This is a genomic window from Flavobacterium circumlabens (assembly GCF_004345565.1).
GTDB classification, from domain to species: domain Bacteria; phylum Bacteroidota; class Bacteroidia; order Flavobacteriales; family Flavobacteriaceae; genus Flavobacterium; species Flavobacterium circumlabens.
The window spans coordinates 115,344-160,687 of the sequence record NZ_SLWA01000012.1; the positions used below are offsets into that span (position 1 = coordinate 115,344).

Here is a 45,344-nt window from a genome sequence, read left to right on the forward strand (position 1 = left end):
ATTTTCACCATTCACGCTAAAAATTTAGGGGAAGAATTTGCATTGGTAGCCACCAACTATAAACTGCCCAAAATAAAAGGGGTCCGTTCCAGTTTTACCGATGCGATTTTAGTCGAAGACAAAATCTATTTCCTTTCAACAGCCGAAGATACCCAATCTACTTACGACGACGGAGAAATCCTCGGAAGCTTTATCGGACGCATCGATCTCAAAACCATGAAAATCGATTTCACGCAAAAAATAACGTCCACCAATAAATTCGAAGGTTTGACTTTCTACAAAAAAGAAAACAATAAAATTGAATTTCTGCTTTGCGAGGACAATGACACGGAACTTTTGGAGACAAAGATTTTTAAATTGAGCTTACCGGTTAAGTAAATTCAATATTTTTAACAAGGAAGAGAGATAAGACGCACTGCTGTGCGCCTCTAAAGCGGTAGAACCGCTGCTGCTCCCCTCTACGATAAACCTTTGTCGCTTTGCAACTCTGAACCTTTGAACCTTTAAAAAAAAATCATCACCGTCCCAACCTTTTTATCTTTTTAACCCTCTTTAGTATAAAGACAACAATTGTGATAAACGAAACCCAGATTTCCAACTGCAAAAAAATGCAACGTGATGCGCAGCGTCAGGTGTATGAGTATATGGCTCCAAAGCTGTATCGTCTCTGCAAGCGATACCTAAAAAAGGAAGAAGAAATAGAAGAAGCTCTGGCCGATGCTTTCTATACCATATTCACCAAAATAGAACAGCTCAAAGAAGTTCAGGCTTTTGAGGCCTGGGCCAGAAAAATAACCGTGAACCATTGTTTGGCGACCATTAAGAAAAATACAAACTTCAACATGTATCTTGATGATGTCAAATTGCTGTCACAACCTTTTACGGAAGAAATCAATCATTTAGAAGAAGAGGATTTACTCAATTTATTAAACCATATTCCCGACGGCTGTAAAACGGTCTTTAACCTTTTTGTCATAGAAGGTTACGGACACAAAGAAATAGCCGCTATGCTGAACATTTCTGAAGGCACCTCAAAATCACAATTGAATGCTTCAAAAACCAAGCTCAAGGAATTAGTAAACAAATTGTATTATCAAAAAGCAAAATAGTCATGGACAATCACGATAAATTATTCGAAAAAATAAAAGAAGCTTCGCATAACGCCGAGAGTAAAGATTTTGCTGCAATGGACAAGGTCTGGTCCCGCGTGGAAGAAAAACTGGACAAAAAAGAAGATAAAAAAACAATTGCCTTATGGAAAAAAATTGCAATCGCCGCTTCTCTGTTATTGGTTATTTCTATAGGTTCTCAATTTATAAAAACAAACCACACTTCAACTATTGAAGAAACTAAGGTAGTCACTAACGAAATTCAAAAAGAGCCGATTCAGGAAACTGATTTAGGAAAAAATAAAATCGCAACTTCTGAAGACTCCGAAATAATCCCAAAAGCAGAAGCCACGGAAATCCTGAATAACCAAATTAAAAAACAGGAAAAAGTAGCCCTTCAGGAAATACAAAGTTATAACAGTGATAAAATCGCTTACGAAACAGCACCCGCAATAGCTGCTGACGAAGCCGCTGCTCCTGCTCCATCTATAACTTCGGGTTATTCAAGCGAAGAAGATTCAGTTGAAAAAGACAAAGCCTTTGCTCCTGCTGCGGTTTCAAAACCCCTAAGAGGTGAATCCTATCGAATGGCTGTTGCTGAAAAAGAAACTCAGATGGCTAAAAAAAGTGCCCCTCTGGTGATCCTGAACGGAAAAGCAATTTCCCATACAGATGATGCGAAAAGAGACAAAATGATGCAGGGAGAACTTACAAACTTAAATCCTGAAAATGTAGAATCACTGGTTGTATTAGAAGAACCGTTATACATTATTGACGGAAATTACTATTCGGAAAATGATTTATTCGGAAAGAACCCAAAAAGCCCTTATGCTCCCTTAAACAAACAGGAAATAAAAACAATTACCATTCTGCAGGATCTTGAAGCCACCGAAAAGTACGGTGAAAAAGGAAAAAAAGGAGTGGTAATAATCACTACCAAAACAGGAAAACCAGCTCCGCAGCATTAGCTAAAACTTAACTTAAATTTACTATTATGAAAAGTTTAAAACTTTTTTCATTAGTCCTGTCTATGCTCGTATGTTTCCTATCCGTTGCGCAGCAAAAAACGATAAGCGGCACTGTCTCAGATTACAATTCCGTTCTGCTTCCGGGAACGCACGTTACAATTAAACAATCAGGAAAAGAAGCATCTACCAATTTCGATGGGAAATATACAATTGCTGCCCAAAAAGGAGACACACTTGTTTTTAGTTATGTGGGGTATGAAATACAAAAAAAAGTCGTCGGAACTAAAAAGATTATTAATGTAAAATTAACCGCCGCCCCTCCGCTCCTGGAAACCTACGGTTATAATCCGGAAATCGCTGATAAAAAAAACAAGAAACAGTATCTCCCACTAAAAGATTCTGCAACCAGAAATCCTGATACTATTCCATCCAACAAAGAACCGCTGTATGTTGTTGACGGGGTTCCTGTACAATCCCGCCAAATAGCAAAAATCAATCCGAATGATATTCAGAATCTTAGTGTCTTAAAAGAAATCGAGGCTACTTCTCTCTATGGGCCGAGAGCTTATTACGGGGCCATTATTATTGTTACAAAAAACGAAATTTATAAGAATCTTACAAAGGAAGAAATAGACACTGACTTAAATAAAACTTCCGTTCCTTTTCTCAAAAAAGAAGATCGGAAAGATTAAAAATTATTATTGAAAAGTGTTTGAAATCGCTTTAGGGTTCATGTCGTTATTTTACTACATTTGGTTTTTTAATAAAAGCCTTTATAAATTAACTTTAAATAAAATTTAATGAATCCTATTTTAAATCAGAATTTATTCCTTGTAAAAGAGCATGTTGGTATGTTTAAAGCTGCTAACAACTATGATGTTTATGATCCGGAAACCAATCAGATCATTATGAATTGCCGCGAAAACAACCTGGGCTTTTTCACAAAAGTATTTCGTTTTACTGATTATAAAAGAATGACTCCGTTTGATGTTGAAATTACAACTGCTTCAGGTGAAAAGTTAATTACGGTGAGACGTGGCGTGGCGGTTTTCCGTTCAACTGTTGAAGTTCTGGATGAAAAAGATCGTTTAATTGGAACTTTCAAGCAAAAATTCTTCTCCTTTGGAGGGAAATTCGAAATTCTGGATAAAAATGAAAGACCGTGTGCGACCCTTCAGGGAAAATGGACGGGCTGGGATTTTAAATTTTCGCATGAGAACAGGCAATTGGCTCAGGTAAGCAAAAAATGGGCAGGAATGGGGAAAGAGCTTTTTACCAGTGCTGACAATTATGTACTGCAAATTGAAGAAAATGTACCTGCTGACAGTCCGCTTAGACAATTAATCCTTGGAGCTGTCATGTGTATTGATATGGTTCTGAAAGAATAAGAAAGTTGTTAAACTTAGATTAAGAAACAACGGAAAGCATCATTTTAGCAATCAAAAGAATTATTTTTGTGTCACTAAGAATGATGCTTTCTGCATTTCAAAAAATATGACCATGACAGATTTAAAAAATAAAAATGCCCTGATTACCGGCGCCGGAAAAGGAATCGGAAAAGCCATCGCTATAGCTTTAGCCAAAGAAGGCGTAAACGTAATCCTTATTTCAAGAACCCAGGCCGATGTAGATCAACTAAGTGCTGAAATTTCGGGTTTAGGGGTTAAGGCGCTGGCTTTAAGTGCCGATGTTTCAGATATTACTTCCATCAATACAGCAGTAGAAAAAGCTTTGGCCGAGTTTACCAATATTGATATTTTAATTAATAATGCCGGTATTGCCGCTTTTGGAAAATTCCTTGAATTAGAACCAACTGCCTGGGAGAAAATAATTCAGGTCAATTTGATGGGAACGTATTACACGACCCGCGCTGTTTTGCCAAATATGATTGAAAGACAAACCGGTGACATCATCAACATTTCGTCTACCGCAGGTTTAAACGGAAATGCCTTGACAAGTGCCTACAGTGCTTCTAAATTTGCCGTTTTAGGTTTAACCGATTCCCTAATGCAGGAAATGAGAAAGCATAATATTCGCGTAACCGCATTAACACCAAGCACTGTGGCTACCGATCTGGCATTGGATTTAAATTTAACGGATGGAAATCCTGAAAAAGTAATGCAGCCGGAAGATATCGCCGAATTGATTGTTGCCCAACTTAAATTAAGCCGCAGGGTCTTTATTAAAAACAGTAGTATCTGGTCTACAAATCCTTAGATTAAAAAATAAATTCCAAAATTTTTAAATTCCAAAGTCTAACTACTCGTTGAATTAGAATTTGGAATTTGAGATTTGGAGTTTGGAGTTTGGAATTTTTACCAGAATACAGAGATTGGAATTTTAAAAAAAACAGGATGGAACAATACCTAAGACAATTAATTGCGATAGAATTCACAGACAAAAAAGAAATTTTTACCGGATTCCTTATTGACTATTCCGATGACTGGATTTTATTGCGGAATAATCCCGTTGACTATATCCTTGATGGTTTCGTGATTTTAAAAAACAAAAATATCGAAGCCGTTCACAGAGATCAGGATCTTGCTTTTACTGAAAAAGTAATCCGAATGAAAGGTTTAAAAACAAATGCGGAAGATATTATTCCGATTAGGGATCTGGCTTCTATCGTAAATTTCCTCACTAATAAGTACGGTATTTTCCAGATTTCAAAAAAATCTGCTAAATCTGCTTATTTAGGTAAATTACTGGAATTAACCGACGAAGAACTCACCATTGACTTCGTGGACACCAGAGGAAAATTTGGAGGCGAATTAAGCTTTAATCCGCAAAAAATAAGAGTAATTGAATTTGACACGGATTATATCAATTCCCTGAAATTAGTAATTCAGGAAGAGGAGAAATAATATGCCCTTTTATAAAACAGAAAAGCCCTTTATTAAAGGGCTTTTCTGTTTTATTTTGTCATTTCGACCGTAGGGAGAAATCACACTAGCAATTCGTTTTTTACGCTTCCGCCAATTTATTTAGAAATTCCAGGCGAACGCTTCCGTCTTCGTCTATTTTCGTCAGATTAATTTCGTGTAAGGTATTCACTAATTCCGGATTCCAGGGTGTTTTTACTTTTACGTAATTTTCGGTAAAACCGTGAATGTAACCTTCTTTATTTTCACTTTCAAACAAAACAGTCCTGTTGGTTCCTATTTGGCTTTCATAAAAAGCACGACGTTTTTTGACTGATAAACCACGTAACATTTTACTGCGTTTTGCTCTTACGTTTGCAGGAACAATTCCGGGCATATTTGCGGCTTCGGTATTATCTCTTTCCGAATAGGTAAATACGTGTAAATAGGAAATATCCATTTCATTCAGGAAATGGTACGTTTCTAAAAAGTGCTCATCCGTTTCACCGGGGAAACCAACGATAACATCTACACCAATACAGGCATGTGGCATTACTTCGCGAATTTTATTGACACGTTCTGTATAAACTTCACGTAAGTAACGGCGTTTCATCAACTTTAAGATATCATTGCTTCCGGATTGTAACGGAATATGAAAATGCGGAACAAAAGTTCTGCTTTTGGATACGAAATCAATTGTTTCGTTTTTCAACAGGTTAGGTTCAATGGATGAAATTCGCAAACGTTCAATTCCTTCTACTTTGTCTAAAGCCTGAACTAAATCAAGAAACGTATGTTCGTGTTTTTTATTTCCGAATTCCCCTTTTCCGTAATCACCGATATTTACTCCGGTTAAAACAATTTCTTTAATGTTCTGAGTCGATATTTCTTTTGCATTTTGCAAAACATTCTCAAGGGCATCACTTCGCGAAATTCCTCTTGCAAGTGGAATTGTACAATACGTACATTTATAATCGCAGCCGTCCTGTACTTTCAAAAATGCACGGGTACGGTCACCGATAGAATAACTTCCTACATAAAAATCGGCTTCGGCAATTTCGCATGAGTGAACTTCACCCATATCGTTTTTGCTTAAGTCATGAATATAATCGGTAATTTTAAATTTTTCGGTCGCTCCCAAAACCAAATCAACGCCATCGACAGCTGCTAATTCTTCGGGTTTTAATTGTGCGTAACACCCAACTGCGGCTACAAAAGCTTTTTCGTTAAGTTTCATTGCTTTTTTTACCACCTGCTTAAATTGCTTATCGGCATTCTCTGTAACCGAACAGGTATTGATAACATAAATATCTGCTATTTCTTCAAAATCGACACGATCAAAACCTTCATCGTTAAAATTTCGGGCGATTGTGGAAGTTTCTGAAAAGTTCAGTTTGCAACCAAGCGTATAAAAGGCAACTTTTTTTCTATTTTCCATAGGAATACACTACGTTTTAAGTAGTAACATATTATATTTACATTCTCAATTGAGGAGTTTGCAAATTTACATACAATATTCTTTAAAATAAAATCAATAATATACTATATATCAACATTTTGCATTAATCGAATATTTAAATCTGACATAAAAACTATAAATTGAACCCGGTAATATCTAAAATAAGTTTTATCTTTAAAAGATCATAAATCTTATTTCAATAGGAATAAAATGACAAAAACATCGATTAAATGCAAATAATATCGATTAAATGCATTTTTTTGAAAATTAAATTAAAATTTTCTTACATTTAACTTTCGAAAAAAGTGCTTTTGACGCAAAAGGTTAAGCAATTAAAAATTTAACATAAATAAATTAATTTAACAACAGATTTTCCCATAACAATTTTGATATTTTGTCGTTATGTTGTTGTTTTGTTTAATAAAAATAAAATGGGAAAGCCGAAAACCATAAAGAGTAGGCAAAAATTAAAAACTCCAAACTTATATGAAAGCATTTTTACCCACAATCTGCTTGATGTTCTTAACCATTTTCAGTTCGCAAGCGCAAACTGCTGCTGCTCCGGCTACTAATCCGTTCCCATCAATTAGTACATTAACAAGCTGGGCCAGTTTAAATTCTCAATCACAGTTTGATATTGCAATTCGTGCTGTGGGGTTTAAATTTGAAGTAAAAGAACCAGGAGAAGGATCTACTGCATACACTTACATCCGCAAAGTAATGGTAAATGAAGTGAACTATACGGATAGAATTGTTTACAGAATTACCAATAATAATTCTGCAAGTATTATCTCATTAGTAACTGCTTCTACTGATTTAGTTAGTTTGTACACACCGCAATTGGCAACTTTTAAAAACAACAATTGTAAAACAGAAATGTCTAAAGACAAAAACACAACTTGTACTTGTTACGAAAGTGTAAATTTTGCAATTGATCTTTGTGACGAACGCGTAAAATTAACAATGGGTGACGGAAATAAATATTTTGTTTCTGTAGCCAAAAAATAGTTCTGAATATTTCAGAAAGATAAACTTCGAGCTGTTTTCCAAATCTTTTTAAATCTTCAGGAGTAAGTTTAAAAAGATTTGGGATGCATTTCTTAGGATTACAAGTTGGGATTTTTTAATTCGTACCAAACATCCGATTCTCCTTCATATTCGAAAGAATTTACATATTGCAATCCCAGCTTTTCTAAAATTCTTCTGGAATTCTCATTTCCGGCATTTGCATACGCATAAAGAGACTCTGCTTTCATTACCTTAAAAGCATAATCTATAAAAGCTTTCCCGGCTTCGGTAGCATATCCTTTTCTCCAGTGTTTTTCGATGAAACGATAGCCTATTTCATAAAAGTCTTTATGATTATTGATTTCAGTGGTTATAAATTTGATTCCCGACCAGCCCAAAAATTCATTGGTTTCTTTTAGGATAACTGCCCAACGACCTGTATCAAAATCTTTATATTGCTGCTGAACAAACTCAATGTAAGCAAGACTTTCATCAATATGGGTAATAGGTTTATTTCCTAAATAAGTATGCACATTTGGATTAGATTCCAATTCAAACATTCCTTCCACATCCGAAAGAAGAAATTCCCTCAAGATTAAGCGTTCCGTTTCGATCGGATCTTTCATCAGAAATTAATTTAAAATGTAACGCTGCACTACCTCAGCAACTCCGTCATTATTATTGGAAGCAACAATCAGATTGGCTCTGTCGCGTAATTCCGGGGTTACATTATCAACCCAAACGCCAAGTCCGGCATATTCAATCATCGTAAGATCGTTTCCGGCGTTTCCTACTGCAATAATTTCACTTTGGTGAATATTGAGCTTAGCCGCCAGAAGTTTCAGACTCGCCGCTTTATCGATTCCGTTTTGCGCTGCTTCCAGGAAAAAAGGCTTAGACATGGCAATACTTAAATGAGGCATTGCTATTTTTAAATCCTGCTCTACTTTTTTTAAATAAGAAGGTTCTTCCAATAAAATACATTTAACTGCCGGTCTGTTTACGGCATCCTTGAAACTTGATACTTTGCGATGTGGCAATCCTGTTATTTCTTTTTCTATTTCGATATATTCCGAATCGGTTTCACTGATAATTTCATTATCAAGATAAGTAATAATGTGGGTTTTCATCTTCACACTATAATCGTACAATTCATGAATCTGTTCGATCGTTAGCTTTTGCTCAAATAAAATAAGATCGTCTTTTACCGTACTAATAATAGCTCCGTTAAATGAAATGAGAAACGAATCGTTTAAATCTAATTCTAATTCTTTGGCATAAGCAGTCATTGCAGAAGTGGGGCGACCGGAAGCCAAAACCACGTAAACACCTTTTGCCTGAGCTTCAATAAGTACTTTTTTATTTAATTCCGAAATTTTATGATCGTCATTCAACAAGGTATCATCCATGTCGAGTACCAGCATTTTATATTGCATGTTTTTTTTAGTTTTAAGTCGCAGTCTCAGTGGACAGTGTTGTAACTGTGAACTGAGACTGATTACTTTTACTTACTTTATATCAATCTGTTTTCTACACTGAGACTGAAAACTGAGACTGAAGACTTATTTAAATACTCATTCTGAAATCCTCGATAACAGGATTTGCTTTTGCGAAATCGGTTTCTTGTATAAAGACCTCTACTGCCAAATCGGTTTGTCCAAAACCACCTAATCTTGCCGATTGGATATTATCTTTTTTTGCAGTTTCTACTCCTGCTTCTTCTAATCTTTGCTGTAAGGCAATCGCTAAAACTTCACTTCCTGAAAACACCTTCATTAATCCCATAACATTTTATTTTTTTATTAATTAGTATATTTTTTAATAACAGCGCTTGATTCCAACACTGTTAACTGAGACTGAGACTTGAGACTTATTCCTCTTCTTCAATCTGATCTTCTTCTTCGTCCAGTTCTTCTTCACCTTCTTCATCCATATCAAAAAGGTAAGGCTCCAGTAACATTTTGTCAGCCAAAATTTCGATACGTTCCGTTAATTCTTCTGCAAAAATAATACGTTGTGTTTTTGCGATACTGTTAGAAATACGCATGATTTTAGTTTCATGACGCAATTTGAGAATTGGATCTGCATCATCCAGAATAAACATTTTAAGACGGTTTACGTTATAACCTGCAGTCGTAAACATATCGCTCAATTTATTTGGCGTTCCGATTAAAACATCAACTCCGGTAGAAATATAGTTTTTATCGTAGTCCATATCGCCTTTGTCATGAACACCATATACTTCAAGGTTGGTATATTTTCCGTATTTCGCAAAAAGCTCCACCATTTCCAATACCTTGGTTTTGTCTTCAACAATAATTAAAGCTCTTGGTGATTCTTCTACCTGACCCGCCAATTGCTGAATGACGTTCAAAACAATTGTCGTTGATTTTCCACTTTCTTTCGGGGAAAGAACAATACAGTCAGAACCGCTTTTTATAGTCGAAAAAGTTTCTTTCTGTAATATGTTAGGTTCCGTCAGACCGTTTTCTATTAAGGCGTCCTGTAACTTCTCGTTTATTTTTTTTAGTTTCATTTTTTTAATGCTGTAAGCTGTAGGCTGTAGGCTATAAGCTACTTGCCATAAGCAAATTGATTTATTATTTAATGCTATAGGCTTTAAGCTATAAGCTGTAGGCCCCATGCAATTACTTTATTTTTTTTCACTTTCTGGCTTATGGCTTATAGCCTAAAGCATATTGCCCTTTTTCTATTTTGTGGCAAACATTTTTACGTCCGTTTCTGAGATTTCGTTTCCGCCCAGGATAATCAGTCTTTCGATTACATTTCGAAGCTCACGAATATTTCCTGTCCAGTCATATTCCTGTAATAATTGTATGGCCTGCACAGAAAACACTTTGACAGCATTCCCCTGCTCCGATGCGATTTTCTCTGTAAAATGCGTAATCAAGGCCGGAATATCTTCACGTCTTTCATTTAATGGGGGAACTTTAATTAAAATCACAGCCAGTCTGTGGTATAAATCTTCACGGAAACGACCTTCGGCAATTTCTGTTTTTAAATCTTTATTGGTTGCTGCAACCACGCGGACATCTACTTTTATATCTTTTTCGGCTCCGACTCTGGTAATCATACTTTCCTGAAGAGCCCTTAAAACCTTGGCTTGTGCCGAAAGACTCATATCGCCAATTTCATCTAAGAAAATAGTTCCTTTATCTGCTGCTTCAAACTTTCCGGCACGATCTTTCACTGCCGATGTAAAAGCACCTTTTACATGTCCGAACAATTCACTTTCGATGAGCTCACTTGGAATCGCCGCACAGTTTACTTCAATCAAAGGAAAATTAGCACGTTCACTTTTTTCATGTAACTGATGTGCTACTAATTCTTTTCCTGTTCCGTTTGGACCTGTAATTAAAACTCTGGCTTCGGTTGGCGCTACCTTATCAATCATTACTTTAATATGACTGATTGCCTCGCTTTCCCCCACCATTTCATAATTCTTACTGACTTTTTTCTTCAGGATTTTATTCTCAACTACAAGTTGTTTTTTATCTAAGGCATTACGAACCGTATTTAATAAACGGTTTAAATCCGGTGGTTTTGAAATATAATCAAAAGCCCCCAGACGCATGGTATGAATCGCCGTTTCCATATCGCCGTGACCTGAAATCATAACCATCGGAATTTCCGGTTTTATTTTTTTGGTTTCTTCCAAAACATCAACTCCATCCATCTTTGGCATTTTGATATCACACAAAACCAAATCGTAGTCGTTGTTTTTTATTTTTTCAAGACCCGCAACACCATCTTCGGCTTCCTCTACCTGATATGTATCGTTTTCTTCTGATAAAATCTTCACCAAAACTCTTCTGATCGCTGCTTCGTCTTCTATAATTAGTATTTTACTCATTTCTTTTTGAGGTTCTAAGGTTCTGAGTTGCTAAGGTTCTGAGTTTTTTTTAAAAAGAAGCTAACTTAGCGACTTAGTACCTCAGAACCTTAGCAGCTTTAAAAAAATTAATATTTAAGCCATCTGTATAATTCCTTCCAGGTTGGTTTCTTGCCGTAAATTAAGATACCGACACGGTAAATTTTTGCGGCAAACCAGACTACAAGGAAAAAGGTAGCAAACAATAATGATACCGAAATCGCAATTTGCCACCACGGCACTCCAAACGGAAGTCGCATCAGCATTACAATTGGTGAGGTTAGCGGAATCATTGAAAATACTACTGCTATAGTTCCGTGCGGATCGTTCACGACAGTGAAAAAACCGATGTAAACACTCAAAATAAGCGGCATGATAATAGGCAAAAGAAATTGTTGAGAATCGGTCTGATTGTCAACAGCAGCTCCAATGGCGGCATAAAATGAACTGTATAAAAAATAACCTCCGATAAAATAAACCACAAAACCAATTAATATACTGGCAATTGGTAAATTCCATAATTCGGCAATATACATTTGCGCCGGTCCTGATAATTCCTGTTGTGCAGAATGCATTAGTTCGGGTGAAATTCTGGCGGTTGGTACGACATTTACGCCAAAAAACGCAGAAGCGGCAAACATTAATCCCAGTCCAATAATCGCCCAGATCATAAATTGTAATAATCCTGCCAGTGAAGTTCCAACGATTTTACCAATCATTAACTGAAAGGGCTTTACGGACGAAATTATGATTTCGATGATCCTGTTTGTTTTTTCTTCGATGACACTTCGCATCACCATATTTCCATAAATGATAATAAACATCATAATCAAATATCCGAATGCGCCTCCGATTCCGATTTTTATTTCGTTCAGACCTTTCAGACTTTCTTCTCCGGAAGATTTCGCCAGATGAATATTGACTTCTGCCTGTGCTTTCTGAATGGCTAAAGTATCCAGTTTAGCATGCTCCAGATTAATTTTTGTGATTTTTGATGCGATGACATCCTGTGTGTTTTCTATAAAAGAAATACTCGGACTGTTATTGGAAATATAGTCGATCCTGTTTTCCAGCTCTTTAAAATTATCGGTTTTAGGGATAATAATTAAACCATTGAAATTTTCTTTGGTGATACTGTCTTTCAGTGCTTTTACCTCTATTTCAGATAAATTCAGATATTTATATTCGCCATCTTTCTTGTTCTGTTTTACAAAATCGCCTGCAAATAAACCTGTTTCATCATGAATTGCAATTCGTTTGGTTTCGGCTTTCATTGAACTCAGATAACCAATAAAACCGGCTATTGCCACAAACAATATCGGACTTAAAAAAGTCATGACAACAAAAGATTTATTGCGGACTTTGGCAATAAATTCTCTTTTTATAATTAATGAAATGATGCTCATTTTTTAGATTAGTTAGATTTTTAGACTTCTTAGATTGTTAGATTTTTTGCTTCCTGGATTTAGTCTAAAAATCTAAGAAGTCTAACGATCTAAAGATCTATTCCATTACTGTTTGAATAAAAATATCGTTTACGCTTGGAATTTTCTCTACAAAATGCGTCACTTGCCCGCGTTGTGTCAGCAGATGTAATAATTCATTTGGCGTCGCATTTCCTATTTGAATATCGAGTTTTAGATCATCATTTAATGATTTAAAACTTGCCGGCGAAACGGTAAATTTCTGTGTAATATCATACATCAGGCCTTCGACATTGCTCGTCAGTATTCCAACTTCGAAACTGTTTGTTTTAAACTGACGCTTAACATCGACCAATTTCCCTTCGATTAACTTATTTGATTTATGAATTAAAGCAATATGATCACAAAGTTCTTCAACACTTTCCATTCGATGCGTTGAGAAAATAATGGTGGCGCCCTGCTCTTTCAAAGCTAAAATTTCATCCTTAATCACATTGGCATTAACAGGGTCAAAACCTGAAAAGGGTTCATCAAAAATCAGCAATTTAGGTTTATGAAGTACACAAACCACAAATTGAATTTTCTGTGCCATTCCTTTCGAAAGCTCCTGAATCTTTTTGTTCCACCAGCCCTGAATTCCTAAGCGGTCAAACCAGTATTCCAATTGTATTTTGGCTTCGGCTTTAGAAAGTCCTTTCATTTGGGCGAGGTACAAACATTGCTCCCCCACTTTCATGGAAGTATACAAACCTCTTTCTTCGGGAAGATAACCAATAGTCTGTACGTGTTTGGGCTGCAGTCTTTCTCCGTCCAGAATGACTTCACCACTATCGGGCAGTGTAATTTGGTTGATGATTCGGATAAGAGATGTTTTTCCAGCTCCATTAGGACCTAATAGTCCGTAAATACTGCCTTTAGGCACATTTAATGAAACTTCGTTAAGCGCTACATAATCACCGTATTGTTTTACGACTTTATGTACTTCGAGTAAGTTGCTCATGCTGTTTTCAGGATTTTCTGCGTCAATTAGATCTTTTGTGGTCTTCGTGTGTAAAAGTAAATAATTCGAAGCGAATCTGCGTATTAATACGCAAAAAACCCATCCTAATATTTACATTGGGATGGGTTTTATATGTATTTAAACATTTTGAAAAAAAAGTGTCGTTATGAAAACATATCTTTTACTTTTTCAAAAAATGATTTTTCTGATTTTTCAGGATTTGGAACAAAGTGTTCGTCATTTAAAGCATTTTCAAAAAATTGTTTTTGCTCTTTGTTCAACGTTTTTGGTGTCCACACATTTACGTGAACCAGTAAATCACCACTTCCGTAACCGTTTATACTTGGAATACCTTTTCCTTTTAATCTTAAAATTTTTCCGGATTGGATACCTTCTTCCAGTTTAATACGAACTTTTCCGTTGATTGCTTCAATATCTTTGGAAACTCCAAGAACCGCTTCAGGAAAACTGATATATAAGTCAAAGTGAACATTCTCACCTTCACGTTTCAGGAATTCGTGCTCTAATTCTTCAATCGCAACAATTAAATCTCCCGGAATACTGTTCCCCGGAGCATCGTTTCCTTTGTTGGAAACTTTAAGCTGCATTCCGTCTACAACACCTGCAGGAATTTTGATTGAAACGGTTTCGTCTTCCTGCACCATTCCCTGTGCATCTGCTTCGGATGGTCTTTTATCTAAAATCTGACCGGAACCTCCACAAGTAGGACAAGTTGACGCAGACTGCATTCTTCCTAAAATAGTGTTGGTCACACGCATTACCTGCCCCTGACCATTACAGGTCGAACACGTTTTATAGGTAACGCCTTTGGCCTGAACCTTACGTTTTACTTTTACTTTTTTCTCAACACCATTTGCAATCTCTTCTAAAGTCAATTTCACTTTAATTCTAAGATTACTTCCTTTAGCACGACGAGGGCCGCCTCCGCCTCCGCTGAATCCACCAAATCCACCTCCAAAAATATCACCAAACTGGCTGAAAATGTCATCCATATTCATACCACCATGACCACCGCCAAATCCTCCGGAACCATCAAATGCCTGATGTCCGTATTGATCGTATTTCGCTTTTTTGTTCGGATCACTTAAAACTTCATAGGCTTCTGCCGCCAGTTTAAAGTTTTCTTCTGCCTCTTTGTCGCCCGGATTTTTATCAGGGTGATATTTCAATGCACTTTTTCGATATGCTTTTTTAATTTCGGCAGCGTCAGCATTTTTTGAAATGCCAAGTATTTCGTAAAAATCTTTTTTCATAATTTAGGTTAAATTCCACCCCGATAGCGATCGGGATAAATTCCAGATTCCAATTTTACAATTAGTATTTGAAACTTCTGTTTGCATTTCTTAGTTTCCGATAACCACTTTAGGAAAACGAATAATTTTGTCTCCTAATTTGTATCCTTTTTCGATAACATCAACAATTTTACCTTTCAGCTTATCAGAAGGTGCAGGGATTTGCGTAATGGCTTCCGCAAAATCAGCATTAAAAGCATCACCTGCTCTAACTTCAACCTGCTCTAAACCTTTAGCTACTAAAGTACTTTTCAGTTTGTCATGAATTAACTCTACTCCTTTTAATAAGATTTCGTCATCAGACTTATTGATTTCTACAATAGCTCTGTCAAAATCATCCAAAACAGGAAGCATTGCCAGCAAAACTTCTTGGTTGGCTGTTTTAAATAAATCAATTCGTTCTTTTGAAGTTCTTTTTTTGTAATTTTCAAATTCGGCAAATAATCTCAAGAACTTATCTTTTTCTTTTGCCAAGTCCTGAGCCAATTGCTCTTCAACACTTAATTCTTCAACAATTAACTGCTCACCGTTGGCATTGTTCTCTAACGTTACATCATCTAATTCCTGATCGAACTCTGTATTTTCCGTAGTCATATTACTTTTATTTTTAAAAATATTTTTAAACTTCATTTTTTATTCTTTGTGTTGGATTGCAAAAGTACTGCCAAATGTTTTAAAATGTCAAATTGTCACTTTATTAAAATGCAGTCCTTTAAAAAACTAAAAAACAGCGCTGGAAAATTTAGTATAATTTTAAGACTATTACGTTTTAGTTTGAACTATATTTGGATTCCAAATTGGAACTATAGTATTACTATCAAAATTGAATTTAAGGGTTGGCCTCGGCTTCATAAATAATTATTAATTCAAGTTTACCTTATATTAAAAAAAGCTTCGCCTATTTTCAGACGAAGCTTTTTTTTATGCTTTTTGAGAAAAAAAAAATTTTACCGCAAAGAACGCTAAGTTTTTTACTTTTCGCTTTTATAAAAAAGCTCGCAAAGCTTCCTGTTGATTTAGCTTTGCGAACTTTATGTTTTTAAAAGTATTCTTAGATAAAAATCTTTGCGTTCTTTGCGGTAAAAAAATTGCACGGGCGGAGGGATTCGAACCCCCATCAACGGTTTTGGAGACCGCTATTCTACCCTTGAACTACGCCCGTAACTTGGCCGCAAATTAAAAGTATTTTTTCTTCCCCAGCAATTATTTAGGGCAGAATTAAAAAGATTTAAACAGATTGAATGCCAATAATTCATTAAGGCAATCATCTCCAAAGCTTTATAAAATTTGGCTTCTTTAATCAAAACAATCCCGATAGCTATCAGGATTGAGGACTTTGCGAAACCTTAGCGTTCCTTGCGGTTAGTTTCGTCCAACTAGGCCAGCAAAGCATTTTTCAATCCTTCAAAATCAACTGAAATTTGTTCGCCTGAAACCAGATTTTTAAGCGAGTACAAATTAGCCGCAATTTCCTGATCGCCTGCAATAACTGCAAAAGGAATCAAACGTTTATCTGCATATTGAAACTGTTTCCCGACTTTTACATTGTCAGGATACAATTCTACTTTTATATTTTCTTTTCTCAGTTTCTGAATCGCCTGTGAAGCATACAAAGCTTCCGCATCACCATAATTGACAAACAACGCTTTAGAAGTTGCCGCAACGGTTTCCGGGAACAATTGAAGTTCTTCCAAAACCAGGTAAATACGATCTAATCCGAAGGAAATTCCAACACCACTCATGTTTTTCAAACCAAAAATACCGGTTAAGTCATCGTATCTTCCACCACCGCCGATAGAACCAATCGAAACTGTTTTAGGTGCTGCCACTTCAAAAATGGCTCCGGTATAATAATTTAATCCACGGGCCAGCGTCACATCAAGATCCAAAGTTGCGGTTGACAATCCTAAAGTAGCCACATTGTCACATATAAACTTCAATTCTTCCACTCCTTTCATTCCTTCTTCTGATGAAGCCAGTAATGCAGAAAGCTGATTGATTTTATCTGCAAAAGTCCCGCTGAAGCTAAAAAGCGGCTGTACTTTTACTAGTGCTTCCTCAGAAATACCTTTTTCGATCATTTCTTTTTTCACACCGTCTTCACCGATTTTATCCAGCTTATCTAAAGCGACGGTAAAATCGATTAATTTATCCGAAGCTCCAATTACTTCCGCGATTCCGGATAATATTTTTCTGTTATTGATTTTTATGGTAACACCTTCCAGGCCTAAAGCGGTAAAAACGGTATCATACAACTGAACCAGTTCTACTTCCTGCCATAAAGACTTTGAACCGACAACATCGGCATCACACTGAAAAAACTCTCTGTAACGGCCTTTCTGCGGACGGTCGGCTCTCCATACCGGTTGAATCTGATATCTTTTAAAAGGAAACTCAATTTCATTCTGATGCTGCACCACATATCGCGCAAACGGAACTGTCAGGTCGTAACGCAACGCTTTTTCGGATATTTTTCCGGTAAATTTATTCAGTTCAATTCTTTGGCTAAGATCAATTGTTTCAGCAGAATTCAATTGCAATTGCTCCAGGGATTCAGGCAATTCGATTTTTGTTTTATTGAAGAAAAAATTGCCGGAATTCAAAATCTTAAAAATCAGGCGATCCCCTTCTTCACCGTATTTACCCATTAAGGTATCTGAATTTTCGAATGATGGCGTTTCGATAGGCTGAAAACCAAATTTCTCGAAATTATTTTTTATGACCTGAATAATATATTGACGTTTTGACACCTCTGCAGGTGAAAAATCTCTTGTTCCTTGTGGTATAGTTGGTTTTGAAGCCATTTCTGTTTATTATTTTAGATTGTAAATTTTAGATTTTTAGATCCCTCTCTAATTCTAAATCGAGTGCAAATATCTTATTTTTTAAAATAAATAATGCCAGTTCGAAAACAAACTTGTAACAAAAAACGTATTTTCGTGACAAATTGTTCATGATGCTAAAATTATTCAAAGAAAATATCCGGATTGCGTTTGGTTCCATCAAAACACAATTATTACGTACCATTCTTACCGTTTTAATTATCGCTATCGGAATTACGGCTTTGGTTGGAATCCTGACGGTTGTTACGGCTTTGGAAAATACCATTTCAACTAATTTTGCCTCAATGGGGGCCAATACTTTCAATATTAATCAATATGAAAACACGGTTAAAAATCGTGGAGGTAATGAACGTGAAGTCATCAATCCGATTATTTCCTATCCTGAGGCTGTAGCTTTTAAAAACAAATACAAATATCCTTTTTCGGAAACATCCCTTTCTTTTACGGCGACTTCAAAAGCAGAAGTAAAATATTCAGATCAGAAAACAGATCCGGAAATTAGCATTTTAGGGGTCGACGAGCATTTTATAAGCAATTCCGGTTTAGAAATTAGTTCGGGACGCAGTTTCAATCAGTTCGATATTGAGAACAATACGTATTCCTGTATTGTAGGATCTGATTTTGAAAAAGGTTTACTGAAAGATATCAATCCGATTGATAAAATAATCTCCATTCGCGGAGCCCGTTTTAAAGTTATCGGAGTTTTAAAAGAAAAAGGATCCACATTTGGAAACAGTCAGGATTTACGTGTTTTAATTCCGATTCAGGTAGCGCGTTCTTTGTTTACGGCACCTAATATTAATTACACCATGAGTGTCATGGTTTCCAAAAAAGAACTTTTAGACGAAGCCGTTGACAACGCTACGAGTACTATGCGAAGAGTACGCAAATTAAGTCCGGTTCGTGACAATAATTTTGGTATTGGCCGCAGTGATGATTTAATTAACCGAATTCTTGGAATTACGAAATACTTAGGCTGGGCGTCCTGGATCATCAGCATCATTACCATTTTAGGGTCATCAATTGCTTTAATGAATATCATGATTGTTTCGGTTACAGAACGTACACGTGAAATTGGAGTCCGAAAAGCTCTTGGTGCTAAGAGAATAACAGTTGCCACTCAGTTCTTTATCGAAACATTATTAATTGGTCAGCTTGGTGGACTTGTAGGAATTGTGCTGGGGATTTTAGTTGGTTTTGCCTTTTCATCAGCAATGGGCTTTGCTTTTGTAATTCCGTGGATGGCCATTTTTGCCGCTTTTGCAACAAGTTTTATGGTTGCCATTGTTTCCGGGTTATATCCAGCTGTCAAAGCTTCGAAACTGGATCCTATTGAAGCGTTACGCTATGAGTAACTTTTTATAGTTTTCAGTCGCAGTTTTCAGCCGCAGTTAATTGTTATTTCAATACTCACCGAGACTGAAAACTGAGACCGAGACTAAAGACTCCCCTTCATCATTCTGTCGTTGTCATAAATATCTCTGCGCAATTCAATATTCCTGAAATTCATTGATTCCAGTAAACTATTCATCTCTTTACCCAGGTATTGATTAATTTCAAAAAACAACTGTCCGTTTTCTAAAAGGTTCTTTTGAGCCAAAGCAGCAATTTTTTTGTAAAAAATCAATGCATTATTATCTTCCACAAAAAGCGCCAAATGAGGCTCGTAATCCAGCACATTCTTTTTTATTTCTTCTTTTTCCAAATTCCGGACATAAGGCGGATTGGATACAATAATATCAAAATTCAAGTCCAGCTTCTCCAGTTCTAAAATGTTCTTAAACATAAAAGTGACTTCAACATTATTATTTATGGCGTTTCTTCTGGCTGTTTCAAGTGCTTTCTTCGAAATATCTATCGCGTAAACTTCCGCATTTGGGAGATTTTTTGCCAGAGAAATTGCGATACAACCACTTCCAGTTCCGATATCTAAAATTTTTAAACGTTTGGATTTGTCGATTCCTCCATTTTCATTAATAATCCATTCGACCAATTCTTCCGTTTCCGGCCTTGGAATCAAAACATTTTCGTTTACTTCGAAATCCATTCCGTAGAAATTCGTTTTCCCCAGTAAATACTGAATTGGAACTTCTTTTTTTAATTCCTCTAAAATTGAACTCCAATACACTAAATCAGCTATACTAAAATTTAACTCATGATTGAGTGCCAGGTCAATTTGACGCAGTTTGTGTTTGCTTTCTAAAATTAAATAGAAAAAGCTCTCCGCTTCATATGCATCATAAAAAGGCGATAATTCCTGTATAAACTGAGTCCGATATTGTTTGATTCTCATTTTGTTTTTTTGAGCATTAATTTTGAGCGAAATCCGGATGCATTCTACAATAAGTACGATACCAACAAAAAATGTTACACTCTATCGTGTAAATCTTTCAGCATCCAGACAGGACAAGAACTATGCCCGGTACATCCCATCGGGGCATCTAAATATTCAAAACCTGATTTTTTATATAATTTTTGAGCGGCATGCATAAAGGGCATTGTTTCAATATAACACTTCTTAAAACCAAAATCCCTGGCCTGCTGCAAACATTTTTCCATCATAACACTTCCGATTCCCAAACCGCGGGTTTCAGGCAAAAAATACATTTTTTGCAATTCACAAATTTCAGCTGATCCATTTTCTAAAGGTGCGATTCCGGCACAACCCACAATTCGACCTTCATTTTCCACTACAAGGTAAACAGATTGCGGTTTATTATATTCTTCAAACATTAAATCCAGATACGGATCCTCATAAGCTGTTCCTGTTTTCGGAATTTCCATTTCGTCAAAAACAGCTCTTATTAATTTAGCAACGGCCTGATTGTCTTCATTTTCAATTCTTCTGATACTCCAATTTTCCATTTTCTTTATTCGTCTTATAACTACAAAAGTAAAAATACTTTTCCGATAGTTTTCTTAACTGGACGGTAAACTCAAAAATAACTACTTTTGCAGGGTGAAGATAGAGGAGAAATACATAAAACGCTGCATTGAGCTGGCCAAAAATGGCTTTGGAACAACCTATCCCAATCCAATGGTTGGCAGTGTAATTGTTTACGAAGGCCGGATTATTGGAGAAGGCTGGCATAAAAAAGCCGGAGAACCGCATGCGGAGGTCAACGCCATTCGATCTGTAAAAGACAAAGCGTTATTAAAAAAGGCAACTATTTACGTGAGCTTAGAACCTTGCAGCCATTTTGGAAAAACACCGCCGTGTTGTGATTTAATTATTGAACATAAAATTCCCAATGTCGTAGTCGGAACTGTTGATCCAAATGAAAAAGTGGCAGGAAGAGGGATCAAAAAAATTATCGAAGCCGGAGCGAATGTTACCGTTGGCGTTCTGGAAGAGGATTGCAACGAACTCAACAAACGCTTTTTTACTTTTCATCAAAAAAAACGGCCTTACATTATCCTCAAATGGGCCAAAACCGAGGATGGTTTTTTAGCACCTGAAAAAACAGAACAGCAGGACCGAAAACCGATTTGGATTACCAACCCGTATTCCAGGCAATTGGTACACAAATGGAGAAGTGAGGAACAAGCGATTATGGTCGGAACACAAACCGTTATTGACGACAATCCGAAATTGAATGTTCGCGATTGGAGCGGCAATAATCCGGTTAGGGTTGTGCTGGATCAGAATAGCCGAATTTCTAAAGACAGTTTTATTTTTGACAACAGTGTTAAAACGATTGTAATTACAAAATCTGAAATTGTCAGCGAAAAAGAAAATCTTACCTTTGCAGTAATTGATTTTAATCAAAATATAATTCCGCAAGTTTTGGACGTTTTATATCAAAATCAAATACAATCTATACTAATCGAAGGTGGCTTGCAGACTTTGCAAACTTTTATAGATCAGAATATTTGGGATGAAGCAAGAATTTTCAAAGGAAAGAGTTTGTTCGGAAAAGGAACAAAAGCTCCTGTTTTATCCGGAAAAATTTCAGGCAAAATCAATATCGAAAACGACGAACTAATACAAATTAGAAATCATGATTGATACTATAATTTTTGACTTTGGTGATATCTTTATCAATTTAGACAAACAGGCTACTATTTCAGGATTTCGGAAATTAGGATTGAAAGAATGGAGTACTGAATTGGACCGTCTGAATCTTTTATTTGAAACGGGTGATATTTCGCACGATGACTTTATTGAAGGTTTCCAAAAAGAACTTCCGAATGCTTCAAAAGAAGAAATCCTGGAAGCATGGAATGCTGTTCTGGCTGATTTTCCGTTATACCGATTAGAATTTCTGCAAATGCTTTCTAAAAAGTACCGATTGTTTTTATTGAGTAATACGGATTCCATTCATATTGAAACTTTCGAAAACAAAAGCGGCATTTCCTTTTACAGCGATTTTTACCAGTGTTTTGAAAAAGTTTATTTTTCATTTGAAATTGGAAAACGAAAACCAAATGCTGATGCGTTTCAATATTTAATCAACAAACATGAGTTATCTCCAAAACGAACTTTGTTTGTAGACGACAAAAAAGAAAACACGGATTCGGCTGCCGCTTTGGGTTTCCAAGTATGGAACTTACAGGTAGGAAAAGAAGATGTTGTGGACTTGTTTGACAAACACCTGTTATAGCAAGTCTTAATTTTTGCCACAGATTTAAAGATTAAAAGGATTCTTTGTTCATCGTTAATTTGTTTAGCCAATACTCTGTGCAAATCCTTTAATCTCTGGCAAAAAAATATTTAGCTGTTTTTTTTACGCTAACTAATTAGCCAGCTATTAAAAATAATTTATAAAATTTACTTTTGGAATACAACGACACCTATAAAACCATAGCTTTTGAATCAGAAGAAGTACTTTTTAAAGAAAAAGGCAGTAAATTCTTTGGCTATGCCTTTTTTATAGAACATGAAGATGAAGTAAAACCCATAGTTGAAACTTTAAAAAAACAGCATCCGCACGCCGTACATTTTTGTTATGCGTATCAATTGGGCGTAGCTCCAAAAATTTCTTATCGCGCCAATGATGACGGGGAACCCGGCAACACCGCAGGCGCTCCAATCTACGGGCAGATACAATCTTTTGGACTAACTAATATCCTTGTTGTGGTTGTCAGGATCTTTGGCGGAGTCAAATTGGGTGTTGGCGGATTGATTACCGCTTACAAAACCACGGCTCAAATGACACTTGAAGTTTGTGAGATTGTCGAAAAAACAATCGATATTCCGTTTTTAATCTCTTTTGATTATAAAAACATGAATAAGGTAATGCGCGTTATTAAAGAAAAAAAACTGGATATCGTTTCTCAGGAAATGGAAATTGATGAAAATTCAGGCTTACCAATTGGCAAAATAACTATAAAAACACGAAAAAAAAATGCCGAAACAGTATTCGGCATTTTTGATTTAATGTTTGAAATTGACATCAAAATCATATAAATTGATATAAAAACCATTCCATTTTTAACAATTATACTAAGGTTTTAAATAGCTCCAAAATATAATCCGGAGGGGCAGTCGGGCGACCTGATTTTAACGAAATAAATACTAAAATAAACACCGCAGTTGTTAATAACTCGCCTGCTTCATTATAGATCTCGCAGTCGAATTCAATCTTAACAGAAGATTGACTTTTGAAAGTGGTATGAATCGTTAACAGTTCATCATAACGTGCCGATTTTTTGTAATTAATTTGCATGGAAACAATTGGCAATCCAATTCCGCTTTCTTCCATGATTTTATAGGAAATCCCTTTATCTCTAAGCCATTCCACCCGTCCTATCTCAAAATAAGGGACATAATTTCCGTGATATACGACTCCCATTTGGTCTGTTTCAGAGTAGCGAACCCGCACTTGAGTTTGATGATTTTTCATTATTTATATATTAAAAAAAAATAGTTTAAAAAAGCCTCCTTACAACATTTTTTTATAAAATTAGAGGCCAAATTATTTTTTTTTACAGAAATTTGTTCACATATTTGTTATCCCGAAATTCGGAATAAAATCGCTCCTTTTTTATTAGGAGAATCTTTATCAATAATAAAAAATTTATTTGAATCTATGACTAAAACTGCTCAATCGGTATGGGAAAACTGTTTGTCCTTTATAAAAGACAATATTCAAGATCAAGCCTATAAAACTTGGTTCGAACCAATCAAATCAGTTGAGCTAACCGACAACGCGTTATATATTCAAGTACCAAGTAAATTTTTCTACGAATGGCTAGAAGAGCACTACGTTAAATTATTGAAAGTTGCGCTTACCAAAGAACTGGGAAAAAACGCAAAGTTACTCTATAAAATCAAAATGGAAAACACTTATGGTAATAAACAGCCGTTTACCGAACAGCTGCCTAGTGCCAACAGAGTGCCGATGAAACCACAAGAGGTTGATGCGCCGTTTAAAAACTTAAATCCCGAACTTAAAAATCCGTTTGTAATTCCCGGAATCAGAAATTTAAAAATTGAGTCACAATTAAACGCGAACTACAGTTTTGACAATTTCCTTGAAGGAGATTCCAATCGTTTAGCACGTTCCGCAGGTATGGCAGTTGCCAACAAACCCGGAGGAACTTCGTTTAACCCATTATTGATTTTTGGTGGAGTTGGTTTGGGAAAAACACACTTAGCGCATGCAATTGGTGTTGAAGTAAAAGACAAATACCCTGAAAAAACGGTTTTATATATTTCTGCTGAAATTTTCACACAACAATATATTGACTCGGTAAAAAAGAATAATCGTAATGATTTCATTCACTTTTACCAATTGATCGATGTTTTAATTATTGATGATGTTCAGTTTTTATCCGGAAAATCAGGAACTCAGGATGTTTTCTTCCATATTTTCAATTATTTGCATCAAAACGGAAAACAGGTAATCTTAACGTCTGACAAAGCTCCTGTTGACATGCAGGATATCGAGCAGCGTTTATTATCCCGTTTCAAATGGGGATTATCTGCTGAATTGCATCAGCCCGATTATGAAACTCGTATTTCAATCTTAAAAAATATTCTGTATCGCGATGGTGTTGAAATTCCGGAAGATATTATTGAATATGTGGCTCGTAATATCAAAACCAACGTTAGAGAACTTGAAGGTGCTATTATTTCCTTAATCGCACAATCTTCTTTCAATAAAAAAGAAGTCACGATTGAGTTGGCTAAAAGCGTTGTAGAGAAATTTGTTAAAAATGTAAAGAGAGAAATCTCTATCGATTATATTCAAAAAATCGTATCCGACTATTTTCAGTTGGATATTGAAACACTTCAGTCAAAAACCAGAAAAAGACACGTTGTTCAGGCAAGACAACTGGCGATGTTTTTTGCAAAGAAATTCACTAAGGCTTCTTTAGCAAACATTGGTTCACAAATTGGAGACCGTGATCACGCTACCGTATTACATGCTTGTAAGACAGTTGACAATTTAGTTTCTACAGACAAACAATTCAAAAAATTTGTCGAAGACATCAATAAAAAACTAACGCTGTAAACGCGAGTCATGCCAGTAAAAATTTTAATGGTTTGTTTAGGTAATATTTGCAGATCACCTTTAGCCGAAGGAATTTTAGCATCAAAATTACCTCAGGGTAAATTTATTGTTGATTCGGCCGGAACAGGATCGTGGCATATAGGTCATGCTCCCGACAAACGTTCGATTGCAGTTGCTCAGAAAAACGGATTATGCATTGACAATCAAAAAGGAAGACAGTTTAAAACTGCTGACTTTGAAGAATTTGATTATATCTATGTTATGGATAACTCCAATTATCGCGATGTTATTCATCTGGCCAAAACTCCGGAGCACAAAAATAAAGTCCATCTTATTTTAAACGAATTATTTCCGAATGAAAATGTAGACGTACCGGATCCGTATTTTGGAGCAGCAAATGGTTTTGATACTGTATACCAAATGTTAGATGAAGTTGCCGAAATCATTTCCGAAAAACTAATCAAAACACATCCTTAATTAATTCTTTTCATCTTTTTCCTAAAGAAATCGTGAAAAGAAATTTCTATTTTTACAAAATCCGTTTTATCACTTAAAAAAACGCACATGAAACTTCCGGGAAAACTATATTTAATTCCAACCACAATGGGCGAAAGCGACCCAATGGATGTTTTGCCACAAACTGTAAAAAGAAGCATCGAACTTATTGATTATTATATTGCTGAAAACGACAAAACGGCCCGAAAATCAATAAAAGCCGTTTATCCCGAAAAGAAACAATCTGAATTAGTTCTTTTTATTCTTAATAAACGTACTGAACCAAGCGAGCATTTAGACTTTATAAAACCTTTATTAGAAGGGAAAAATATGGGATTAATGAGTGAAGCCGGATGTCCCGGAGTTGCAGATCCCGGAGCAGTAATCGTTAAACTTGCACATGAAAAAGGAATTCAGGTAATTCCTCTGGTTGGGCCTTCGTCTATTTTATTGGCGATGATGGCTTCCGGAATGAACGGGCAAAGTTTTACTTTCAATGGCTATTTACCTATTGACAAAGACGAGAAAAAATCGGCGTTAAAATATTTTGAAAAATTATCCCAGGATAAAAACCAGTCTCAGCTTTTTATTGAAACACCGTATAGAAACAACAAATTGGTCGAAGACATTTTGCAGATTCTAAATCCTGCCACACATCTTTGTATCGCTACCGATATAACATTGCCAACCGAATTCATCAAAACCCTGAAAGTTTCTGACTGGAAAAAATTGAAAGTTGATTTGCACAATCGACCAACTATTTTTATTATTCATAAAATGTAAACTAACTTAAAACCATCTGTAATGAAAAAGTTGCTATTCCTGATTTTGATTTGTTTTGCACAATTTACATTTTCACAAACGACAAAAGAACGTGGAAAACCTGCTGTAGAGACAACAAATACTACAGCAAATGAGAATCTCATTTATGCTACTAACGGAATAGATGTAAAACCTGAATTTCCCGGCGGCAGTATTGAATTCACCAACTTTCTGGAAAAGAATTTTATAAAACCCGCAGACAAACCACAATTAAGAGGGAAAATCCATTTTACTTTTATTATCGAAAAAGATGGTTCCTTAAGTGACATCAAAATAGTAAGGGATCTTGGTTTCAAAACAGGAGACGAAGCGATTCGCGTTTTAAAATTAGCTCCAAAATGGAATCCCGGCAAACAAAATGGCAAAGAAGTCCGAACTTTAAATGGCGGTTCTATCACTATCAAATAAGCCTCTCTCCTATTTCACTCACAAGTTTTCAACCAACAAACTTTTCCATGAGTAAACTTCCAAACGTCGGTACCAGTATTTTTACGGTCATGTCAAAAATGGCAAATGAATACAATGCCATAAATCTTTCGCAGGGATTTCCTAATTTTCCTGTTGATGAAAGGCTAACAGCTATTCTGGCAAAATTAACCACAGAAAATGTACATCAATACACACCAATGGCCGGTTTTCCACCATTGATGCATCAGATTGCAAAATTAGTTCAGAATTCTTATAACAGAACGATTGAACCTGAAACCGAAATTCTGGTTACAGCCGGAGCTACTCAGGGAATTTTTACCACGATTTTGGCTTTAGTAAAAACCGGTGATGAAGTTATTATTTTAGATCCGAGTTACGATTCCTATGAATCTCCCGTTCTTCTTTGTAATGCAAAACCGATTCGGGTAGCTTTAAAGGACGATTATACGCCCAATTGGGAAACAATCGAAAAAGCCTGCTCGTCAAAAACAAAAATGATTATCATCAATAATCCGCATAATCCAACGGGGAAAATTTTGACAGCAGCTGATTTTATGCAACTGGAAAAATTACTTTCAAAATATCCTGAAATTCTGGTATTATCAGATGAAGTTTACGAATATATCACTTTCGAAGAAAAACATATTTCAGCACATACCCAAGATTTCCTTTTGGATCGCTGTATCATGGTTTCTTCTTTTGGAAAATCATTTCACATTACAGGCTGGAAAATTGGTTACACTGTTGCCCCGGAATATCTGATGAAAGAAATCAAAAAAGTACATCAGTTTTTGGTTTTTAGTGTCAACAGTATTTCGCAGGCTGCCATCAGCCAGTATTTAGAGATTGTTGATGTAAACCTGCTGGGAAAATTCTATCAGGAAAAACGGAATTACTTTCAAAAACTGCTTCAAAACAGCCGATTCGAATTGAAACCATGTGAAGGAACTTATTTTCAGGTGGCTTCTTATGCGAATATTTCAAATGAAGACGATGTGACGTTCTGTAAAAAACTAATCACCGATCATGGTGTTGCTGCGATTCCCATTTCTACTTTTTACTCCGACCATAAAGATCAGAAATTGATCCGTTTTTGCTTTGCCAAAGACGATTTCACCCTAGAATCTGCTGCTAAAAAATTAGGTAATATATAAAGTTTATCAAAATTTTATAACATTATTATGCGTGCATCCTATTTATTTATTTAATATTGTAATAAAAAGAAAAAAAATATGAGCTATACAGATAAAATGTTAAGAGATGACGCTTTAAAGGGTAAAGTCATTGTCGTTACAGGCGGCGGAAGTGGTTTAGGGAAAGCAATGACTAAATATTTCTTAGAATTAGGAGCTCAGGTAGCGATTACTTCCAGGGATTTAGAGAAGCTAAAAACTACTGCTGCTGAGCTGGAAAGTGAAACTGGCGGGAAATGTTTACCGGTTCAATGTGACGTCCGTCATTATGAAGAAGTAGAAAACATGCTTCAGGAAGTTTTGAAAACTTTTGGTAAAGTAGATGTTCTTTTGAACAATGCAGCCGGAAATTTCATTTCACCAACAGAGCGATTATCTGCAAATGCATTTGATACTGTTATAGATATCGTACTTAAAGGTTCTAAAAACTGTACACTCGCTTTTGGTAAACACTGGATCGACACCAAACAGACATCAGCTACTATTCTGAATATTGTTACCACTTATGCCTGGACCGGTTCTGCATACGTAGTACCAAGTGCCACTGCAAAAGCTGGAGTTTTGGCCATGACAAGAAGTCTTGCTGTAGAATGGGCAAAATACGGAATCCGTTCTAACGCTATTGCTCCGGGGCCATTCCCGACAAAAGGTGCATGGGACAGATTGTTGCCCGGAGATTTAGCTGAAAAATTCGATATGGCCAAAAAAGTGCCATTGAAACGTGTAGGTGATCATCAGGAGCTGGCCAATCTGGCTGCTTATCTCGTTTCTGATTTTTCTGCTTATGTAAACGGTGACGTGATTACAATTGACGGTGGTGAATGGCTGAAAGGCGCAGGACAATTCAATTTATTGGAAGCAATTCCCGAAGAACTTTGGGATCAGCTTGAAATGATGATAAAAGCAAAAAAGAATAAGTAAATAAATAATGTGCTTACTAAATTCAGAATATTTTCAAAAAACTATACTGATTGCACTAAATCCCGACGGCATTGCTGTCGGGATTTTTTTTTATTTTTTTACCATATAAGTTATGTAAGTTCATTTAAGATTAAGCGGGTGTAAATATGCAGTAACTTATATTATCTTATATTACACTTATATGACAGCAAAACGATCCATATGGTTTAAATAATTCGCAATTTGAACTATTAATTTTCTTTTTCCATTAAACTTCTTACTGCAAATACAATTTTAAAGTTTGGATTCCATTATCAATCCACTTAAATTATTATTTTTGCCAAACAAATATATAACAACAAATTTATGCTCATTATTGGACTTGCAGGAGGAACAGGAAGTGGAAAAACAACAGTAGTACACCAAATCATGAACGAATTACCGGACACAGAAGTGGGTGTGATTTCACAGGATTCGTACTATAAGGAAACCACTAATCTATCATTTGACGAAAGAGCATTAATTAATTTTGATCATCCGCGTGCTATAGATTTTGACTTATTGGTAAAACATTTAAAAGCGCTAAAAGCCGGAGAAACAATTGATCAGCCCGTATATTCCTTTATACAACACAACAGAACCGATGATACCGTTTCTACACATCCCAGAAAAGTAATGATTGTTGAAGGGATTTTAATTTTAACAAATCCGGAACTTCGCGATCTTTTTGATATTAAAATATTCGTTCACGCTGATTCTGATGAAAGATTAATCCGTCGTTTGAAACGTGATATTTCAGAACGAGGACGTGATATAGATGAAGTTCTGACACGTTACCAGAACACCTTAAAACCTATGCATGAGCAATTTATAGAGCCATCAAAAGGTTTTGCAGACATCATTATACCAAATGACAAATACAATACCGTTGCCATTGATGTAGTCCGGGCAGTAATAAATCAGAGAATTTCATAATTTTTATTGTAAATTTATTCCATAATCCCGATAGCTATCGGGATCCGCTTTCGCCTTTATCTTTTTAGGTCCACAGTGGCAAAAGGATATCGGCTCTATCGGGGCTAAAAGACCAGTCAAACCATAAAGAAATCATCGTTTAAAGTGAAAATTAAATTAACAAATCCGTATAAAGGCAAATCCTGGTTCAGATTCCTGGGCAATAAATATGTTTGGGTATTACTGTTTTTTGTCGTTTGGATGTTATTTTTAGACAACTATTCCTATTTTGATCATCGCTTTTTAGACAATCAGATCAACGGACTCGAAGACAATAAAAAATACTATCAGGAGGAAATTAAAAAAGATCAGGAACAAATCAAACAACTGAAAAATCCGGAACAGATAGAAAAATATGCCCGCGAAAAGTACTTTATGAAAAAAGACAGCGAAGACATATACATCATTCAATTTGAAGGAGACACCATTCAAGATACTAAAGAATAATCAGAAAAAGCACCAAATGGCGACTACCCTATTCGACGATTTTAGTCCAATTTCATCCAAACAGTGGAAACAAAAGATTCAGTTTGAACTTGATGGAGCTGATTATAACGAAACTGTAATCTGGCATTCCCCTGAAGATATTCAGGTAAAACCATTTTACCACAGAGACGAATTCTCGAAAACAGCTGCAGTACAGACAAAAGCTGCCGATTTTAAAATCTGTCAGAACATCTTTGTTTATGATATTGAAAAATCAATTCAAAGAGCTCTAAATACTATCGAAAGAGGCGCTGAAAGTCTTCGTTTTACCATTGAAAACGAAAAAACCGATGTTCAGCAATTGTTAGAAAATCTTCCTTTGGAAAACAGGATCGTATACTTTAATTTGAAATTTATTTCAATCGATTTCGTAAAAATATTAGATACTATTTCAATTCAGAAAAAGAGCACTTTTTATTGTAATCTCGATCCGATTGGCCACTTTGCACGAGAAGGAAACTGGTTTACCACATCAGACAAAAATAATTTTGAAACTGTTGGTTTAATTTCAAAATCAACTACAAATCTATCGTTAATTAGTATCGATTCCGGATTATATCAAAATGCCGGTGCTAATATTACGCAACAAATCGCTTACAGTTTAGCACATGCTAATGAATATTTGAACCGTTTACCTACTCTTCCGAAACAAATCGTTTTTGAGGTTTCCGTGGGAACCAATTATTTCTTTGAAATTGCGAAGCTTCGTGCCTTACGAATGCTTTTTAAATTAATTGCTACTGAATACGATCCAGAATTAGACTGTCATTTGTTGGTTACCCCGACAAAACGCAACAAAACGATTTATGATTACAATGTCAATATGCTGCGTACAACAACCGAATGCATGTCGGCAATTCTGGGCGGTGCAGATGCCGTTGCCAATTTACCTTATGACTCCTTATACCACAAAGACAATGAATTTGGAGACCGGATTGCCAGAAATCAACTATTGGTTTTAAAGCATGAGAGTTATTTTGACAAGGTAAATAATCCTGCCGACGGAAGTTATTATATTGAAAGTTTAACGATGCAGCTGGCGGAGAAAAGTTTAAAACTATTCAAAGATATCGAAGCCGATGGAGGTTTTCTGAAGCTTCTAAACGACGGAACCATTAAAAAGAAAATTCAGGAAAGCGCCAATAAAGAGCAGGAATTATTCGATTCAAAAAAAGAAGTTTTGCTGGGAACGAATAAATATCCAAATAAAGACGACAAAATGAAACATGATTTAGAACTGTTTCCTTTCGTAAAAATAAAACCCAGAAAAACATTAATTACACCAATTATAGAAAAAAGATTAGCTGAAAAGCTGGAACAGGAACGTTTAGAATTAGAATAATCATTTTTCAAAGTAATTAGTAAAACTACTCAAAAGAGTATTTCCATGATAAGAAAAGACCTTAAACATATAAAGCTAGAAGTTAAGAGTGAGAAGTCAGACGTTGATTCACAAAATCAATTAGGTACGTACAACTTTATAACGGCTGAAGGAATTGAGATCAAAAAAACCTATTCTGAAAAAGATATCGAGGATTTAGAGTTTTTGGATTTCGGAGCGGGTTACGCACCCAATTTACGTGGTCCCTACGCAACAATGTATGTGAGACGTCCCTGGACCATTCGTCAATATGCTGGATTTTCTACAGCAGAAGAAAGTAATGCCTTTTACAGACGAAACCTCGCTGCCGGACAAAAAGGATTGTCAATTGCTTTTGATCTCCCTACACATCGTGGTTACGATTCCGATCACGAACGTGTGGTTGGTGATGTCGGTAAAGCCGGCGTAGCTATTGATTCTGTTGAAGACATGAAAGTACTTTTTGATCAGATTCCGCTTGATGAGATGTCTGTTTCCATGACTATGAATGGTGCTGTTTTACCTATTATGGCCTTTTACATTGTAGCAGCAGAAGAACAGGGAGTCGCCATTGAAAAACTTTCAGGAACCATCCAGAATGACATCTTAAAAGAGTTCATGGTACGTAATACCTATATTTATCCGCCAACGCCTTCCATGAAAATAATAGCCGATATTTTTGAATTTACGAGCAAAAAAATGCCGAAGTTCAACTCTATTTCTATTTCCGGTTATCATATGCAGGAAGCAGGTGCGACAGCCGATATTGAACTGGCGTATACTTTGGCAGATGGTTTAGAATACATCAGAACCGGTCTTTCTACCGGAATGACAATTGACCAGTTTGCACCACGCTTATCCTTTTTCTGGGCAATCGGAATGAATCATTTTATGGAAATTGCTAAAATGAGAGCCGGAAGAATGATCTGGGCCAAACTGATACAGCAATTTAATCCGAAAAGTGACAAATCTTTAGCCTTAAGAACACATTGTCAGACAAGTGGCTGGAGTTTAACAGAACAAGATCCTTTTAACAATGTGGCCCGTACCTGCATTGAAGCTACCGCAGCAGCTTTTGGCGGAACGCAGTCTTTGCATACCAACGCACTCGACGAAGCCATTGCTTTACCAACTGATTTCTCTGCCAGGATAGCGCGTAATACACAGATTTTTTTACAGGAAGAAACTAAAATCACTAAAACGGTGGATCCCTGGGCAGGAAGTTATTATGTGGAAAGCCTTACCAATGAAATTACAGAAAGTACCTGGAAACTCATTCAGGAGGTGGAAGAACTGGGCGGAATGACAAAAGCGATCGAAGCGGGGATTCCAAAACTGCGAATCGAAGAAGCTGCCGCCAGAAAACAGGCCCGAATTGACAGTGGTCAGGATATAATTGTTGGGGTAAATAAGTTTAGGTTAGAAAAAGAAGATCCGTTACATATTCTGGATGTCGACAACCAGATGGTTCGTAAACAACAAATAGAACGCCTTGAAGAAATAAAATCAAGCAGAGATACTGAAAAAGTAAATCAATCACTGGAAAAATTAATCCTTTGTGCTAAAACCGGACAGGGCAACTTACTGGAAATTGCTGTCGAAGCGGCAAGAAACAGAGCAACCTTAGGCGAAATAAGTGATGCTCTGGAAAGTATTTTTGGTAGGTTCAAAGCACAAATTAAATCCTTTAGCGGTGTGTATAGTGCAGCAATAAAAAACGATGAAACTTTTGAAAAGGCAAAACAACTAGCTGATGCCTTTGCCAAACAAGAAGGAAGACGTCCGAGAATTATGATTGCCAAAATGGGACAAGACGGACATGACAGAGGTGCAAAAGTGGTTGCAACCGGTTATGCCGATGTCGGTTTTGATGTAGATATAGGTCCGTTATTTCAAACTCCTGCCGAGGCTGCCAAACAAGCAGTAGAAAATGACGTACACATATTAGGTGTTTCATCGCTCGCCGCAGGACATAAAACATTAGTTCCTCAAGTAATTGAAGAACTTAAAAAACACGGACGCGAAGATATTATGGTGATCGTCGGAGGAGTAATTCCGGCACAGGATTATCAGTACCTATTTGATGCCGGTGCAGTTGCCGTTTTTGGCCCTGGAACCAAAATCAGTGAGGCGGCTATCAAGATTCTTGATATTTTAATGGACTAAAAAATTTAAACATAAAAAAAACCTGCTTTTTACAGCAGGTTTTTCTATAAAGTTTACACTTTATTAATCGTTAATTGTAGCATTACTATCTGCTTCAATATAAGAAAGATCGTAACCTCCGAAGGCTTTCATGTAACTTCTTAGCGAAGTACCGTAGGCATCTCTGAAACGCCTGTTTCCTCTGTTTTTAAAGAAGTTTTTTACTGAACCTGCGCCTCCAAGATGTGCAGCTGCTAAAATTCCGGATTCCGTAATTTCAACACCATTAATAACTTTTCCCTCATACTTTTCAATTTCATTGCGTAAAATCCATTTGTTTTTGGATAGTAACGCAATAAAAGCTTTTTCTTGTAAAGCAGGATCTTTCAGGAAAGCTTTGTCATTATGAATACCAATAGCTCTCAAAGCTTTAGAACCAAACTGGTATTTGCCCATGTACCCTAAGGAATTTACTAACCGGTATTTTCCCTGGGATTCTTTAAAAGCGACTGCTTCTTTGAACCCGATCAGATGATTTCCGGTGTATGGGATGTTTAAATTTAAATTAGGATAATCATCCTTTTCTTGTGATGGAAGTAAGTATTCGGATCCATCCGTTTTTTCGATTAAAAACCAGGGTTTGGTTTTTAGATTAAAGGGTTTAAAACCCAGGCTTAAAAATGTAATAATAACAATCAAACTCGAGTAAAAGTACCATTTCTTTATCATAAATTGTTTTTCTTCAAAACGCTGTCACCTTTTTGAAATTTCTACGAGTGCAAAGATAAAAAAAAATGTAATTATACTAAAAATCAGTCATTTAGCATTTTTAAAAATATAAGGCATGTGCTTTAAGCCCTTTATTGACGGAGTATTCCAAAGTTGGGGCAGGAATTTTAATCGTGTTCAAAACGGAAAAAATAGTTTTCAAAAAATGCGATTTTATGTTAATTTTAGCTAAATTGACATCAAAACTAAGAAAAAACTGACGGTATCTTTCTGGATTTTCGACTGAAATCGGAATTTCATTTTGCACATTTCCGGATAACATTCCCTCAGCTCCATATCCAAAAGCTACATTTAACCACTTCGGAATTTTTGATTCTTTGGCAAAAGAATGAAGATTTACAGAAAGCCAATAGGTCTGTCCGTTGTAGTCTTTTAATATCTGTTCATTTAGTGAACTTCCTAATACATCCGGTCTTCTATTGGCGTAGGAAGTGGTGTGAAAAGAAAACTTAGGCGTAATACGTTGTTCCTTCCAAAGTAATTGTTGGGAAACATACAGGGCAGTTCCTGCTGTATTGGCTATAATATCTCCCGGAGAAGCTCCCCATTCAGAGGAATAGCCATCGAAAACTTCAACGGCAGCTAAAAAAACAAAACCAATACCAGCACCGTAAACCAATTGCTTTTTAGAATCGGCACCGCTCCAGTTCAGGGCTTCTGCACCAAATCTTCCTAAATGATAAGCAGAATAGAAATGTCCGACTTTATCCATTTGCAGCCATTCATCATTATCATTTATAAAATGAAATTTAGACTGCGGATAATCGGCATACCAAATCTGATTCAAACCAATTAAAGTAGCTGAAGCTAAGGCAGCTTCAGTTACAATAACTGTATTTTGTCTTTTTAAATTTAAAGTATCTGAAGGCGTTAAAAAGGTATCGATTTTACTCTGAGCTTTCACGGATTGAAAGTTCAATAAAAATAAAATCAATAAAATAGGGGCATTTTTTAAATTCAAAACTATCTTGTTACTCCCTGACCGGCAATCCAGTCTGAATATTTTTTGGCGTTTATAGTATGTTGTTCGTAAGTGGAAGCAAATTCGTGATATCCGAAACGATCTACACTTGCACAGAAGTAAATATAATCGTGTTTTTCCGGATTTAAAACGGCTTCAAGAGCTGTAATATCAGGCATAGCGATTGGTCCCGGAGGAAGTCCTACATTTACGTAAGTGTTATAAGGAGATTTCATGATCAGATCATTATAGAAAACCCTTTTAATCACCTGATCAAAATCATTAGACTTTAATTTTAAGGCATAAATCACGGTTGGATCGGCCTGTAATGGCATTGCCAAACGCAAACGGTTCAGATAAACACCTGCTATACGAGGTCTTTCATCTTTCTTAACAGATTCTTTATGTACGATAGAAGCTAAAATTGTAGCCTGAACCGGAGTTAAACCTTGTGCTTTTGCTTTTGCAATTCTGTCGTCTGTCCAGAAATTATGATATTCCTTAATCATTTTATCACGGAATTTCTCCGCAGAAGTATTCCAGTAAATTTCATAGGTATTCGGAATAAACATCGCAAAGACATTCTCTTCATTAAAACCATTTTCTTTTAAGAAAGTAGAATCCTTAATGGCTTTCATGAGTGACAAACTGTCTGCTTCGATTTCAGAACCCACTCGTCCTGCAAAATTTTCTAAACGTTCCTGATTGTTAAAAGCTAATTTTACGGGAACATTAGAACGCATCGCTCTTACCAAATCAATATTATTCATATCTTTTTTAAGTAAAAAACGGCCTGATTTTACGTTTTCGGGATAGCTTCTTTTATTGGCCACCATTTCAAAATTGTCGAAATTTTTAATGTAGGGCGCTACTATTTTTTTTACATCCGTATAATTAGCTCCGGTCGGAACATATACATATACTTCTTTTTCTTCGAATTTAGTATTGGAACTAAAAATTCTACTAATTAGAATGAATCCGTAAATCATTAAAACTGAAATTACGGCTACGGCAGTTAACGTGATTACTTTTTTTATAGTCAAAGCTAAAATTTTAAAGTTGTTTATTGATTAATTGAAAAATTGCTTCGTCCTGATACTGGTTGTTTTGCAAAATCCAATCTTTTTTAATTCCTATTTCCTTAAAGCCAAATTTAGTAAAAAGTGCTATACTAGCTACATTTCCTACATTAATATTTGCATATAATTGATGCAGGTTTAAATGATGAAATGCGTATTTAATTAATAACCCTAGCGCCTCAGAACCAACCTTTTGATTTCTGTTGTCTTTATTCTGAATGACAATTCCAATTCCGGCCCTGTTATTTTTCGGATCAAATTCAAATAAATCGATTAATCCGATAGCCGGAAAATCTTCATCCTGGCAGATCGCCAGTCGCAATTGTTTGGCTTCATAAATATCCTGATGCGCATTTTCAAGATATTGACGCACCAAAAATCTGCTGTAAGGTGTTTGTGTATTACTTACTTCCCAAATACTCTGATCGTTTTCCATGGCATAGACAAACTCCAGGTCATTAGGTTCTAATGCACGTAAATAAACGGAATCTCCTTTAAGAGTTATCATTTAGGTCCTGATTTAGATTTCGATAATTCCTTTAAATACAAATTTTGCGGGTCCGGTCAGGAAAACATTTGTAAAATGTTCGCCGATTTTATCAAAAGAAACCACCAGTTTCCCTCCTTCCACATTCAGGTTGATTGACGTTTTATCTGTCTGACCAGTGGCATTCATGGCAATTGCAACAGCTGTAGCGCCGGTACCACAAGCCAGGGTTTCGTCTTCAACACCTCTTTCGTAAGTACGAAGTGAAAAAGTTTCTTCATCCACTTTTTTTACAAAATTGATATTACTTCCTTTCTCGCCATACAATTCGCCATAACGAAGTGCTGCTCCGTTTTCTTTTACATTATAGTGCTCTAAGTCGTCTACAATTTGTACGTGATGTGGAGAACCTGTATTTAAAAAAGTATAAGAATCATTCTTCTGAATTTGATCAACATCAATCATTTGCAATGAAATAATCGCATCATCCCCTACTGAAGCATGATGTAAACCATCAGTGGCAATAAAAGTGGCGCTATTTTCAATAACACCTACCTGATTGGCAAAAGCGACCAGACAGCGGCCACCATTTCCACACATGGAACTTTGGTTTCCATCTGAATTATAATATACCATCCTAAAATCGGTTTCAGTGTCATTTTCAAGTAAAATAAGTCCGTCTGCACCAATTCCAAATCGTCTGTCACACAAACGCTCAATTAGTTTAATATTGTCTTTAGGAAAAAATTCCGAACGATTGTCAATCATCACAAAATCATTGCCTGTACCCTGATATTTATAGAATTCTATTTGCATTTTTATTCTGTTAAGAAGTACAAAAGTACAAACTATTAATTAATGAAATGTTAATCATTGTTAAAGAGCGTTAAACCATTTTTCAATATAATTTTTTCAATTAATTTTACGTTAAATAACTTAAACATAAATTCTAATTATGAAAAGATTTTCAGCCTTATTTTTAGTGTCATTGTTAAGCGGCGCTATTACTCTTGGCGCTTACAAGTTATTATTTGAAAGCAACAATTCTTTTTTTGGAAAAGGAAATTCTGTTGTAACCATTGCTCCGGATTCATACGGCAGAAATGTGGCGCTGTCTGCTGAAACTGTCGATTTTACAGCTGCAGCGGACAAAACAATTCATACCGTCGTGCACGTAAAAAATGTCTCCCGACGAACCGTCAGTAATCCGATGATGGAATTTTTCTATGGTTATGGAGGACAGCAGCAACAAGAACAAGTAGGAACAGGTTCCGGTGTTATTATTTCTGAAGACGGATACATTGTAACCAACAATCACGTAATTAAAGATGCATCAGAAATTGAAATTACCTTAAACAATAAAAAATCGTACACTGCCAAACTTATAGGTACTGATTCTAAAATGGATATCGCATTATTAAAAATTAATGCTGATGAAAAACTTCCGTATACCGCTTTTGCAAATTCAGATGCTGTAAAAATCGGCGAATGGGTTTTGGCAGTCGGAAATCCATATAATCTGACTTCAACGGTAACAGCCGGTATCGTTTCGGCGAAAGCCAGAAATTTAGACACCAACGGAATTCAGTCCTTTATACAGACTGATGCCGCCGTAAACCCTGGAAACAGCGGTGGTGCATTGGTCAATACCAGAGGGGAATTAATTGGTATTAATACTATGATTTCTTCAATGACCGGCTCCTATGTTGGATACTCTTTTGCTGTTCCCTCTAATATTGCCAGAAAAATTATCGAGGATCTTATGGAATTCGGAAATGTTCAAAGAGGAATTTTAGGTGTTGAAGGAGGAGAATTAAATAGTACAGCCTCAAAAGAATTGGGAATTACTCAGACACAAGGTTTCTATGTTAAAAAAGTCACCAAAAATTCAGGAGCTGAAAAAGCAGGACTTGGAGCAGGAGATATTATTATAAAACTGGATGAACAAAATATTTCAACTTATGCAGATCTTTCAGGATATATCAATACAAAACGTCCAAATGATGTCGTAAGTGTAACCTATATTAAAGACGGAAAAACGAAAACTGTTCCTGTAACTTTAAGTAAAAATGAATTTTACAGTACCGAGTTTAAAGGAATCGAATTAGAAAATATTGATGCTGCTGATAAAAAGAAATTCCGAATTGATTATGGAGTAAAAATCAGAAGTATTACAAATGAAAATCTGATGCAGTATCAAAATGAGTTACAAGGCAATATTATTTTAAGTATTGATAATGTAAAAGCGACAAATGTTGAAACTGTTTCGAAACTTTTGAAACAAAAAGACGAAGGACAAAGTGTACGTATTGAAATGATCAATAAAGGAGGAGAAATCCTTAGAATTATTATTTGATTTATAGTCGCAGTTTTCAGTGACAGTATACAGTTTGTTTTTTAGACTAAAAACGGAGATTGTGACTGAAAACGAATCAAAAATCACCTCCTAAAAAGCCATCTTAAAAAATAAGGTGGCTTTTTTATTTTCAAAAATAAATGCTAAAATAGTTCACGAAATCGATTGAAATGGATACTTTTGCGCAAAATTTTAAAATAGGACTCTATATATTTTTTCAAATTTTCAATTATGAGCAAAAAAACTTTGTACCAAAAAGAAGTATCACTTCAAGTCGACCGAAGGAGAGCTGGTGTCGAATTAATTAAAATCATAAGTGATTTATGGTATGACAAATCCATCGAAATGGTTTTATTCAAAAATCAATTATTGGATAAAAATGTCAGCGACATTATCAACTTGCATCAGTATGCAGGTGAATTTGTCGGCAAACCCATCACCATTTTTGATTCTGTCGAAATAGCTCAGGTCATTTTATCATTAGATCTTCCTCCTGCAAAATTAGATTTGGGGAAATTAACGTACGAGTACCGTTTAGAAGATGAAAAATATCCGGATGCCAGATATTTTGTTCTGGACAAATTAAAAAAAGCAAAATCATCAGAGGAAATACAACCAAAAGACGTAGTTCTGTATGGCTTTGGAAGAATAGGTCGATTATTAGCACGAGAGCTAATGTCAAAAACCGGAAAGGGAAATCAATTACGTCTGAGAGCAATTGTAACCCGCGATACCAACGACGCTAATAGTTTAGAGAAAAGAGCTTCTTTATTACGTTATGATTCCATTCACGGAGACTTTCAGGGTTCTGTAACTACAGATCCCAAAAATAATGCCTTGATCATCAATGGAACTACAGTTCATATGATTACCGCAAATTCACCGGAAGAAATAGATTACACACAATATGGAATCAATGACGCATTGGTTATTGACAACACAGGAGTTTTTACGACAGAAGCCGCTTTAAAAAGACACTTAACGTCAAATGGTGTTAGTAAAGTTTTACTGACTGCTCCCGGAAAAGGAGTCCCTAATATTGTTCATGGTGTAAATCATAACGATTACAATCCTGATGAAATCGATATTTTTTCTGCAGCATCTTGCACTACAAATGCGATCACGCCGGTTTTAAAAGCTATTGAAGATACTCTTGGAGTTGTAAAAGGTCATTTAGAAACCATTCATGCGTATACCAATGATCAGAATTTAGTGGATAATATGCACAAAAAATACCGTCGTGGAAGGGCTGCAGCCTTAAATATGGTCATTACAGAAACTGGTGCAGGAAGTGCGGTAGCAAAAGCATTACCATCGCTGGAAGGAAAATTAACGTCTAATGCGATACGAGTTCCAGTACCAAACGGTTCGTTGGTAGTTCTGAATTTAGAAGTTAAAAAAGGAACAAGTATTGCCGCGATTAATAAAATAATGAAAAAATATGCTCTGGAAGGAGAATTGGTAGAGCAGATTAAATATTCCCTAAACAACGAATTAGTTTCATCTGATATTGTTGGGACTTCAGCACCATCTATCTATGACAGTAATGCTACAATTGTCTCTAAAGACGGAAAAAGCATAGTGTTATATATTTGGTACGACAATGAATATGGCTACAGTCACCAGGTGATTCGTTTAGCCAAATATATTGCCAAAGTAAGACGTTTCACTTACTATTAATATAAACCAAAACCAATTATTGCTTAAAACCATCAGATATTCTGGTGGTTTTTTGTTTTCATCAGATGGGTAAAACGGTCGTGCTTTTAACTTCAGAAATAACAAAAACAGTATTTATCAGAGAAACTTCAGGTAAAACAGATAATTTTTTCTGATGAAAATGATGATAGCTTTCCATATCCGGAATAATAATTTTAAGCATATAATCAAAGTTCCCGGAAACATAATTGCATTCTACCACTTCAGGCAAATTCAAAATCGACTGATTAAAACCTTCAGAAGTATCATAGGTTTGTTTGGTTAAGGTAACCTGACAATAAACAGTGAGATTATTTCCTAATTTTTTCTTGTTTAAAATCGATACATATTTCTCAATAACTCCCTCTTTTTCAAGACGTTTCACGCGATCATGAACCGGTGTTAACGATAAATTGATCTTGTTTGCAATGTCTTTTAAGGTGTAGTGCGCATCTTCCTGTAAAAGACGTAGGATTTTTTTGTCAGTTTCATCTAAAGCCATAACGAAAACGTTTTAAATTTTGATTGAAAAAAAGTCATTTTTTCTCTTTCCGAAGACAATAGCGCTTTCAAAAAGAAAAATTTTCTGTAAAAATACTAAATAAAATAATATTTTCTTATTTATCAGCGAATTATCAATAATATATTCTCTAACTGTAAATTTGTAAAAAACAATTTCACAAAACAAAAAAATATAACAATATGATAATAGGTGTTCCAAAAGAAATTAAGAATAACGAAAATCGTGTAGCAGTAACTCCAGCCGGTGTTTCTGAAATGAAAAAACACGGTCATGTAGTTTACGTTCAGGCAACTGCAGGTTTAGGTAGTGGTTTTGCTGATAAAGAATATGAAGAGGCAGGTGCAACAGTTTTGGCAACTATCGAAGAAGTATATGCTATTGCTGAAATGATCATTAAAGTAAAAGAACCAATTGCTTCTGAATATCCATTAATCAAAAAAGATCAATTACTTTTCACCTATTTTCACTTTGCTTCCTCTGAAGAATTGACTCATGCCATGTTGGAAAAAGGCGCAGTGTGTTTAGCTTATGAAACTGTAGAAAAAGCAGACCGTAGTTTACCTTTATTAGTTCCAATGTCTGAAGTTGCAGGTCGTATGGCTATTCAGCAAGGAGCTAAATACCTTGAAAAACCATTAAAAGGAAGAGGAATTCTTTTAGGTGGTGTTCCGGGTGTTCCACCGGCAAAAGTTTTAGTATTAGGTGGCGGAATCGTTGGAACGCAAGCAGCTAAAATGGCTGCTGGTCTTGGAGCTCAGGTTACTATTATGGATTTGAGTTTGCCACGTTTACGTCAGCTAGATGATATTATGCCAGCGAATGTAAGTACAGAAATGTCTAATCATTATAACATCACCAGAGCAATTGCAGATGCAGATTTGATTGTTGGTGCTGTGTTAATCCCAGGAGCAAAAGCGCCTCACTTAATTACTCGTGATATGCTAAAATTAATGCGTCCGGGAACTGTTGTTGTTGACGTAGCAGTAGATCAGGGTGGTTGTATAGAGACTTGTACCCCGACAACTCACGAGAACCCTACTTTTATTATTGATGATATTGTTCACTACTGTGTAGCTAATATGCCAGGAGCTGTTCCTTATACATCTACTTTAGCTTTGACAAATGCAACTTTACCATACGCATTGCAATTAGCAAACAAAGGATGGGAAAAAGCTTGTGCTGAAAATGAAGAATTGAAAAAAGGATTAAATGTTGCTAATGGAAAAATCCTTTACAAAGGAGTTGCAGAAGCTTGGAATCTTCCTTTTAACGAAGAATTAGTGTTAGCAAACGCATAGTGCTGACATTAAATAAGTGCTTACTAAAACACTGAATTTAAAAGGCTTTTCTTAATTGAAAAGCCTTTTTTATATTACAGTAAAATTATTTAGTAAAACCGCTTTACTATTTTTTAGCAGGAATTATTTCTTTTTCATTTAAAATTTCCTGCAGTACTTTAGCTTCAGTACCATTAGGAAAAGCAACCTTTATTTTTTGAGCAATTGTTGGTGCAATTTCAGTGATCGCTTTTTTATCGTAAGATTCTCCCTTTTTGATATGCCATCCGTAAAAAATTGCGGGAACATGGGTGTCATAGCTATAAGGTGTTCCGTGCGATGTTCCTGTAGTTGAATATTCGATGTCTCCAGGTTTGTCAATAATAACTAAATCTCCATTTTGAGTTACATCATAACCTTTTGCAACAAAGTTTAAATAATAATCATTTCCGGAATTAGCCATTATTTCCTCTTCTGTATAGACTTTTTTAACCTGTGGCTGTGCAATTAAAAATTCTTTAAAAGCCTTTTTAACATTTATCAGATCTAATCCTTTTTCTTTAATAAGCTGTTTATTGAAGAATACATTAAAATTAGAATAATTGGAAATTAAATCTACTCCGAAAGTTAAAGTTGAAAAATCCTGCATGCTTTTCTTGACGTCTTTTGAAGGATAATTATCAACATTGTATTTATGATCTTTTAAATAGATTACGTTTTCAGCACCAGCGTGATCTGCGGTCAGGAAAAGTAAGTAATTATCTTTTCCAACAGTTTTATCAAGATAATTTAAAAAGTCAGCGATAGTCTGATCCAATCTCAAATACGTATCCTGAAGTTCCATAGAACGAGGTCCTAGTAAGTGACCTACATAATCTGTAGAAGAAAAACTTACGGTCAGGAAATCGGTAACGTTATCCTTACCCAGACCTTCGCTTTCAATTGCTTTCATAGCGAACTCTGCCAATAAATCGTTCCCATAAGGAGTAGCTCTTAAAATACCGGCATCGTTTTTTTCATACATTTTTTTCAAATCATATGGAAAAACCGGCGCTGCACTGCCGTATAATTTTCCTTCATACGGATTATTATCCGGTAAACTCTCGTTATATGTCCCTGCTGGTTTAAATAAATCCCACCCTTTATTAATATAAGACAAATAGTGCTTCTCATTATTAAATTGAGTAACCCAATCAGGTAGTTTATCACCATAAAAAGTACTGGAAATAAAAGAACCCGTTTTACTATACCAAAAAGCCCAATTTGCAAAATGCCCTGCAGGTAAAATGGCACCACGATCTTTTAAACTAATACCAATAACCTTTCCGGTAAAATTGGTAGCCATTCTTACTTCGTCAGTAATAGTAGTAGCTTGCAGGTTTTTAGGAGACATAGCTCCCTCTTCAATTGTACCGTCACCAAGAATTTTAACAGATGCATCATCTGTACAATACATTTCTTTACCAAGTGTTCTGCTAAACCATTCGTTCCCAACAATACCGTGTATTGCAGGAGTAGTGCCTGTATAAATAGAAGCGTGTCCCGGAGCAGTATAGGTTGGCATATAATTATAATGCATATTTTGAAAAGTATATCCATTATTCATCAGTCGCTTAAATCCATTTGGAGAAAAATCATCAGAAAATCGATATAAATATTCCATTTTCATTTGATCTACTACAATACCTACTACCAGCTTCGGGCGCTGTTGAGCACTTAAATTTGAGATAACAAATAATGTCAACAATACAATACTTTTTTTCATATGTAAATTATAATATTTACTACAAAAATACAGATTCACATTTAGATAGGCTAACCCACTATAATTTAAAACCTAAAATTGATTATAATTTAACAGAATGCATCTCCATCATATCCTCATTTATTGTTTATGAGCGTTTCCCTGTGGGCCGGGCTCTTCACTAAATCTTTTGCGGGATTGGTTTGGGGGACTTTAAGAGATTTACGTTCCCCGCAAAAGGATATCGCT

Annotated in this window: 46 protein-coding genes and 1 tRNA gene (1 of these 47 only partly in view); 25 read left to right on the forward strand and 22 right to left on the reverse strand. The window is 35.7% G+C overall.

Annotated features, from left to right (window positions below; all coding sequences use genetic code 11):
* The 7 genes from EV142_RS22150 to EV142_RS22180 all read left to right on the forward strand — a co-directional run.
* Positions 1-378 carry the 3' end of a DUF6929 family protein gene (locus tag EV142_RS22150; RefSeq protein WP_132038072.1) on the forward strand. 459 nt of this gene lie to the left of the window's left edge, so only the last 378 of its 837 coding nucleotides appear in the window; the start codon falls outside the window, past its left edge; the stop codon is at positions 376-378.
* Positions 379-608: 230 nt separating this feature from the next.
* Complete coding sequence (locus EV142_RS22155) at positions 609-1,109, forward strand: RNA polymerase sigma factor (protein ID WP_132038127.1); 501 nt, start codon at positions 609-611, stop codon at positions 1,107-1,109.
* A 2-nt stretch (positions 1,110-1,111) separates the two neighbouring features.
* Entirely contained in the window at positions 1,112-2,077 is a 966-nt protein-coding gene (locus tag EV142_RS22160) for a hypothetical protein (RefSeq protein WP_132038074.1), read from the forward strand.
* Between the two features lie 26 nt (positions 2,078-2,103).
* Positions 2,104-2,769, forward strand: coding sequence for a carboxypeptidase-like regulatory domain-containing protein (locus tag EV142_RS22165; protein ID WP_132038076.1), 666 nt, complete (start codon positions 2,104-2,106; stop codon positions 2,767-2,769).
* A gap of 108 nt (positions 2,770-2,877) precedes the next feature.
* Positions 2,878-3,465, forward strand: a complete 588-nt coding sequence (locus tag EV142_RS22170; protein ID WP_132038078.1) for an LURP-one-related/scramblase family protein — start codon at positions 2,878-2,880, stop codon at positions 3,463-3,465.
* A gap of 112 nt (positions 3,466-3,577) precedes the next feature.
* Entirely contained in the window at positions 3,578-4,294 is a 717-nt protein-coding gene (locus EV142_RS22175) for a 3-ketoacyl-ACP reductase (protein WP_132038080.1), read from the forward strand.
* Between the two features lie 137 nt (positions 4,295-4,431).
* The gene (locus EV142_RS22180; protein ID WP_132038082.1) at positions 4,432-4,941 is read left to right on the forward strand and encodes a hypothetical protein; all 510 of its coding nucleotides are present in this window, start codon (positions 4,432-4,434) and stop codon (positions 4,939-4,941) included.
* A gap of 100 nt (positions 4,942-5,041) precedes the next feature.
* Here the strand turns inward: EV142_RS22180 and mtaB are convergent, their stop codons facing one another.
* A complete protein-coding gene (gene mtaB, locus EV142_RS22185) occupies positions 5,042-6,376 on the reverse strand; it encodes a tRNA (N(6)-L-threonylcarbamoyladenosine(37)-C(2))-methylthiotransferase MtaB (protein WP_132038084.1) in 1,335 nt (444 codons plus the stop codon).
* A gap of 507 nt (positions 6,377-6,883) precedes the next feature.
* Here mtaB and EV142_RS22190 point away from each other — a divergent pair.
* On the forward strand, positions 6,884-7,405 hold the full coding sequence (locus EV142_RS22190; RefSeq protein WP_132038086.1) for a hypothetical protein: 522 nt from the start codon (positions 6,884-6,886) through the stop codon (positions 7,403-7,405).
* A 98-nt stretch (positions 7,406-7,503) separates the two neighbouring features.
* Here EV142_RS22190 and EV142_RS22195 read toward each other — a convergent pair whose 3' ends face one another.
* From EV142_RS22195 to hisS, 11 genes are all read right to left on the reverse strand, one after another.
* Positions 7,504-8,031, reverse strand: coding sequence for a GNAT family N-acetyltransferase (locus tag EV142_RS22195; protein WP_132038088.1), 528 nt, complete (start codon positions 8,029-8,031; stop codon positions 7,504-7,506).
* A gap of 6 nt (positions 8,032-8,037) precedes the next feature.
* Positions 8,038-8,841, reverse strand: coding sequence for a Cof-type HAD-IIB family hydrolase (locus tag EV142_RS22200; protein WP_132038090.1), 804 nt, complete (start codon positions 8,839-8,841; stop codon positions 8,038-8,040).
* A 130-nt stretch (positions 8,842-8,971) separates the two neighbouring features.
* Positions 8,972-9,190, reverse strand: coding sequence for a putative signal transducing protein (locus EV142_RS22205; protein WP_132038092.1), 219 nt, complete (start codon positions 9,188-9,190; stop codon positions 8,972-8,974).
* Positions 9,191-9,275: 85 nt separating this feature from the next.
* Positions 9,276-9,941: a DEAD/DEAH box helicase gene (locus EV142_RS22210; protein ID WP_132038094.1), complete on the reverse strand. Its 666-nt coding sequence runs from the start codon at positions 9,939-9,941 to the stop codon at positions 9,276-9,278.
* Between the two features lie 174 nt (positions 9,942-10,115).
* Complete coding sequence (locus EV142_RS22215; protein WP_132038095.1) at positions 10,116-11,279, reverse strand: sigma-54-dependent transcriptional regulator; 1,164 nt, start codon at positions 11,277-11,279, stop codon at positions 10,116-10,118.
* Between the two features lie 107 nt (positions 11,280-11,386).
* Positions 11,387-12,703 (reverse strand): ABC transporter permease, encoded by a 1,317-nt coding sequence (locus EV142_RS22220; RefSeq protein ID WP_132038096.1) that lies wholly within the window; start codon positions 12,701-12,703, stop codon positions 11,387-11,389.
* A gap of 97 nt (positions 12,704-12,800) precedes the next feature.
* Complete coding sequence (locus EV142_RS22225; RefSeq protein ID WP_132038097.1) at positions 12,801-13,721, reverse strand: ABC transporter ATP-binding protein; 921 nt, start codon at positions 13,719-13,721, stop codon at positions 12,801-12,803.
* Between the two features lie 164 nt (positions 13,722-13,885).
* Positions 13,886-14,995, reverse strand: a complete 1,110-nt coding sequence (gene dnaJ, locus EV142_RS22230; protein WP_132038098.1) for a molecular chaperone DnaJ — start codon at positions 14,993-14,995, stop codon at positions 13,886-13,888.
* A 90-nt stretch (positions 14,996-15,085) separates the two neighbouring features.
* Complete coding sequence (locus EV142_RS22235) at positions 15,086-15,664, reverse strand: nucleotide exchange factor GrpE (RefSeq protein ID WP_132038099.1); 579 nt, start codon at positions 15,662-15,664, stop codon at positions 15,086-15,088.
* Positions 15,665-16,125: 461 nt separating this feature from the next.
* Positions 16,126-16,196: transfer RNA gene (locus EV142_RS22240), tRNA-Trp, on the reverse strand.
* Between the two features lie 214 nt (positions 16,197-16,410).
* A complete protein-coding gene (gene hisS, locus EV142_RS22245) occupies positions 16,411-17,838 on the reverse strand; it encodes a histidine--tRNA ligase (protein WP_132038100.1) in 1,428 nt (475 codons plus the stop codon).
* Between the two features lie 149 nt (positions 17,839-17,987).
* Between hisS and EV142_RS22250 the strand changes: the two genes are divergently transcribed.
* The gene (locus tag EV142_RS22250; protein WP_132038101.1) at positions 17,988-19,232 is read left to right on the forward strand and encodes an ABC transporter permease; all 1,245 of its coding nucleotides are present in this window, start codon (positions 17,988-17,990) and stop codon (positions 19,230-19,232) included.
* 83 nt (positions 19,233-19,315) lie between these two features.
* Here the strand turns inward: EV142_RS22250 and prmC are convergent, their stop codons facing one another.
* Positions 19,316-20,170 (reverse strand): peptide chain release factor N(5)-glutamine methyltransferase, encoded by an 855-nt coding sequence (prmC, locus tag EV142_RS22255; RefSeq protein WP_132038102.1) that lies wholly within the window; start codon positions 20,168-20,170, stop codon positions 19,316-19,318.
* Positions 20,171-20,244: 74 nt separating this feature from the next.
* Entirely contained in the window at positions 20,245-20,742 is a 498-nt protein-coding gene (locus EV142_RS22260) for a GNAT family N-acetyltransferase (protein ID WP_132038103.1), read from the reverse strand.
* Between the two features lie 94 nt (positions 20,743-20,836).
* Here EV142_RS22260 and ribD point away from each other — a divergent pair, with 94 nt between their 5' ends.
* The 3 genes from ribD to EV142_RS22275 all read left to right on the forward strand — a co-directional run bounded on the left by ribD (position 20,837) and on the right by EV142_RS22275 (position 23,287).
* Positions 20,837-21,886 carry a bifunctional diaminohydroxyphosphoribosylaminopyrimidine deaminase/5-amino-6-(5-phosphoribosylamino)uracil reductase RibD gene (ribD, locus tag EV142_RS22265; protein WP_132038104.1) on the forward strand — a complete coding sequence of 350 codons (1,050 nt, stop codon included), beginning with the start codon at positions 20,837-20,839 and terminating at the stop codon, positions 21,884-21,886.
* Positions 21,879-22,481: an HAD family hydrolase gene (locus EV142_RS22270; RefSeq protein ID WP_132038105.1), complete on the forward strand. Its 603-nt coding sequence runs from the start codon at positions 21,879-21,881 to the stop codon at positions 22,479-22,481. Before ribD ends, EV142_RS22270 begins: the two co-directional genes overlap by 8 nt.
* A 173-nt stretch (positions 22,482-22,654) precedes the next feature.
* On the forward strand, positions 22,655-23,287 hold the full coding sequence (locus tag EV142_RS22275) for an IMPACT family protein (RefSeq protein ID WP_132038106.1): 633 nt from the start codon (positions 22,655-22,657) through the stop codon (positions 23,285-23,287).
* Between the two features lie 31 nt (positions 23,288-23,318).
* On the opposite strand, the gene EV142_RS22280 is transcribed toward EV142_RS22275, so the two are convergent.
* A complete protein-coding gene (locus EV142_RS22280; protein ID WP_132038107.1) occupies positions 23,319-23,723 on the reverse strand; it encodes an acyl-CoA thioesterase in 405 nt (134 codons plus the stop codon).
* Between the two features lie 186 nt (positions 23,724-23,909).
* Between EV142_RS22280 and dnaA the strand changes: the two genes are divergently transcribed.
* From dnaA to scpA, 10 genes are all read left to right on the forward strand, one after another.
* The gene (gene dnaA, locus EV142_RS22285) at positions 23,910-25,337 is read left to right on the forward strand and encodes a chromosomal replication initiator protein DnaA (RefSeq protein ID WP_042565136.1); all 1,428 of its coding nucleotides are present in this window, start codon (positions 23,910-23,912) and stop codon (positions 25,335-25,337) included.
* A gap of 9 nt (positions 25,338-25,346) precedes the next feature.
* Entirely contained in the window at positions 25,347-25,814 is a 468-nt protein-coding gene (locus EV142_RS22290) for a low molecular weight protein-tyrosine-phosphatase (protein WP_132038108.1), read from the forward strand.
* An 87-nt stretch (positions 25,815-25,901) separates the two neighbouring features.
* Positions 25,902-26,615: an SAM-dependent methyltransferase gene (locus EV142_RS22295; RefSeq protein WP_132038109.1), complete on the forward strand. Its 714-nt coding sequence runs from the start codon at positions 25,902-25,904 to the stop codon at positions 26,613-26,615.
* Positions 26,616-26,636: 21 nt separating this feature from the next.
* Positions 26,637-27,062, forward strand: a complete 426-nt coding sequence (locus tag EV142_RS22300) for an energy transducer TonB (protein ID WP_132038110.1) — start codon at positions 26,637-26,639, stop codon at positions 27,060-27,062.
* Positions 27,063-27,109: 47 nt separating this feature from the next.
* Positions 27,110-28,237, forward strand: coding sequence for a methionine aminotransferase (locus EV142_RS22305; RefSeq protein WP_132038111.1), 1,128 nt, complete (start codon positions 27,110-27,112; stop codon positions 28,235-28,237).
* Positions 28,238-28,315: 78 nt separating this feature from the next.
* Positions 28,316-29,197: an SDR family oxidoreductase gene (locus EV142_RS22310; protein ID WP_162304655.1), complete on the forward strand. Its 882-nt coding sequence runs from the start codon at positions 28,316-28,318 to the stop codon at positions 29,195-29,197.
* Positions 29,198-29,542: 345 nt separating this feature from the next.
* Positions 29,543-30,151, forward strand: a complete 609-nt coding sequence (udk, locus tag EV142_RS22315; protein ID WP_132038112.1) for a uridine kinase — start codon at positions 29,543-29,545, stop codon at positions 30,149-30,151.
* Positions 30,152-30,301: 150 nt separating this feature from the next.
* Positions 30,302-30,637, forward strand: coding sequence for an FtsB family cell division protein (locus EV142_RS22320; protein ID WP_132038129.1), 336 nt, complete (start codon positions 30,302-30,304; stop codon positions 30,635-30,637).
* Between the two features lie 16 nt (positions 30,638-30,653).
* On the forward strand, positions 30,654-32,018 hold the full coding sequence (locus EV142_RS22325) for a methylmalonyl-CoA mutase subunit beta (protein WP_132038113.1): 1,365 nt from the start codon (positions 30,654-30,656) through the stop codon (positions 32,016-32,018).
* 45 nt (positions 32,019-32,063) lie between these two features.
* Positions 32,064-34,202 (forward strand): methylmalonyl-CoA mutase, encoded by a 2,139-nt coding sequence (gene scpA, locus EV142_RS22330; RefSeq protein ID WP_162304656.1) that lies wholly within the window; start codon positions 32,064-32,066, stop codon positions 34,200-34,202.
* Between the two features lie 63 nt (positions 34,203-34,265).
* Here the strand turns inward: scpA and EV142_RS22335 are convergent, their stop codons facing one another.
* The 5 genes from EV142_RS22335 to dapF all read right to left on the reverse strand — a co-directional run bounded on the left by EV142_RS22335 (position 34,266) and on the right by dapF (position 38,313).
* Complete coding sequence (locus tag EV142_RS22335; protein WP_132038114.1) at positions 34,266-34,910, reverse strand: peptidoglycan-binding protein LysM; 645 nt, start codon at positions 34,908-34,910, stop codon at positions 34,266-34,268.
* Positions 34,911-35,010: 100 nt separating this feature from the next.
* Positions 35,011-35,874, reverse strand: a complete 864-nt coding sequence (locus EV142_RS22340; protein ID WP_238698782.1) for a DUF2279 domain-containing protein — start codon at positions 35,872-35,874, stop codon at positions 35,011-35,013.
* 59 nt (positions 35,875-35,933) lie between these two features.
* Positions 35,934-36,974 carry an endolytic transglycosylase MltG gene (gene mltG, locus EV142_RS22345; protein WP_132038116.1) on the reverse strand — a complete coding sequence of 347 codons (1,041 nt, stop codon included), beginning with the start codon at positions 36,972-36,974 and terminating at the stop codon, positions 35,934-35,936.
* 10 nt (positions 36,975-36,984) lie between these two features.
* Positions 36,985-37,518 carry a GNAT family N-acetyltransferase gene (locus EV142_RS22350; RefSeq protein WP_132038117.1) on the reverse strand — a complete coding sequence of 178 codons (534 nt, stop codon included), beginning with the start codon at positions 37,516-37,518 and terminating at the stop codon, positions 36,985-36,987.
* Between the two features lie 12 nt (positions 37,519-37,530).
* Complete coding sequence (dapF, locus tag EV142_RS22355; RefSeq protein WP_132038118.1) at positions 37,531-38,313, reverse strand: diaminopimelate epimerase; 783 nt, start codon at positions 38,311-38,313, stop codon at positions 37,531-37,533.
* A 139-nt stretch (positions 38,314-38,452) separates the two neighbouring features.
* On the opposite strand from dapF, the gene EV142_RS22360 reads away from it, so the two are divergent.
* Positions 38,453-39,853: a trypsin-like peptidase domain-containing protein gene (locus EV142_RS22360; RefSeq protein ID WP_132038119.1), complete on the forward strand. Its 1,401-nt coding sequence runs from the start codon at positions 38,453-38,455 to the stop codon at positions 39,851-39,853.
* A 231-nt stretch (positions 39,854-40,084) separates the two neighbouring features.
* On the forward strand, positions 40,085-41,533 hold the full coding sequence (locus tag EV142_RS22365) for a glyceraldehyde-3-phosphate dehydrogenase (protein WP_132038120.1): 1,449 nt from the start codon (positions 40,085-40,087) through the stop codon (positions 41,531-41,533).
* Positions 41,534-41,594: 61 nt separating this feature from the next.
* On the opposite strand, the gene EV142_RS22370 is transcribed toward EV142_RS22365, so the two are convergent.
* On the reverse strand, positions 41,595-42,053 hold the full coding sequence (locus tag EV142_RS22370; protein WP_127339627.1) for an Lrp/AsnC family transcriptional regulator: 459 nt from the start codon (positions 42,051-42,053) through the stop codon (positions 41,595-41,597).
* A 200-nt stretch (positions 42,054-42,253) separates the two neighbouring features.
* Between EV142_RS22370 and ald the strand changes: the two genes are divergently transcribed.
* Positions 42,254-43,372, forward strand: coding sequence for an alanine dehydrogenase (gene ald / locus EV142_RS22375; protein ID WP_132038121.1), 1,119 nt, complete (start codon positions 42,254-42,256; stop codon positions 43,370-43,372).
* A gap of 106 nt (positions 43,373-43,478) precedes the next feature.
* Here the strand turns inward: ald and pafA are convergent, their stop codons facing one another.
* Positions 43,479-45,116 (reverse strand): alkaline phosphatase PafA, encoded by a 1,638-nt coding sequence (gene pafA / locus EV142_RS22380; RefSeq protein ID WP_132038122.1) that lies wholly within the window; start codon positions 45,114-45,116, stop codon positions 43,479-43,481.
* Positions 45,117-45,344 lie beyond the last annotated feature (228 nt).

Excerpts from the sequence above, each read along its gene's own strand:
- EV142_RS22155 (WP_132038127.1), top strand. The coding sequence starts at position 609 with ATGCAACGTGATGCGCAGCGTCAGGTGTATGAGTATATGGCTCCAAAG.
- EV142_RS22160 (WP_132038074.1), top strand. The coding sequence starts at position 1,112 with ATGGACAATCACGATAAATTATTCGAAAAAATAAAAGAAGCTTCGCAT.
- EV142_RS22165 (WP_132038076.1), top strand. The coding sequence starts at position 2,104 with ATGAAAAGTTTAAAACTTTTTTCATTAGTCCTGTCTATGCTCGTATGT.
- EV142_RS22170 (WP_132038078.1), top strand. The coding sequence starts at position 2,878 with ATGAATCCTATTTTAAATCAGAATTTATTCCTTGTAAAAGAGCATGTT.
- EV142_RS22175 (WP_132038080.1), top strand. The coding sequence starts at position 3,578 with ATGACAGATTTAAAAAATAAAAATGCCCTGATTACCGGCGCCGGAAAA.
- EV142_RS22180 (WP_132038082.1), top strand. The coding sequence starts at position 4,432 with ATGGAACAATACCTAAGACAATTAATTGCGATAGAATTCACAGACAAA.
- mtaB (WP_132038084.1), bottom strand. The coding sequence starts at position 6,376 with ATGGAAAATAGAAAAAAAGTTGCCTTTTATACGCTTGGTTGCAAACTG.
- EV142_RS22190 (WP_132038086.1), top strand. The coding sequence starts at position 6,884 with ATGAAAGCATTTTTACCCACAATCTGCTTGATGTTCTTAACCATTTTC.
- EV142_RS22195 (WP_132038088.1), bottom strand. The coding sequence starts at position 8,031 with ATGAAAGATCCGATCGAAACGGAACGCTTAATCTTGAGGGAATTTCTT.
- EV142_RS22200 (WP_132038090.1), bottom strand. The coding sequence starts at position 8,841 with ATGCAATATAAAATGCTGGTACTCGACATGGATGATACCTTGTTGAAT.
- EV142_RS22205 (WP_132038092.1), bottom strand. The coding sequence starts at position 9,190 with ATGGGATTAATGAAGGTGTTTTCAGGAAGTGAAGTTTTAGCGATTGCC.
- EV142_RS22210 (WP_132038094.1), bottom strand. The coding sequence starts at position 9,941 with ATGAAACTAAAAAAAATAAACGAGAAGTTACAGGACGCCTTAATAGAA.
- EV142_RS22215 (WP_132038095.1), bottom strand. The coding sequence starts at position 11,279 with ATGAGTAAAATACTAATTATAGAAGACGAAGCAGCGATCAGAAGAGTT.
- EV142_RS22220 (WP_132038096.1), bottom strand. The coding sequence starts at position 12,703 with ATGAGCATCATTTCATTAATTATAAAAAGAGAATTTATTGCCAAAGTC.
- EV142_RS22225 (WP_132038097.1), bottom strand. The coding sequence starts at position 13,721 with ATGAGCAACTTACTCGAAGTACATAAAGTCGTAAAACAATACGGTGAT.
- dnaJ (WP_132038098.1), bottom strand. The coding sequence starts at position 14,995 with ATGAAAAAAGATTTTTACGAAATACTTGGCATTTCAAAAAATGCTGAC.
- EV142_RS22235 (WP_132038099.1), bottom strand. The coding sequence starts at position 15,664 with ATGAAGTTTAAAAATATTTTTAAAAATAAAAGTAATATGACTACGGAA.
- hisS (WP_132038100.1), bottom strand. The coding sequence starts at position 17,838 with ATGGCTTCAAAACCAACTATACCACAAGGAACAAGAGATTTTTCACCT.
- EV142_RS22250 (WP_132038101.1), top strand. The coding sequence starts at position 17,988 with ATGATGCTAAAATTATTCAAAGAAAATATCCGGATTGCGTTTGGTTCC.
- prmC (WP_132038102.1), bottom strand. The coding sequence starts at position 20,170 with ATGAGAATCAAACAATATCGGACTCAGTTTATACAGGAATTATCGCCT.
- EV142_RS22260 (WP_132038103.1), bottom strand. The coding sequence starts at position 20,742 with ATGGAAAATTGGAGTATCAGAAGAATTGAAAATGAAGACAATCAGGCC.
- EV142_RS22270 (WP_132038105.1), top strand. The coding sequence starts at position 21,879 with ATGATTGATACTATAATTTTTGACTTTGGTGATATCTTTATCAATTTA.
- EV142_RS22280 (WP_132038107.1), bottom strand. The coding sequence starts at position 23,723 with ATGAAAAATCATCAAACTCAAGTGCGGGTTCGCTACTCTGAAACAGAC.
- dnaA (WP_042565136.1), top strand. The coding sequence starts at position 23,910 with ATGACTAAAACTGCTCAATCGGTATGGGAAAACTGTTTGTCCTTTATA.
- EV142_RS22290 (WP_132038108.1), top strand. The coding sequence starts at position 25,347 with ATGCCAGTAAAAATTTTAATGGTTTGTTTAGGTAATATTTGCAGATCA.
- EV142_RS22295 (WP_132038109.1), top strand. The coding sequence starts at position 25,902 with ATGAAACTTCCGGGAAAACTATATTTAATTCCAACCACAATGGGCGAA.
- EV142_RS22300 (WP_132038110.1), top strand. The coding sequence starts at position 26,637 with ATGAAAAAGTTGCTATTCCTGATTTTGATTTGTTTTGCACAATTTACA.
- EV142_RS22305 (WP_132038111.1), top strand. The coding sequence starts at position 27,110 with ATGAGTAAACTTCCAAACGTCGGTACCAGTATTTTTACGGTCATGTCA.
- EV142_RS22310 (WP_162304655.1), top strand. The coding sequence starts at position 28,316 with ATGAGCTATACAGATAAAATGTTAAGAGATGACGCTTTAAAGGGTAAA.
- udk (WP_132038112.1), top strand. The coding sequence starts at position 29,543 with ATGCTCATTATTGGACTTGCAGGAGGAACAGGAAGTGGAAAAACAACA.
- EV142_RS22325 (WP_132038113.1), top strand. The coding sequence starts at position 30,654 with ATGGCGACTACCCTATTCGACGATTTTAGTCCAATTTCATCCAAACAG.
- scpA (WP_162304656.1), top strand. The coding sequence starts at position 32,064 with ATGATAAGAAAAGACCTTAAACATATAAAGCTAGAAGTTAAGAGTGAG.
- EV142_RS22335 (WP_132038114.1), bottom strand. The coding sequence starts at position 34,910 with ATGATAAAGAAATGGTACTTTTACTCGAGTTTGATTGTTATTATTACA.
- EV142_RS22350 (WP_132038117.1), bottom strand. The coding sequence starts at position 37,518 with ATGATAACTCTTAAAGGAGATTCCGTTTATTTACGTGCATTAGAACCT.
- dapF (WP_132038118.1), bottom strand. The coding sequence starts at position 38,313 with ATGCAAATAGAATTCTATAAATATCAGGGTACAGGCAATGATTTTGTG.
- EV142_RS22360 (WP_132038119.1), top strand. The coding sequence starts at position 38,453 with ATGAAAAGATTTTCAGCCTTATTTTTAGTGTCATTGTTAAGCGGCGCT.
- EV142_RS22365 (WP_132038120.1), top strand. The coding sequence starts at position 40,085 with ATGAGCAAAAAAACTTTGTACCAAAAAGAAGTATCACTTCAAGTCGAC.
- EV142_RS22370 (WP_127339627.1), bottom strand. The coding sequence starts at position 42,053 with ATGGCTTTAGATGAAACTGACAAAAAAATCCTACGTCTTTTACAGGAA.
- ald (WP_132038121.1), top strand. The coding sequence starts at position 42,254 with ATGATAATAGGTGTTCCAAAAGAAATTAAGAATAACGAAAATCGTGTA.
- pafA (WP_132038122.1), bottom strand. The coding sequence starts at position 45,116 with ATGAAAAAAAGTATTGTATTGTTGACATTATTTGTTATCTCAAATTTA.